This window comes from Filibacter tadaridae (genome assembly GCF_900609045.1).
In the GTDB taxonomy this organism is placed as follows: Bacteria; Bacillota; Bacilli; order Bacillales_A; family Planococcaceae; genus Sporosarcina; species Sporosarcina tadaridae.
Genome location: NZ_UXAV01000018.1, coordinates 1 through 57,512, shown reverse-complemented (window position 1 = coordinate 57,512; position 57,512 = coordinate 1). Strand labels below are relative to the sequence as shown.

The 57,512-nt window shown below is 42.5% G+C and carries 61 protein-coding genes and 5 tRNA genes (1 of these 66 running past the window's edge); 52 read left to right on the top strand and 14 right to left on the bottom strand.

Going from position 1 to position 57,512, the window contains the following annotated elements; translation table 11 throughout:
* Positions 1-397, top strand: the final stretch of a protein-coding gene (locus FILTAD_RS02325) for a manganese-dependent inorganic pyrophosphatase (protein WP_124068895.1). Its footprint begins 539 nt before the window's first position; 397 of the gene's 936 nt are visible here — the last part of the coding sequence; its start codon lies off the left edge, out of view; the stop codon is at positions 395-397.
* A 543-nt stretch (positions 398-940) separates the two neighbouring features.
* Here FILTAD_RS02325 and FILTAD_RS02320 read toward each other — a convergent pair.
* On the bottom strand, positions 941-2,314 hold the full coding sequence (locus FILTAD_RS02320; protein WP_124068894.1) for an FAD-dependent oxidoreductase: 1,374 nt from the start codon (positions 2,312-2,314) through the stop codon (positions 941-943).
* 101 nt (positions 2,315-2,415) lie between these two features.
* Here FILTAD_RS02320 and FILTAD_RS02315 point away from each other — a divergent pair, with 101 nt between their 5' ends.
* Together FILTAD_RS02315 and murB are read left to right on the top strand one after the other, a co-directional pair.
* Positions 2,416-3,057 carry a DsbA family oxidoreductase gene (locus tag FILTAD_RS02315; protein WP_124068893.1) on the top strand — a complete coding sequence of 214 codons (642 nt, stop codon included), beginning with the start codon at positions 2,416-2,418 and terminating at the stop codon, positions 3,055-3,057.
* A gap of 211 nt (positions 3,058-3,268) precedes the next feature.
* The gene (gene murB, locus FILTAD_RS02310) at positions 3,269-4,180 is read left to right on the top strand and encodes a UDP-N-acetylmuramate dehydrogenase (RefSeq protein WP_124068892.1); all 912 of its coding nucleotides are present in this window, start codon (positions 3,269-3,271) and stop codon (positions 4,178-4,180) included.
* 94 nt (positions 4,181-4,274) lie between these two features.
* On the opposite strand, the gene FILTAD_RS02305 is transcribed toward murB, so the two are convergent.
* Positions 4,275-4,949 (bottom strand): adenine nucleotide alpha hydrolase family protein, encoded by a 675-nt coding sequence (locus FILTAD_RS02305; protein WP_124068891.1) that lies wholly within the window; start codon positions 4,947-4,949, stop codon positions 4,275-4,277.
* A 368-nt stretch (positions 4,950-5,317) separates the two neighbouring features.
* Here FILTAD_RS02305 and FILTAD_RS02300 point away from each other — a divergent pair, with 368 nt between their 5' ends.
* The 8 genes from FILTAD_RS02300 (at position 5,318) to FILTAD_RS02265 (ending at position 13,593) form a co-directional block, all read left to right on the top strand.
* Entirely contained in the window at positions 5,318-7,726 is a 2,409-nt protein-coding gene (locus FILTAD_RS02300; protein ID WP_124068890.1) for a Na+/H+ antiporter subunit A, read from the top strand.
* Complete coding sequence (locus tag FILTAD_RS02295) at positions 7,713-8,135, top strand: Na(+)/H(+) antiporter subunit B (RefSeq protein WP_124068889.1); 423 nt, start codon at positions 7,713-7,715, stop codon at positions 8,133-8,135. Before FILTAD_RS02300 ends, FILTAD_RS02295 begins: the two co-directional genes overlap by 14 nt.
* Before the next feature lie 3 nt (positions 8,136-8,138).
* Positions 8,139-8,477: a Na(+)/H(+) antiporter subunit C gene (locus FILTAD_RS02290; RefSeq protein WP_124068888.1), complete on the top strand. Its 339-nt coding sequence runs from the start codon at positions 8,139-8,141 to the stop codon at positions 8,475-8,477.
* Entirely contained in the window at positions 8,470-9,954 is a 1,485-nt protein-coding gene (locus FILTAD_RS02285; protein ID WP_124068887.1) for a Na+/H+ antiporter subunit D, read from the top strand. Before FILTAD_RS02290 ends, FILTAD_RS02285 begins: the two co-directional genes overlap by 8 nt.
* Before the next feature lie 52 nt (positions 9,955-10,006).
* Entirely contained in the window at positions 10,007-10,489 is a 483-nt protein-coding gene (locus FILTAD_RS02280; protein ID WP_124068886.1) for a Na+/H+ antiporter subunit E, read from the top strand.
* Positions 10,489-10,773, top strand: coding sequence for a Na(+)/H(+) antiporter subunit F1 (locus FILTAD_RS02275; RefSeq protein ID WP_124068885.1), 285 nt, complete (start codon positions 10,489-10,491; stop codon positions 10,771-10,773). Before FILTAD_RS02280 ends, FILTAD_RS02275 begins: the two co-directional genes overlap by 1 nt.
* Entirely contained in the window at positions 10,751-11,125 is a 375-nt protein-coding gene (locus FILTAD_RS02270; protein WP_238988120.1) for a Na+/H+ antiporter subunit G, read from the top strand. The genes FILTAD_RS02275 and FILTAD_RS02270 overlap by 23 nt, the downstream gene beginning before the upstream one ends.
* An 89-nt stretch (positions 11,126-11,214) precedes the next feature.
* The gene (locus FILTAD_RS02265) at positions 11,215-13,593 is read left to right on the top strand and encodes a penicillin acylase family protein (RefSeq protein ID WP_124068884.1); all 2,379 of its coding nucleotides are present in this window, start codon (positions 11,215-11,217) and stop codon (positions 13,591-13,593) included.
* A 129-nt stretch (positions 13,594-13,722) separates the two neighbouring features.
* On the opposite strand, the gene FILTAD_RS02260 is transcribed toward FILTAD_RS02265, so the two are convergent.
* Both FILTAD_RS02260 and FILTAD_RS02255 read right to left on the bottom strand, forming a co-directional pair.
* A complete protein-coding gene (locus tag FILTAD_RS02260) occupies positions 13,723-14,142 on the bottom strand; it encodes a universal stress protein (RefSeq protein ID WP_124068883.1) in 420 nt (139 codons plus the stop codon).
* 13 nt (positions 14,143-14,155) lie between these two features.
* Positions 14,156-15,598 carry a SulP family inorganic anion transporter gene (locus FILTAD_RS02255; RefSeq protein WP_124068882.1) on the bottom strand — a complete coding sequence of 481 codons (1,443 nt, stop codon included), beginning with the start codon at positions 15,596-15,598 and terminating at the stop codon, positions 14,156-14,158.
* Between the two features lie 206 nt (positions 15,599-15,804).
* On the opposite strand from FILTAD_RS02255, the gene FILTAD_RS02250 reads away from it, so the two are divergent.
* The 3 genes from FILTAD_RS02250 to FILTAD_RS02240 are packed head-to-tail and all read left to right on the top strand — an operon-like array spanning position 15,805 to position 19,410.
* Entirely contained in the window at positions 15,805-16,173 is a 369-nt protein-coding gene (locus tag FILTAD_RS02250; protein ID WP_203229625.1) for an ArsR/SmtB family transcription factor, read from the top strand.
* Positions 16,160-18,271 carry a heavy metal translocating P-type ATPase gene (locus FILTAD_RS02245; protein ID WP_124068881.1) on the top strand — a complete coding sequence of 704 codons (2,112 nt, stop codon included), beginning with the start codon at positions 16,160-16,162 and terminating at the stop codon, positions 18,269-18,271. The genes FILTAD_RS02250 and FILTAD_RS02245 overlap by 14 nt, the downstream gene beginning before the upstream one ends.
* Before the next feature lie 26 nt (positions 18,272-18,297).
* Positions 18,298-19,410: a GNAT family N-acetyltransferase gene (locus FILTAD_RS02240; RefSeq protein ID WP_124068880.1), complete on the top strand. Its 1,113-nt coding sequence runs from the start codon at positions 18,298-18,300 to the stop codon at positions 19,408-19,410.
* Between the two features lie 159 nt (positions 19,411-19,569).
* Here FILTAD_RS02240 and FILTAD_RS02235 read toward each other — a convergent pair whose 3' ends face one another.
* Entirely contained in the window at positions 19,570-19,725 is a 156-nt protein-coding gene (locus FILTAD_RS02235) for a lmo0937 family membrane protein (protein ID WP_124068879.1), read from the bottom strand.
* 120 nt (positions 19,726-19,845) lie between these two features.
* Between FILTAD_RS02235 and mntR the strand changes: the two genes are divergently transcribed.
* The 5 genes from mntR to FILTAD_RS02210 all read left to right on the top strand — a co-directional run bounded on the left by mntR (position 19,846) and on the right by FILTAD_RS02210 (position 23,312).
* Positions 19,846-20,250, top strand: coding sequence for a transcriptional regulator MntR (mntR, locus tag FILTAD_RS02230; RefSeq protein ID WP_124068926.1), 405 nt, complete (start codon positions 19,846-19,848; stop codon positions 20,248-20,250).
* A gap of 24 nt (positions 20,251-20,274) precedes the next feature.
* On the top strand, positions 20,275-21,138 hold the full coding sequence (locus FILTAD_RS02225; RefSeq protein ID WP_124068878.1) for a CvfB family protein: 864 nt from the start codon (positions 20,275-20,277) through the stop codon (positions 21,136-21,138).
* A gap of 68 nt (positions 21,139-21,206) precedes the next feature.
* A complete protein-coding gene (locus FILTAD_RS02220; RefSeq protein WP_124068877.1) occupies positions 21,207-22,094 on the top strand; it encodes a DUF1002 domain-containing protein in 888 nt (295 codons plus the stop codon).
* A 104-nt stretch (positions 22,095-22,198) separates the two neighbouring features.
* Positions 22,199-22,480 (top strand): GNAT family N-acetyltransferase, encoded by a 282-nt coding sequence (locus FILTAD_RS02215; RefSeq protein ID WP_124068876.1) that lies wholly within the window; start codon positions 22,199-22,201, stop codon positions 22,478-22,480.
* Between the two features lie 361 nt (positions 22,481-22,841).
* Positions 22,842-23,312: a DUF4064 domain-containing protein gene (locus FILTAD_RS02210; RefSeq protein ID WP_124068875.1), complete on the top strand. Its 471-nt coding sequence runs from the start codon at positions 22,842-22,844 to the stop codon at positions 23,310-23,312.
* A gap of 54 nt (positions 23,313-23,366) precedes the next feature.
* Here FILTAD_RS02210 and FILTAD_RS02205 read toward each other — a convergent pair whose 3' ends face one another.
* Positions 23,367-23,861, bottom strand: a complete 495-nt coding sequence (locus tag FILTAD_RS02205) for a GNAT family N-acetyltransferase (protein WP_124068874.1) — start codon at positions 23,859-23,861, stop codon at positions 23,367-23,369.
* Positions 23,862-23,968: 107 nt separating this feature from the next.
* On the opposite strand from FILTAD_RS02205, the gene FILTAD_RS02200 reads away from it, so the two are divergent.
* The 3 genes from FILTAD_RS02200 (at position 23,969) to yidC (ending at position 25,979) form a co-directional block, all read left to right on the top strand.
* Positions 23,969-24,415: a GNAT family N-acetyltransferase gene (locus tag FILTAD_RS02200; protein ID WP_124068873.1), complete on the top strand. Its 447-nt coding sequence runs from the start codon at positions 23,969-23,971 to the stop codon at positions 24,413-24,415.
* Positions 24,416-24,503: 88 nt separating this feature from the next.
* Positions 24,504-24,863, top strand: coding sequence for a hypothetical protein (locus FILTAD_RS02195; protein ID WP_124068872.1), 360 nt, complete (start codon positions 24,504-24,506; stop codon positions 24,861-24,863).
* A 267-nt stretch (positions 24,864-25,130) separates the two neighbouring features.
* Positions 25,131-25,979, top strand: a complete 849-nt coding sequence (yidC, locus tag FILTAD_RS02190) for a membrane protein insertase YidC (protein WP_124068871.1) — start codon at positions 25,131-25,133, stop codon at positions 25,977-25,979.
* Between the two features lie 45 nt (positions 25,980-26,024).
* Here yidC and FILTAD_RS02185 read toward each other — a convergent pair whose 3' ends face one another.
* Complete coding sequence (locus FILTAD_RS02185; protein WP_124068870.1) at positions 26,025-27,179, bottom strand: MFS transporter; 1,155 nt, start codon at positions 27,177-27,179, stop codon at positions 26,025-26,027.
* 116 nt (positions 27,180-27,295) lie between these two features.
* Between FILTAD_RS02185 and FILTAD_RS02180 the strand changes: the two genes are divergently transcribed.
* A complete protein-coding gene (locus tag FILTAD_RS02180; RefSeq protein ID WP_124068869.1) occupies positions 27,296-28,162 on the top strand; it encodes a M15 family metallopeptidase in 867 nt (288 codons plus the stop codon).
* 69 nt (positions 28,163-28,231) lie between these two features.
* Here FILTAD_RS02180 and cls read toward each other — a convergent pair whose 3' ends face one another.
* The gene (gene cls, locus FILTAD_RS02175) at positions 28,232-29,683 is read right to left on the bottom strand and encodes a cardiolipin synthase (protein ID WP_124068868.1); all 1,452 of its coding nucleotides are present in this window, start codon (positions 29,681-29,683) and stop codon (positions 28,232-28,234) included.
* 208 nt (positions 29,684-29,891) lie between these two features.
* Between cls and FILTAD_RS15670 the strand changes: the two genes are divergently transcribed.
* The gene (locus FILTAD_RS15670; protein ID WP_148085377.1) at positions 29,892-30,083 is read left to right on the top strand and encodes a hypothetical protein; all 192 of its coding nucleotides are present in this window, start codon (positions 29,892-29,894) and stop codon (positions 30,081-30,083) included.
* 215 nt (positions 30,084-30,298) lie between these two features.
* Here FILTAD_RS15670 and FILTAD_RS02170 read toward each other — a convergent pair whose 3' ends face one another.
* The 4 genes from FILTAD_RS02170 to FILTAD_RS02155 all read right to left on the bottom strand — a co-directional run bounded on the left by FILTAD_RS02170 (position 30,299) and on the right by FILTAD_RS02155 (position 34,926).
* Positions 30,299-31,474, bottom strand: coding sequence for an MFS transporter (locus tag FILTAD_RS02170; RefSeq protein ID WP_124068867.1), 1,176 nt, complete (start codon positions 31,472-31,474; stop codon positions 30,299-30,301).
* Between the two features lie 425 nt (positions 31,475-31,899).
* Complete coding sequence (locus tag FILTAD_RS02165; protein ID WP_124068866.1) at positions 31,900-34,302, bottom strand: heavy metal translocating P-type ATPase; 2,403 nt, start codon at positions 34,300-34,302, stop codon at positions 31,900-31,902.
* A gap of 80 nt (positions 34,303-34,382) precedes the next feature.
* Positions 34,383-34,595 (bottom strand): copper chaperone CopZ, encoded by a 213-nt coding sequence (gene copZ / locus FILTAD_RS02160; protein ID WP_124068865.1) that lies wholly within the window; start codon positions 34,593-34,595, stop codon positions 34,383-34,385.
* A gap of 13 nt (positions 34,596-34,608) precedes the next feature.
* Complete coding sequence (locus FILTAD_RS02155; protein ID WP_124068925.1) at positions 34,609-34,926, bottom strand: metal-sensitive transcriptional regulator; 318 nt, start codon at positions 34,924-34,926, stop codon at positions 34,609-34,611.
* A gap of 267 nt (positions 34,927-35,193) precedes the next feature.
* Here FILTAD_RS02155 and FILTAD_RS15915 point away from each other — a divergent pair, with 267 nt between their 5' ends.
* Entirely contained in the window at positions 35,194-35,331 is a 138-nt protein-coding gene (locus tag FILTAD_RS15915; RefSeq protein ID WP_203229623.1) for an Lmo0850 family protein, read from the top strand.
* A gap of 202 nt (positions 35,332-35,533) precedes the next feature.
* Here the strand turns inward: FILTAD_RS15915 and FILTAD_RS02150 are convergent, their stop codons facing one another.
* Entirely contained in the window at positions 35,534-36,715 is a 1,182-nt protein-coding gene (locus FILTAD_RS02150; protein ID WP_124068864.1) for an FtsW/RodA/SpoVE family cell cycle protein, read from the bottom strand.
* A gap of 187 nt (positions 36,716-36,902) precedes the next feature.
* Between FILTAD_RS02150 and FILTAD_RS02145 the strand changes: the two genes are divergently transcribed.
* The 7 genes from FILTAD_RS02145 to FILTAD_RS02115 all read left to right on the top strand — a co-directional run bounded on the left by FILTAD_RS02145 (position 36,903) and on the right by FILTAD_RS02115 (position 44,478).
* Complete coding sequence (locus FILTAD_RS02145) at positions 36,903-37,235, top strand: DMT family transporter (RefSeq protein WP_124068863.1); 333 nt, start codon at positions 36,903-36,905, stop codon at positions 37,233-37,235.
* On the top strand, positions 37,235-37,549 hold the full coding sequence (locus tag FILTAD_RS02140; RefSeq protein ID WP_124068924.1) for a DMT family transporter: 315 nt from the start codon (positions 37,235-37,237) through the stop codon (positions 37,547-37,549). The genes FILTAD_RS02145 and FILTAD_RS02140 overlap by 1 nt, the downstream gene beginning before the upstream one ends.
* 83 nt (positions 37,550-37,632) lie before the next feature.
* A complete protein-coding gene (locus FILTAD_RS02135) occupies positions 37,633-38,700 on the top strand; it encodes a D-alanine--D-alanine ligase (protein WP_124068862.1) in 1,068 nt (355 codons plus the stop codon).
* Positions 38,701-38,712: 12 nt separating this feature from the next.
* The gene (locus FILTAD_RS02130) at positions 38,713-40,077 is read left to right on the top strand and encodes a UDP-N-acetylmuramoyl-tripeptide--D-alanyl-D-alanine ligase (protein ID WP_124068861.1); all 1,365 of its coding nucleotides are present in this window, start codon (positions 38,713-38,715) and stop codon (positions 40,075-40,077) included.
* Positions 40,078-40,791: 714 nt separating this feature from the next.
* A complete protein-coding gene (cshA, locus tag FILTAD_RS02125; RefSeq protein WP_124068860.1) occupies positions 40,792-42,315 on the top strand; it encodes a degradosome RNA helicase CshA in 1,524 nt (507 codons plus the stop codon).
* Positions 42,316-42,506: 191 nt separating this feature from the next.
* Complete coding sequence (locus tag FILTAD_RS02120; RefSeq protein ID WP_124068859.1) at positions 42,507-42,986, top strand: PH domain-containing protein; 480 nt, start codon at positions 42,507-42,509, stop codon at positions 42,984-42,986.
* The gene (locus FILTAD_RS02115; RefSeq protein ID WP_238988119.1) at positions 42,976-44,478 is read left to right on the top strand and encodes a PH domain-containing protein; all 1,503 of its coding nucleotides are present in this window, start codon (positions 42,976-42,978) and stop codon (positions 44,476-44,478) included. Before FILTAD_RS02120 ends, FILTAD_RS02115 begins: the two co-directional genes overlap by 11 nt.
* Before the next feature lie 9 nt (positions 44,479-44,487).
* Here FILTAD_RS02115 and FILTAD_RS02110 read toward each other — a convergent pair whose 3' ends face one another.
* Entirely contained in the window at positions 44,488-45,093 is a 606-nt protein-coding gene (locus tag FILTAD_RS02110; protein WP_124068857.1) for a rhomboid family intramembrane serine protease, read from the bottom strand.
* 65 nt (positions 45,094-45,158) lie between these two features.
* Between FILTAD_RS02110 and acpS the strand changes: the two genes are divergently transcribed.
* From acpS to FILTAD_RS02010, 20 genes are all read left to right on the top strand, one after another.
* A complete protein-coding gene (acpS, locus tag FILTAD_RS02105; RefSeq protein ID WP_124068856.1) occupies positions 45,159-45,512 on the top strand; it encodes a holo-ACP synthase in 354 nt (117 codons plus the stop codon).
* Positions 45,513-45,583: 71 nt separating this feature from the next.
* A complete protein-coding gene (locus FILTAD_RS02100; RefSeq protein ID WP_124068855.1) occupies positions 45,584-46,591 on the top strand; it encodes a LolA family protein in 1,008 nt (335 codons plus the stop codon).
* A gap of 68 nt (positions 46,592-46,659) precedes the next feature.
* Entirely contained in the window at positions 46,660-47,799 is a 1,140-nt protein-coding gene (alr, locus tag FILTAD_RS02095; protein ID WP_124068854.1) for an alanine racemase, read from the top strand.
* 148 nt (positions 47,800-47,947) lie between these two features.
* On the top strand, positions 47,948-48,223 hold the full coding sequence (locus tag FILTAD_RS02090) for a transcriptional regulator (RefSeq protein WP_203229628.1): 276 nt from the start codon (positions 47,948-47,950) through the stop codon (positions 48,221-48,223).
* Between the two features lie 4 nt (positions 48,224-48,227).
* Entirely contained in the window at positions 48,228-48,578 is a 351-nt protein-coding gene (locus FILTAD_RS02085; RefSeq protein WP_124068852.1) for a type II toxin-antitoxin system PemK/MazF family toxin, read from the top strand.
* A 144-nt stretch (positions 48,579-48,722) separates the two neighbouring features.
* Positions 48,723-49,547: an STAS domain-containing protein gene (locus FILTAD_RS02080; protein ID WP_124068851.1), complete on the top strand. Its 825-nt coding sequence runs from the start codon at positions 48,723-48,725 to the stop codon at positions 49,545-49,547.
* A gap of 2 nt (positions 49,548-49,549) precedes the next feature.
* On the top strand, positions 49,550-49,912 hold the full coding sequence (locus FILTAD_RS02075; RefSeq protein WP_124068923.1) for an STAS domain-containing protein: 363 nt from the start codon (positions 49,550-49,552) through the stop codon (positions 49,910-49,912).
* A gap of 2 nt (positions 49,913-49,914) precedes the next feature.
* Positions 49,915-50,316: an anti-sigma regulatory factor gene (locus tag FILTAD_RS02070; RefSeq protein ID WP_124068850.1), complete on the top strand. Its 402-nt coding sequence runs from the start codon at positions 49,915-49,917 to the stop codon at positions 50,314-50,316.
* A gap of 20 nt (positions 50,317-50,336) precedes the next feature.
* Positions 50,337-51,350, top strand: coding sequence for a PP2C family protein-serine/threonine phosphatase (locus FILTAD_RS02065; protein WP_124068849.1), 1,014 nt, complete (start codon positions 50,337-50,339; stop codon positions 51,348-51,350).
* A 65-nt stretch (positions 51,351-51,415) separates the two neighbouring features.
* A complete protein-coding gene (locus FILTAD_RS02060) occupies positions 51,416-51,757 on the top strand; it encodes an STAS domain-containing protein (RefSeq protein ID WP_124068848.1) in 342 nt (113 codons plus the stop codon).
* Positions 51,744-52,217 (top strand): anti-sigma B factor RsbW, encoded by a 474-nt coding sequence (gene rsbW / locus FILTAD_RS02055; protein ID WP_124068847.1) that lies wholly within the window; start codon positions 51,744-51,746, stop codon positions 52,215-52,217. The genes FILTAD_RS02060 and rsbW overlap by 14 nt, the downstream gene beginning before the upstream one ends.
* Positions 52,192-52,977, top strand: a complete 786-nt coding sequence (sigB, locus tag FILTAD_RS02050) for an RNA polymerase sigma factor SigB (protein WP_124068846.1) — start codon at positions 52,192-52,194, stop codon at positions 52,975-52,977. The genes rsbW and sigB overlap by 26 nt, the downstream gene beginning before the upstream one ends.
* Positions 52,977-53,573, top strand: coding sequence for a PP2C family serine/threonine-protein phosphatase (locus FILTAD_RS02045; protein ID WP_124068845.1), 597 nt, complete (start codon positions 52,977-52,979; stop codon positions 53,571-53,573). Before sigB ends, FILTAD_RS02045 begins: the two co-directional genes overlap by 1 nt.
* 99 nt (positions 53,574-53,672) lie before the next feature.
* Positions 53,673-55,832, top strand: a complete 2,160-nt coding sequence (locus tag FILTAD_RS02040; protein WP_124068844.1) for a Tex family protein — start codon at positions 53,673-53,675, stop codon at positions 55,830-55,832.
* A 26-nt stretch (positions 55,833-55,858) separates the two neighbouring features.
* Positions 55,859-56,320, top strand: a complete 462-nt coding sequence (locus FILTAD_RS02035) for a SprT family protein (RefSeq protein ID WP_124068843.1) — start codon at positions 55,859-55,861, stop codon at positions 56,318-56,320.
* A 182-nt stretch (positions 56,321-56,502) separates the two neighbouring features.
* Positions 56,503-56,577 (top strand) — tRNA-Glu (locus FILTAD_RS02030).
* Positions 56,578-56,649: 72 nt separating this feature from the next.
* Positions 56,650-56,723 (top strand) — tRNA-Gln (locus FILTAD_RS02025).
* 115 nt (positions 56,724-56,838) lie between these two features.
* A tRNA-Lys gene (locus tag FILTAD_RS02020) sits at positions 56,839-56,914 on the top strand.
* A 72-nt stretch (positions 56,915-56,986) separates the two neighbouring features.
* Positions 56,987-57,073: transfer RNA gene (locus FILTAD_RS02015), tRNA-Leu, on the top strand.
* Between the two features lie 54 nt (positions 57,074-57,127).
* A tRNA-Gly gene (locus FILTAD_RS02010) sits at positions 57,128-57,201 on the top strand.
* Positions 57,202-57,512 lie beyond the last annotated feature (311 nt).

Below are 57,512 nucleotides of genomic sequence, written 5' to 3'. Positions count from 1 at the left end.
TGGATTGGACATGCTAAAAGCCGGTGCGGATTTGAGCAATAAAACACTCGAAGACCTTGTGAAACTAGATGCGAAAGAATTTGCTATTAATGAAGCGAAAGTTGAAATCGCCCAGGTTAACGCAATAGATGTCAACGATGTGATGAAACGTCAACCAGAGTTGGAAAATTTACTATACCGAGTTATTGCGGAAAAGGGACTTGATTTGTTCTTGTTCGTCGTAACAGACATTTTGAATAACGATTCAATCGTCCTTGCACTTGGTAAAGAAGCAGATCGTGCAAGTGCGGCATTCGATGTTACATTAGTGAACAATACAGCAACATTGAAAGGTGTCGTCTCAAGGAAGAAACAAATCGTTCCTGTATTGACAGAAGCATTGAAAGATGTAGAGTGAAGAAAAAAGTTTCTGTGCTTTGAAATACATTTGGGTTGGTAGTATACCCGATTATAATCTTTAAGAAAATGCTGTGCCATTTGGATGGTGCAGCATTTTTGTGATGAAATTGCCATGACAGTTCGCGCGAGCCATGACAGTTTGAGGGATTGCACTTACAGTTCGCGAGATTGCCCTTACAGTTTGAAGAATAGCCATGACAGTTCGCGCGAGCCATGACAGTTTGGAAGATTGCCCTTACAGTTTGAGGAAAAGCCATGACAGTTTGGAGAATTGCCCTTACAGTTTGAAGAATAGCCATGACAGTTCGCGCAAGCCATGACAGTTTGGAGGATAGCCCTTACAGTTCGTGAGATTGCCCTTAGAGTTTTAGAAATTGCCATGACAGTTCGCGCGAGCCGTGACAGTTTGAGGGATTGCCCTTACAGTTTGAGGAATAGCCATGACAGTTTGAAAGATTGTCCTTACAGTCCATGCAGACCATACCGATACCATCATAAAAACCCCTTTTCGCCGGTATAACGGAAAGGGGCTAAACGATATTTACAAATTAAGTGGTTTTGTTGCGGGTCCTTCAAGTACAGAACCGTCTTTTCTGAAACGAGATCCGTGACAGGGACAATCCCATGTTTCATCACCATCATTCCACCTTGTACGGCAGCCCATATGTGTACAAATAGGCGCGTTCATCCGAGTGATATGCCCACCCGCAAACTCTTTTACGACAAGCCCTGTATTTTTGAGCGACTGCAATAAAAATGAGCCGAACCCAGTTCGGTCTGGCGAATAAAGGGCAGAAGCCCGATTTGTCTTGCCGATGATAAGGTCGCTTATAATCCGTGCACTTGCAAGCGAATTCGATAAGCCCCATTTCCGATAGCCCGTGCTTATATATACATGTGGCATACCGCTCGAAATCATACCTGCATAGGGAATCATATCAGGTGTCTGGGGATCCTGTGCTGACCAACCGTTTGTAATGGTCGACAGTCTATATACACTCCTCAATTCATGATAGAGCTGATTGTAATTGATTTGTGTATATTCTATCATCCCGGCTTGGTGGCTTTCGCCTGATAAAAGGAAAAAAGTCCTTCCGTCAATTTGTGCCGTTCGGATAGATCTCTTTGGCGAATCCACCGCGATGTATTGACTGCGTAACGCCATATCTGCGACAGCTGATACGATATAAGACCGATCAACCGATAATTTCATGATTTGCATGCCCCTAATTGCCTCAATCGGATAGTGAGTGCAAAGGACTAGTTCGTTGAATTGAATGGTATTCTCGGACTTAAGGAACAATAAATTCTTCTTCAAATCCATTAATAGGACATCTGTATTTTCGTAGATTCGGGCCCCTGCTTCGACTGCTAATTTTACTAATCGTTGGCCAAATCGAACAGGGTGGATTTGACTTTCATCTTTTAATGTAATCGTTGCGTCAATTTGGATGGGCAACTCAGAGTTTTGCCCGAACTCTCCGGGGATTCCAATTTCATTGTAAGCCGCCATTTCGTTTTTCAATAGTTCTGTACCCTGCCTGGATTGGGAATAAAGAATAGAGTCTGTGACTTTTAACTCATCGTTACGTGCAATTGACTTCCCAAGGCGAACGGCTTCTTCATTTATCTCGTAATATAATTTTGTATTGTCTAAACCGAATTGTTTCAGTAGTTTTGCATAGACTAAGTCATGCTGGACAGTTAGTTTTCCCGTTGAATTACCAGTTGCGCCATTCAATAGCGTATTTTTTTCAACTAGAACAACGTCTTTGCCTTCTTTGGCAAGGAAGTAGGCATTTGCAATTCCGCTAAGTCCCCCACCTACTATACATACATCACAGCGTAAATCTTCAGTGAGTGGCGGGAATTGTTCACGCGGATAAGCAGTTTGGAGCCATAATGAATTGGGCATGGAACAACCTCCGTCTTGTCTTGTTAGTATTGAAGTAGGCATAAACATTGTTCCCTACTTTAGTTGAATTTAATATGGAAGTAAGGAAAGGTGTGAAATTAATGAAGATAGAAGTGTGGTCAGACTATGTATGCCCTTTTTGTTATATTGGGAAACGGAGATTGGAAGAAGCATTGAAAGAAACAGGTATTGGAGAAAAGGCGGAAATCGTGTTCAAAGCGTATGAGCTTTCATCAGATTCACCGATGACTTCAGATGAAACGATGCAAACAGTTCTCGCTAAAAAGTATGGTATGGGCGTGGAAGAGGCAAAACAGGCAACGGATAATATTGTCGTTCAAGCGAAATCAGTAGGACTTGAATATGATTATGATAATGTGCGCCCGGCAAATACATTCAATGCCCACAGATTAGCAAAGCTTGCTGAAACAGAAGGTGTTGCAGGTCAAATGTCGGAAAGACTATTGCATGCGTATTTCGTAGATGCAGAAAGAATCGGAACGGATGAAGTATTACTACGTATCGCGGAAGAAGCTGGCGTTTCCTTGGCCCGTGCAAAGGAAGTACTGGGTTCCGACGAGTTTTCGACGGATGTGAAAGCGGATATAGCAGAAGCTGCACAGATTGGTGTTAAAGGGGTACCTTTCTTTGTCATCAACCGAAAGTATGCAATTTCGGGCGCCCAGCCAACAGAGGCATTTGCCGATGCATTGAAAAAAGTAGCTGAAGAAGAAGGAATCTAACTAGATTTATAAAAGATGTACAAAAGCAGGACATTCGATTGAACCCAATCAGATGTCCTGCTTTTCTTTTGAGTAGAAACTAAAAACGTAAATTTTTCTAGCGACCAATGATAATTCCTTGTCAAAAGAACCGATCCCAAGCATACTATTAAAGGTGAAAAGATTTTTTCTATATTATTTTAGTTCCCTTTATTGAAAGGAATGGATGTTGATGTCAAAGCATCGATGGTTTAAAGAACTTCAAACAGTTATTACACAGGGCAAACTTTTATTGGATGAGCCGTTATGTAAATATACGATGACAAAACTGGGGGGTTCTGCAGACCTTCTTGTTATTCCTGCAACTACAGATGAAACTGAATTGGCAGTGCGTTACGCATACGATAATGGTATTCCGTTGCTACTACTCGGAAATGGTTCGAATATGGTTGTGCGGGATGGAGGAGTGAAGGGTATCGTCCTTCATTTAGCACAGCTAGATGAAATCAGAGTTGACGGAACAACGATATTTGCTGAAAGTGGTGCGAATATTATAGATGCATCGAAACGTGCTGCAGCTGCAACACTGTCCGGTCTTGAATTTGCTTGTGGAATTCCGGGTTCCGTCGGGGGGGCGATGGCGATGAATGCTGGTGCATACGGCGGAGAGATAAAAGACGTCATTGTTCGAGTTGTTGCGCTGACAAAAGCCGGGGAGCGGGTCGTTCTTACGAAGGAACAGCTTGAACTCGGCTATCGCAAGAGTATTATTTCAACGGAAGGCTACTATGTTCTTTCTGCTGAATTCCAACTTGAAGAAGGAAATCAGGAAGTAATTGATGCGAAAGTGGCAGACTTGACGTTTCAACGGGAGTCCAAGCAGCCTCTTGAATACCCTTCTGCAGGGAGTGTTTTTAAACGGCCGCCGGGTTATTTTGCGGGTAAGCTGATTCAAGACAGCGGACTCCAAGGGAAGGGATTTGGCGGTGCTGAGGTTTCGCTAAAGCATGCCGGTTTTATTATCAATAAAAACAAGGCGACTGCAACGGATTATATTCAGACGATTGACATGGTGAAGGCGGAAGTGAAAGAACGGTTCGGTGTCGAATTGGAACTGGAAGTGAAAATCGTAGGAGAAGAATAAGTCGATTAAATGCACTTCTCCAATTGCAAATGAAAAAAGGATTACGAAAAAGCGGACGGTCTCTATAGAGGCCGTCCGCTTTCTTATTGCTGTTTCATTGATTGATTTTACAGCTGATGAGGGTGGGATTAGTCACTTGATCATCTGTAATGTGTACTTGACACATTTTTCGATTACTCATGAATTTAAAAATCCCGTTATTGAAATCTGTCCCTGTTTCTTTAAAGAAAATTCCCTCGAAACAAGCATTCTTGGTAAGTGTGAAGTTTACACGGAAGCCCTCACCGTCTTTGACAAGGTAGGCACGCACGCCTTTTTCGAACATGCCATCCACTTCAGCTTTGATGGCGCGGTCGACAGAGACGACGTGGAAATCGACAAATGTGATTTCACGTAACAATACATTCATAAAAGAACCTTTTGTGATTTCTTCCCATCTGCTTTGCGCAGTTTGACCGATAATTATTTGCGTAATGTTCAGTTTATGTGAGACTTCCGCAATTACTTTTGCAGAAGGACGTTTTTCGTTGTCGCGGATGATAAATTCTTCTACGTCTAATTCTTCGGCTAGTTCTTTCCAGCGGTCGACGTAATCCGATTTATCTGCATCAAACTCATCATACGGAAGCGGATCGACCGTTAAAATATACAATGGACAATCCATTATACTCGCCATTTTATGCCCACGCCTAATGAGACGTTCACCATTCGGACCGTAATAAACACAAACGAGAATACTCTCATCCATACGACCTTTCACTTTACCCATGACGGTATTCACCTCTTAAATGATTTTAGTTAACTCGCAATTTCCCACGAAGAGTTCGGTCTTTTGAAAACTAAGTCATTGTATATGAAACGCACTTATATAGCAAGAAAATGTTGCTTTAATAGTTTCAAAGTGCAGAGAAGCTGTATATAGTGTATAATTTATTGTGTAATCCTATCCATATCCCCTTTGTTTTGGTAGCTATAACCACCTATTATCCCGTCTGTCTTGGTATGAGTCAAGCGAGTCCACTAAATACTTGAAACAAAATCACTACCACCTAAACTTAAATCACTTTTCACCATGCATTTTAGCCATGGTTCTAGCCCGATTGGTCCAATCGAATACGTATTGGAGGTAAATATTTATTGACGATTACGCTGGTTATTTTCATCCCGTTTCTCGCTGCAATCCTCGTCCCATTCATCTATAAGCGTGTGCCGAATAGAAATATCGGTTGGTTCATCCTATGCGTTCCGCTTGCGCTATTCATTGTACTTCTTAGGTTCATCCCTGCTGTTTCTTCGGGGGAAACGTACATACATACGATTCCGTGGATACCATCCGCAGGAATCAATTTCACGACACACCTTGACGGTCTTAGTATGATATTCGGACTCCTCATTACCGGAGTGGGGAGTTTGGTCATCCTTTATTCAATTTATTATTTATCTGCAAGGGAGTCATTAGGGAACTTTTACGTCTACTTGCTCATGTTCATGGGTTCGATGCTCGGTGTCATTTTTTCGGATAATCTAATGGTGCTCTATGTTTTTTGGGAACTTACCAGTATTTCATCGTTTCTGTTAATCGCATTTTGGTACCACCGAAAAAAGTCGAGATATGGAGCACAGAAGTCGTTGCTAATAACGGTATCTGGCGGAGTTGCCATGTTTGCAGGTTTTATCATGTTACATATACTGACGGGTACATTTAGTGTACAGGAAATAATTAAGTCCATTGGGGACTACACGGATAGCGGCCTGTTCTTATTCGCAATGATTCTAGTTTTACTAGGCGCATTTACAAAGTCTGCCCAGTTTCCATTCCATATCTGGTTACCGGATGCAATGGAGGCACCAACGCCTGTTAGTGCCTATTTACACTCTGCCACGATGGTGAAAGCGGGTATTTACCTTGTTGCGCGTTTTACGCCTGTTTTTGGTGGAGAGGCTGTCTGGTTCTATTCGGTTACATGCGTCGGTATTTTCACATTGTTCTGGGGCTCGTTGAATGCGGTTAGGCAGACGGATTTAAAAGCGTTACTTGCTTACTCGACAATTAGTCAGCTGGGTTTGATCATGAGTCTGTTCGGGCTTGGGTCGGCTGCGCTGAATGAGGGATACAGCGCAGATTCAGTCATCTATACACAGGCGACATTCGCGGCTTTGTTCCATCTCATTAATCACTCCACTTTCAAGGGTGCTCTGTTCATGGTGGTTGGTATTATTGACCATGAACTGGGGACGCGGGATATTCGAAGACTTGGAGGTCTAATGTCTTTAATGCCTGTGACGTTCACCATTGCCCTAATTGGAAGCTTTTCAATGGCGGGACTACCGCCCTTCAATGGCTTCCTAAGTAAAGAAATGTTCTTCGAATCAATTGTAAATGCTAGAAGTTTAGGGATTTTTGAAATGGGGACATGGGGCAATCTCTTTCCAATCATAGCTTGGGTAGCGAGTGTATTGACATTCGTCTATTGTATGATCATCGTTTTCAAAACCTTTCTTGGCGAGCACCAACCGGCAAGACTTGACCGTAAAGCCCATGAAGGGCCGAGAGGCATGCTACTTGCACCGATGATTTTGGCCTTTTTCGTTGTAGCCATCTTCTTCTTTCCGAATATTGTTGGCAAGTATCTATTGAGTCCTGCGATGGAAGCGGTCTATCCGCCATTTAAAGGCGCACAAGGGCTTGTTCCACAAATCACTGTCTGGCACGGTTTTAAGCCGGCCTTACTGATGACGATTGGCGTCATTGTTGTCGGTGCGTTGTTATATGTATTCTTACGTTTTTGGAAAGGTATTTTCACGATTGAACCTATGCGTTGGAGTCTAGATTCACTTTATAATAAATTCCTTGTACAAACGGAGAAAGGTTCATCGTACCTGACAAGTTTTTATATGACAGGATACCTACGGGATTATCTTCTTTATATTTTCACATTCTTTATTATCACAATTGGTGGAGGTTTGCTGTTGACGAATGGATTTTCATTCGATATGTCAGGTGACGCCCCTATCACGATAAATGAGTACATAATCGTCTTTGTCATGATGGGTGCCGGTATTGCTATTCTCTTTGCAAAGTCCCGCATTACGGCCATTCTTTTGAATGGGGTCCTTGGCTATTCGATTGCTATTTTCTTCGTCGTTTTCCGGGCGCCGGATCTTGCCTTGACACAAATCATTGTCGAAACTGTTACGACTTCTCTTTTTCTTCTTTGCTTTCATTTTTTGCCTGAATGGAAAAAAGAGAAATCGTCCTTGCCCGCGAAAGCGGTCAATGGCATTATCGCAATACTAGTAGGAACTGTCGTAACTGTTCTTGCATTGTCTGTCCAAGGTCATAAGCTGTTCACCTCCATATCCATCTATTTTGAAGATGCGGATGAGTTGACGGGTGGGAAAAATATCGTGAATACAATATTAGGTGACTTCCGTGCATTCGATACGATGCTCGAAGTGGTCGTTCTTTTCATCGCCGGGATTGGTGTTTATACATTGGTTAAATTGAAGGCAGGGATGGAGGGACCGGACGTTGAAGACGAATGATGTTATTTTACGAACAGTGACGAAAATCGTTGTGTTCATCATTTTGACTTTCGGGGTGGAGCTTTTCCTCTCGGGACATAATAATCCGGGGGGCGGTTTCATAGGCGGCTTAGTTCTTTCCTCTGCTTTCGTCCTGCTTTACCTTGTGTTTGATGTTGAGACTGTACACAAAGGAATACCCTTCGACTTTAAGAAGATTGCAGCATTCGGTGTCCTACTTGCGGTAGGGACAGGTGTTGGCGCAGTTATCTTCGGGTCTTCCTTTTTGACACAGACGTTTCGTGAATTGCATTTACCTGTTTTCGGAAATACTGAGCTTGCAACCGTCGTCTTGTTCGAGGCGGGGGTAGCGCTAACTGTTGTTGGTGTTGTTGTAACGATTATTTTAAGTATTAGCGAGGATGTGTAGCGAGTGGAAACATTAATAACGATACTGGCTGGAGTCCTTGTAACCGTTGCTGTCTATTTGTTGCTGTCCAGAAATCTAATCCGTGTCATTTTAGGAACGGCAATCCTTTCCCATGCCGTACATTTACTTATAATGACAATGGGCGGCCTGAAAAAAGGCAGTGTTCCTTTACTGGGAGAGCATGCGGAAAAATATACAGACGCTCTACCGCAAGCGCTCATTTTGACAGCGATTGTTATCAGCTTTGCTGTTACTGCATTTTTACTCGTACTTGCCTATCGTACATATAAAGAAACAGGTTCAGACGATCTTGATACATTGCGAGGGTTTAAAAATGAATAATATAGTTGTTATGCCAATGATTATTCCATTGTTAACTGGAATAATACTTATTTTCTTACGCAGCCATGTCATTCTTCAGCGAGTGCTCGGCATGCTGTCCATCATCGCGATGACTGGTGTGAGTATTTATATTTTGAAACGTATTCAACTCGATGGTATTTTACGTATCGATTTTGGTGGGTGGTTACCCCCGTATGGAATAACGTTCGTTGCGGACTCGTTTGCAATGTTACTTGTGTTAACGACGTCTATCGTCACAGGAATCCTGCTTATCTATGCCTTTTCATCGATTGGAAAAGAACATGAGAAACTATTTTTCTATCCATTTGTCTTTTTCCTGATTACGGGCGTGAATGGATCGTTTCTGACAGGGGATTTGTTTAACTTATTCGTCTGTTTCGAAGTGATGCTACTGTCATCTTACGTACTGATTACACTTGGAGGCAGGAAGATCCAACTAGTAGAATCCATTAAATACGTTGTAATCAATATCCTTTCCTCGTGGTTCTTCCTGCTCGCGATTGCTTATTTATACGGCGCGGTAGGTACGCTTAATATGGCGCATCTATCCGTTCGAATTGCAGAAGTGGGTCAAGACCCGTTACTTACGGTTATCAGCCTCGTTTTTCTACTTGTCTTTAGTCTGAAGTCGGGACTATTGCTTTACTACTGGTTGCCTGGCTCGTACAGCGCTCCTCCGACAGCCGTTACAGCACTATTCGGTGCACTCTTAACTAAAGTCGGTATTTACGCGATGTTCCGTGTTTTCACCCTCATTTTTTACCATGATATAAACGTGACGCATACAATTATTGGTATCATGGCTGTTTTGACGTTGGTCGGGGGAAGTATTGGAGCACTTGCGTATAAGGATATAAGACAAATTGCGGTCTATAATATTGTGATTGCCGTAGGTTTTATATTAGTGGGACTTGCGGTTTCAACGGAAGCGGCATTCCAAGGTTCCATCTACTACTTAATACATGACATGATTATTAAAGCTTTGCTGTTTCTACTTGTCGGAACAATGTTCTATTTGACGGGTACAGCAAAAATTGAAAAGATGAGCGGTTTGATCCGCAACTACCCTCTTCTGGGTTGGTTGTTCTTTATAACGATGATATCACTTACAGGTATTCCTCCATTAAGTGGGTTCATAGGGAAGCTATATATCGGTCAAGGTACGGTTGAAACAGGTTCGTATATATTGCTGGTAATTGGTTTCATGTCAAGTATCATCGTACTTTACTCGTTACTGCGTATTTTCTTGAACTGTTTTTGGGGAGAAACTATTATTAGTGAAGAGGATGAAGTGCCTTTAAAAAAGGGAATGCTCATCCCGTGCGTATTATTTGGAATCCTTACGATTACGCTCGGTTTGGGTGCTGAGGGTCTATCGACATTCGTTCAAGATGCTGCGCACACACTTATGAATCCTGAGGTATATATTGAGGCGGTTTTAAACAGCAATCAGTAATTGGCCAATTGCCACGTCTTATAGTTTTAACCGAAAGAAGAGGTGAACGTAAATGCCAGCCCAGCTACTGTTGAACTTATTCATCGCATTCCTTTGGATGCTTTTAATGGATGAAGATGAGCTTAATTTTACTACGTTCTTTGCCGGGTTTCTTGTCGGTATTGGAATCATTTTTTTCATGTATCGATTTTTTGGGACGCAATTCTATTTACGTAGGTTGTATGCGACACTAAAGTTGCTACTCATCTTTATATCAGAATTGACGAAATCAAGTATTATTGTATTAAAGCAAATTTTAAGTCCTACGCTGAAGATTAAACCAGGGATTATCAGATATGAAACTGTTTTGCATAGTGATATGGAAGTGACCATGCTATCCTTGCTTTTAACGCTGACTCCAGGTTCAGTGGTGATGGAAGTATCACCTAGGGGAGACCTTCTCTATATCCATGCGATGGATGTGGAACTGTCCAGAAATGCACTAGTAAGCCAATTAAAAAACTTTGAAAAAGCAATTATGGAGGTGACTCGCTGATGATTGAAACGATGCTTAAGCTATCACTTATCCTATTTTCAATAACGATTGCTATTGCTGTCATACGGATTATTATTGGGCCATCGATGCCGGACAGGGTGATTGGATTAGATATGATTGGTGTAAACCTGATTGCCACGATTGCGGTCATTTCAATTATTTTAAACACAAAGGCCTTTTTGGAAGCAATTCTTATATTAGGGATTTTGTCATTCATTGGCACGATTGCTTTCTCGAAGTTTATCGAGAGGGGGGTTATCGTTGAACGAAAGCATGATCGGTGAATTTATAGGCGCATTTCTTATTTTGATGGGTGCGATTTCAAGTGTCATCAGTGTTTTCGGGCTTATCCGATTACCTGACGTATATACGAGGTCTCACGCGGCTACAAAAAGTTCGACGCTTGCTGTGCTGTTAACATTATTAGGAGCTTTCATCTATTTTTGGTTTAGCGAGCATTTCATCAGTGTGAGGCTTCTTTTAGGAATTGTTTTTGTCTTTCTAACAGCCCCGGTAGCAGGGCATTTAATTGTACGGGCTGCGTATCGCTCCAAAGTGAGGCTGGCAGATATATCATCAGTGGATGAGTTATATGATGTGATACATAAAGTGGATGAGGAAGGGACAGACCGTTGACGGTTTGGTCCTTTTTTTTTAAGTAAAAGAAGGTATTTTATTAAAATAGTAGAATACCTTTAAAGGAAGAAGAAAATGGGGTGTGGGAAATGGGAGAAAAAAAGAAAAGGATGAACAAATGGTTGAAATGGCTGCTATCCATAGCTGGGGTGCTTGTCGTTTTGGCCGTGGCTGCAGTGATTGTTGTCAATATGTACATAGGGAAGTCGAAACCGCTTATTGATGGGGAGGTATCCGCTGCATTTCTCGATGAGGATGTAACCATCGTGCGGGATTCGTTTGGTGTACCGCATATCACAGCGGAGTCGGATGCTGATATGTACAGAGCACAAGGGTATGCACAGGCGCAGGACCGTCTATTTCAGATGGACTTATCACGGAGGCAAGCAAGTGGACGACTTTCCGAAGTGGTAGGGGAGGCTGCACTTGGAACGGATAAGACGTTCCGGACATTTAGTTTGCGGGCAGCAGCCGAAGCTTCCTATGACGGCTATGGGGATGAAGCTAAAAAGGTACTTAACTGGTTTGCAGAGGGAGTCAATGCCTATATGGAAGAAGCAAAGCAGGACGGTAAGTTGCCATACGAGTTTAAAGTTCTAGGCTATTCACCTGAACCATGGACGCCAATTGATTCATTGACAATCGGAAAGTACATGGCGTATGACCTTGGCGGACATTGGGACACGTTAGCTGTTCGTCACTGGGCACTCAACAATTTTACGGAAGATAAGGCAAAGGAGCTATTCATCACGTATCCCGACAATGCGCCCTCCATTATTGCTGCAAATGTTGCCAATCCAGTAACAGTTGCAGGGCGATTCAATCCGGACCTCGTTCCGCCAGAATTCAATGGCAGCAATAACTGGGTTGTTTCTGGAGATAAAACAGCATCGGGAAAACCTATTCTTGCGGATGATCCCCATCTTGGACTCGGTACACCATCCATTTGGTACCAGATGCATCTGCAATCACCTGAACAGAACGTAAGCGGAGTTATTTTCGCAGGAATTCCGGGAATTATCCTTGGTCATAATGAAGACATTGCGTGGGGTGTAACGAACGTAGGGCCGGATGTTCAGGATCTGTACATTGAAAAGCCCAACCCAGATGACCCGACACAGTTTCTCTATGATGGTGAATGGGAACAAGCTGAAGTAAGGGACGAAACAATTTCTGTAAAAGGTAAGCCAGATGTACCGTTTGAAGTCGTCGTTACAAGGCATGGACCAATTATTTCAAACATTCTTTACAAGGAAGAGGATCCGGGTGCATTATTTTCAATGCAGTGGACTGCGCTTGAACCGACAAAAGAGCTAGAGGCAATTATGAATATGAACAAAGCATCCGACTGGGATAGTTTTGAAAAGGCATTAGAGAATTTCAATGCGCCAGCACAGAATTTCGTGTTTGCAGCACAGGATGGGACAATCGCATACAAAGCGAATGGACGTATCCCGATCCGTAAAAAAGGAGATGCTCAATTACCAGTGCCGGGGGATTCTTCAGACTATGGCTGGACGGGTTATGTCCCGTACGATGAATTACCACGTGTTGTGAATCCGAAAAAAGGGTTTATCGCAACGGCAAATAACCGAGTAATTGACGAATCGTACCCGTACCATATTACAAATTTGTGGGCACAACCCTATCGTTATGAACGCATTGCGGAGGTGCTTAGCGAAGGGGACGACTTTACAGCTGAAGATATGATGGCGCTACAAATGGATCAGAAAAACTTGTATGCGCGTGAATTTCTAGATGATATGTTAAACACAATTGAAACAAAGTATGAAGGAAAGTACAGCTACGTTGCGGAAATGCTTCGTGAGTGGGATCAGATTGATTCAAAAGATTCTCCCGCTCCACTTGTATTTCATAAATGGATGAAGCAATTACCGATTACGATGTTCAGCGAGGAAATGCCGGAAGATGTGTATAAACTGATGCCTGGAAAAGGGCAGATTATTGATCAAATGCTTAGGGACGCGTATGCAGGAAAACCGGGTACATGGGTAACTGAATATGGTGGTGTTGATAAGTGGGTTTTCGCTTCATTAGAACAAGCGTTGGAAGATATTGAAGGGTTGTATGGAGATAAAATGATGGATTGGAAATGGGGAGATTTCCATCAGTTATCATTCCCGCATCCACTGGCAAGTGCATCACCAATACTCGAGTATTTCTTGAATCCGAAGAAACAAGCAATAGGCGGCTCGAATGTTACCGTCCAGGCAGCTGCATTTAAAGAAGACGGAACCGTCAATCACGGTGCGGCATGGAGATTCGTCGCAGACTTTTCCGATTTGTCGAAAGCGTATCATGTCGTCGGTCCGGGGCAGAGTGGGCATATGAAATCGAAATGGTACAAAGACCAGGCGGACGACTGGGCAGAAGGGATTTATCACGAGACCAGTACTGATGGTGAGATTGAAGATGGATATACATTAAAATTAAAAGCGGGCCGCTAATGCGCCCCGCTTTTTTTATGATCTAGTCCCAGTCCCTCGAGTCGCTTCAGACCTTAAGGTAAAGGCAAAGAGCGCCTTTTCCTTAAGGTCTTCCAGCGTTTGTCGGGGCTACCTGGGCGTTGTCACTTTTCATTTTACAATTAATACGGGTGCTGTGACTCTTTTTGCTACCTTATGGCTGACGCTACCGAGCACCATTTCCTGAAATGTGTTTAATCCACGGCTTCCGATGATGACGAGGTTGAAGTCATGTTCATTCGCATGGGTGATAATGACAGGACCAGGGTCCCCGTGTTTTATGGTGAATTCATAAGAGGTATGATACTGTTCAAAAATAGCTTCAATCGGCGCTAGTCTTTTTTTTCTGTCGGTATGAAGGTCATCCCGGCCGGCGTTATGGATGACGTCAGAACGAGTCCGGTCATAATCGAGCACGTAGAGGACATCAACCTTTGTATCGGGGTCTAACGATGCAATATGGGCGGCGTGTTTCGCAGCGCGTACCGAGTTTTCCGAACCATCAACCGCAACAAGGATTCTTTTATACATTTATGCTCCTCCTTTACTTGGCGTAAGGGATGGACAGGCTGTCAAGTAGACGAATACTTGAGGCATCCAAACCGGTCAGCTCAAAATCTACTTGCTTCTGCGTTAACTTTGCGATCAACCGATCAATAGCGCCCGCTCCTGAATCATCCCAAATGCGTGCCTCTGTAAAGTCTATGATAATACGACTTCCAATTTGCACATCATCGAATTCTTTTGTGAAATCCTGTACGGAAGCGAAGAACAACTGTCCGTGAATAGTATAGATATTCTGCAAACTGTCCGGGAAAACCTTCTTCTTAACTTCGATTTTAGAAATTTTTGCAGTGAAGAAAACAGCACTAAGTATGACCCCTGCGAGAACTCCTTTGGATAAATCCCCTGTCAATACAACGATCAAAACAGTGACAACCATAACTAAAGCATCTGCACGTGGTGCTTTTTTCAAATAGCTGAATGAAGACCAATCGAATGTTCCAATGGACACCATTACCATAATGGCCGCAAGTACCGGCATGGGGATTAAGACAACCCATTCACCTAGAAAAACGATTAAACACATTAGAAAAACACCCGAAGTAAATGCGGACAGTCTTCCACGCCCGCCGGATCGGACGTTAATGCCAGATTGTCCAATCATCGCACAGCCTGCCATACCACCGAAGAAACCAGTAATGATATTCGCAATGCCTTGGCCGCGTGCTTCTTTGTTTTTATCGGAACCTGTTTCCGTTATATCATCGATAATGGATGCAGTAAGAAGTGATTCCAATAGCCCGATGATGGACATCGCAAGAGCTGTCGGGAAAATAATTTTGAGTGTTTCGAAACTAAAAGCTACATCGGGAATTAGGAATGTAGGTAGTGATTGTGTAATCGTGCCAAGATTGCCGACGTTTTGAACATCAATCCCGAACAACAACACGACTGCGGTCAGCGCCAAAATGGCTACGAGTGGTGCTGGAACCGCCTTTGTGATAAAAGGGAATAAATAGATAACGGCAAGTGAAGCAAGGACTACTACATACGTCATACCCGATATCCCGAATATGTACTGTACTTGTGCACTAAATATTAAAATGGCAAGTGCGTTTACAAATCCCATCATGACAGCCCTGGGGATGAACTTCATGAAACGTGCAATTTTTAGTACGCCCCATAAAACTTGTAATACACCAGTCAAAATGGTGGCAGCAAACAAATATTGGAGCCCGTGCTCTTTAACCAATAAAACCATTGCAAGGGCCATCGCACCTGTTGCAGCAGAAATCATGCCCGGTCGCCCACCGACAAACGAGATAATAACAGCAATACTAAATGACGCATATAAACCGACCATCGGGTCTACGCCAGCTATCAATGAGAAGGCGATCGCCTCAGGAATCAATGCCAAAGCAACGACAATCCCGGCGAGAATATCGCCACGTATATTCCCGAACCATGCCTCTTTCCAAGTCATTATTTTCAAAACCAAATCACATCCATTTCTTTCTTGTATAAGCGCCGCATAAATGACGAAATAGAAATAAGCCGTGCCATACTATATCAGAAACGCGGAATTTCGTCTATTATTTATTCAAATAGTGGTTTGATTGTCCTTGCTAATTTCGGAAATAGTGCATATACTGATTTATAATCAAACAACTATTTGAATGAGGTGTAGACATGACGATTAAAGAAGTTTGTGAAGTGACAGCTGTCCATGATGATATTGTAGACCGTGTGCAGAAAATGATGCCTGATCTTGGCGTAGTTGTGCAGCTATTCAAAGCACTCGCCGACGAAACTAGATTAAAGATTGCCTATTCACTTACATTGGAAGAGGAAATGTGCGTGTGCGATGTAGCAGCTGTTATTGGCTCATCTGTTGCCACTGCATCCCATCATTTACGATACCTACGTGAAAACGCACTTGCGAAATCACAAAAAAAAGGAAAGATGGTCTACTATTCGCTCGCCGACAATCACATCCATCAGCTTGTGAAAGTTGCCTATGAACATGCAATGGAAGGTGATCGACATGGCAACGGTTGAGAAAACAGAATTCCGCTTAGAAAATTTAACATGTGCCAGCTGTGCGATGAAATTTGAGAATAACGTAAATAACTTACCTTCCATAAAAAGTGCCCAAGTGAATTTCGGTGCATCGAAATTATCATTTACAGGCAATGCAACAATCGAAGACATTGAGGCGGCAGGTGCATTTGACGGTATTAAAGTAATTCCATTGTCTAATTATAAGAAGAATGAAACGAAGATACCGTTCTTCAAGAGAAAAGAGAATATCGTTTCCTTGTTCTCACTGGTGTTTTTAATCGCTGGACTGATTGTCTCTTTTCGCTATACCGAATCGCATCCGGTCGTAATAGCACTTTTTGCTATTGCAATTGTTGTTGGTGGAGCAGGTATTTTCAAAACAGGCCTCAGAAACCTTGTGCATTTTGATTTTGATATGAAAACACTTATGACCATTGCGATAATAGGTGCTGCAATCATTGGAGAATGGCGTGAAGCCGCAGTTGTTGTGTTTCTATTTGCGGTCAGTGAAGCACTTGAAGCCTATTCGATGAACAAGGCACGACAATCCATCAGTCAGCTGATGGACATTGCACCGCCGTCTGCCATCGTAAAACGTGGGGAGAAGCTTATTGAACTTCAGACAGAAGACATCGTGGTAGGCGACGTACTCATTGTGAAGCCCGGCCAGAAGATTGCAATGGATGGTACTGTCGTTGCAGGGGCTTCTACGGTCAATCAAGCCGCGATTACAGGTGAATCTGTCCCGGTTTATAAAACATCGGGTGAAAATGTATTTGCAGGTACGCTCAACGAAGAAGGGGCGCTTGAAGTCACTGTAACTAAACTTGTAGGTGATACGACAATTGCGAAAATCATACATCTTGTTGAAGATGCACAAGCGGAAAAAGCACCTTCACAAAAATTTGTCGATCAGTTTGCAAAGTATTATACGCCTGCCATCATTGTAATTGCCCTGCTCGTTGCTATACTGCCTCCGCTATTCGGAGGAGATTGGAGTGCATGGATCTATCAAGGGCTTGCTGTGCTCGTCGTAGGTTGCCCGTGTGCACTTGTTGTGTCGACGCCAGTTGCTATCGTCACAGCAATTGGGAACGCCGCCAGACAAGGTGTACTTATTAAAGGCGGCATCTACCTCGAGGAAACAGGCCGTCTTGATGCGATTGCTTTTGATAAAACTGGAACGTTGACAAAAGGCTATCCGGAAGTAACGGATTTTATTGGCTGTGATGATATAAAGAAAAGTGAGTTGCTTAGTGCCATTGCGGCAGTTGAATCCATGTCACAGCATCCACTTGCAAAAGCGGTTGTCGATTTTGCGGAAAAAAATGGGGCTAGGAAAGTCGAAGTTACTAATTTTCAATCAGTGACGGGAAAAGGAGCCTATGCGGAAATTGCCGGCATTCGAACTGCTATCGGTAGTATCAGTTGGGCGCAAGAACAGGTCGCTTTGCCGGAAGAGTACCTACAGCAGGCAGCCTCTCTTCAGCGTCAGGGAAAGTCGGTTATGGCAATTGTAACGGATGCAAAGTTCAGTGGATTACTCGCCGTGGCAGATCCGGTGAGGAAAGAAAGCCAACGTGTACTTGAAAACCTGAAAAAGATTGGCATAAAACATACGGTTATGTTAACTGGGGATCATCAGGCAACAGCTGAAGCGATTGCCGGCGACCTTACTATAACGGATGTACGTGCAGGACTGATGCCGGAAGAGAAGTTGACGGCTATCAGGTCACTAAGCGATAAATACGGACGTGTCGCTATGATTGGCGACGGTGTTAATGACGCACCCGCATTAGCAGCCGCATCTGTCGGAATTGCAATGGGAGGAGCAGGTACGGACGCGGCATTGGAAACAGCGGATATCGCCTTAATGGCGGACGACCTTGAAAAGCTCCCCTATACGATAAAATTAAGCCGAAAAACATTGCGAATCATCAAGGAAAACATTATGTTTGCATTAGGCTTAAAAATAGTGGCGCTACTTCTTATCATCCCTGGTTGGCTGACACTATGGATTGCCATTTTCGCGGATATGGGGGCGACGCTTCTCGTCGTACTGAACTCGCTACGCTTGTTGCGTGTTCACAAATAAGTAGGCCTAAACGGAGGCGGATCCTAATGCATTTACAAGAATGGACGATGGAAGAGCAAGAACAGCTTATCCATTTTATGACGACTAATACGTGGCCTTACCACGGTAACTCAGATCCTGGTCGAAATCTAATTGAGAAAGCAATTGAAGAAGGCGGTTACGAATCAGATGAAGTGAAGACTTTCTGGGTGGAAAATGACAACAAAGAAAAAGTTGGCATTGTGAAAATTTATGACTTGCAGGACGCAATCCCGCTATTTGATCTGCGTATTGCGGACATATCAAGAGGGCATGGCTATGGCACGAAAGCACTTCGACTCGTGGCGGAATATGTATTTGGCTTGTCGGAAAAGAAAAACCGGCTAGAGGGACATACAAGACAGGATAACTTAGCGATGCGAAAAACGTTCGAACGAGCTGGTTTTGTAAAAGAAGCCCATTTGAGGCAAGCATGGTTTTCTCCAAAAGAGAATTCTTATTATGACGCAGTGACCTATGGGATAACCCGTGAAGACTTTATGGCTGGAACGACTACGCCGGTAATTTGGGAGGACGTGGAAAATGGGAAGAACACGAAAAGACCCTTTAAAATTCCAAACTTTCCGGATTCATTTGAATCAGAACGTCTTATCATCCGGGCCCCAAAACTTGAAGATGCGCAAGAGGCCTGGAATGCAATCCGGGTATCGTTACCAGCCCTTCGTAAATGGATGCCATGGGCGCAGCCTGAACCGGAACTGCATATGACAGAAGAAAGTTTACGAGATGCCGTCGCGAACTTCATAACTCGTGAGGATTTACGTTTTCATCTCATTCATAAGGAGACTGGTCGATTCGTCGGCTCATCGGGGCTTCACAGGATTAACTGGACGATTCCTAAATTTGAAATTGGTTACTGGCTCTCGACGGACTTTGAAGGGCAGGGCTATATGACAGAAGCGGTCCAACGTATCGAACAATTCGCTTTCGAACAACTTGGGGCACGTAGAGTCGAAATTCGTTGTGATGAAGGAAATGCAAAAAGCAGAAGTGTAGCAGAAAGGGCAGGCTTCGTCCTTGAAGGAACATTAAAACAAGATTCCTTATCACCGGATGGTAATGTTTTACGAAACACCTGCATCTATGCGAAAATAGACTAACAAGAAAAGCGAGAGCGGCCGTTAAGATGCGACAGGCATAAGGCGGATTGACGGCGCAGCGTACTTTGCTGCAAAGTCAGTCAGACTTATGACCCGAGCATCTGGCCGCTGGAGCTGGCCAAGAAAAAGGGATGCCGACGTATGTTGGCATCCCTTTCGTTAGGCTGATCGCTTCCCGGTAATAAGATTGAAGATGAAAATAATTACTGCAATAACAAGTAGAATATGAATTAAACCACTACCGATTTTTAAAACTAGTCCTAGTACCCAAAATACGATTAGTGCTACAATTATTATCCAAAGAATTTTGCCCACGTCCATCACTCCTTTGCTTCGTACTTCCTATTTACCCCGTCCAAATAAAGGATAAACCTTGTGGAATAAGAGCAGGAGTAATTGGGCATGGTTCGGGAATACATACTGGAGGCGGTAAGATTGGCAACACCAGGTATGGAAGACTATATTGAACAGATTTATTTACACATTGAAGCAAAAGGAATTGCACGTGTATCAGACGTCGCAGAATCTCTTGCAGTTCTTCCTTCATCAGTAACGAAAATGGCGCAACGTTTGGATCGGGAAGGTTACATTATCTATGAACGATATAAAGGACTTGAACTGACCGAACGAGGATTCAAGTTTGGTAAAAGGCTTGTCATGCGCCATGAACTTCTTGAACAGTTTCTCCGAATTATTGGAGTTGATGAAGAAAACATTTACGGTGACGTTGAAGGAATTGAACATCATCTAAGTTGGAATGCGATGGATCGCATAACAGCTCTCGTTGAAGCAATGGAACAAGATGACCAGTTCGTGAAAAAGTTGAACAGTGGGCAATAGACTTGAAGAAAGAGGTTGATGAAGATGGAAGCAGATAATTATAAGTCAGGCTATACGGCCGAGTTGGAAGTACTGGAGAAGGACGGTTCGAGATGGGTGTTGGATGCAGGTGGAGAAGATATCATGATGAACGCATCCGACGCGGAAGAGACGATTCAAGAAGGCGATACCGTGCATGTTTTCCTCTATACCAATAGACGTGGAGAACTAACTGCGACGATGAAAATGCCTTCGATGACAGCTGAATCCTTTGGTTGGGCGCGTGTCATTCGCGTGGATGACAATGAGGGTGTGTATGTGGATATCGGTTCTTCATTTGAAGTATTGGTCAATAAAACAGATATGCCCCGAGTGAAATCGCTTTGGCCGGCAGTTGACGATGAATTGTACATGACGTTGCGGACAGACCTTGGTGGTACTATATTCGGAAGACTCGCGACAGAAGAACGCGTACTTGAACAGATTGAAGAAGCACCGACATCTGTTTTCAATCAAAACTTGAAAGCGAGAGCTTATCGATTATTGCCGGTAGGTTCATTCATGCTCAGTATCCCTGAAAACTATCGTATTTTTATCCATAATACAGAACAGGAAAAAGAACCGCGCCTAGGACAGGAAATTCAGGTGCGAGTTATCGGTAATCGTGATGATGGCACGTTGAACGGCTCGATGCTTCCTAGAAAAGAAGAACGTTTAGGAGACGATGCCGAAACAGTTATCCGATACTTGAGCGAAGTAGGGGGACGCATGCCGTTTTCCGATAAATCATCCCCGGATGAAATCAAAGAAATGTTCAATCTGAGTAAAGCTTCTTTCAAACGTGCACTAGGGAAACTTATGAAAGAAGGCAAAATTACGCAAAGTGAAGGATGGACGATGTTGAAGTAACCACAATTCCAGTGGGAACTTTTCCGGCACCCGTATCGTATTAATTTGTATAACGAGGAGGAGTGTTTATGAAACGTATCCTAACAATGATGATGGCAATTGTTCTATCACTTGCAGTTATCTATCCAAGTTCTACGGGTGCAGAACCGGTTGTTAATGAAAAACTGGGTGTACCGATTGTCGTTTATGGTGCGAATTTATCCGATACTGAAAAAGCAAGTGTCAAGAAAAGCCTGGGTGTTGAAAATGAGGCTGAAGTTGAGGAAATTACGGTCGATGGCAATGACCTAGTAAAATACATCAAAAACGGCAATAGTAAAGCAAGAATGTATTCATCAGCAAAGATTACACGCCAAGAGGCTGGAAAAGGTCTTGTTATTTCAATTGTTACAGAGGGGAATATCACGCAAGTGACCTCTGAGATGTATGCGAATGCGATGCTTACGGCAGGAATTGAAGATGCAATCGTTGAAGTGGCAGCACCAAAAAAAGTGACGGGCCATTCTGCGCTGGTCGGTATTTACAAAGCATACGAAGTAACGGGTGAAACGCTTGATACTGAACGAACAGATGTCGCGAATGACGAATTGAATCTAGCTACAAAGTTTTCAGAAGATGCTGGTGTTGACAAAGATAAAGTGGGGGAACTGCTAACGCAAATCAAGAAACAGATTGCAGAACAGAATCCTGCGACAAAAGAAGAAGTTGAAAAAATTGTAACTGAACAGTTGAAAAAACTAAACATCGAATTAAGTGATGCAGACCGTCAATTGCTAATTGATTTGATGGACAGAATTCGGAATTTGGACATCGACTTTACCAAATTATCCGGACAGTTAACAGATATGGCTTCGAAGATTAAAGATAAAATCGGTGAGATTGATCCTGGATTTTGGGAAAGTGTTAAAGAATTTTTTACAAATCTCTTTGAATCGATTCAATCCTGGTTCAAGTAAGTATGAATGTATCTGAAGTGCAAAACCGGATTATTGTTATTCCATAATTAGGGTGATAAACTGAAGGTATACTGAACTGAACTTTTAGAATAGGAGGGGTCTAAATGGACTTTACATTTACTGAACTTGGCGGAGATGCATTTGCCTATCGTAATGAACAGGATGGGAAGATGCTAGCTGAAATAACGTGGACACTTCTTGGGGACGTTATGGTGATGGATCATGCATTTGTTGATCCCGAACTACGCGGTCAAAACGTCGCAAAAAGTTTATTGGACCATGCAGCTGATTATGCCCGGGAAAATAACTTGAAGATGGAACCGGTTTGCTCTTATGTTGTTACAGCATTTGAGAGGTACAAAGAGTACGATGACGTCAAGGTATAAGCAGCCATACAAAAAGGCAATCCGTTAAGTTCTCATAAACGGATTGCCTTTTATATTTTACAAAGAAATACAAGTTGCATTCAAATCCCTCACAATACTGTAATGAAGTACAGGATGGATGTTAAAACAGATGCACCGGCGACCGTATAAAACATATCAGCCTGGCTAAAAATTAGCTTCTTCTCCATTCATAACGTCCCCTTCCTTTGAGAATATAATGCGTTATATCTATTTTAAATACCCAATGAAGTCGATTTGAAACATTTTTCGCTAGTTGGGAATCCTTTTTAAAGATTATTGAAACTAATGCGAGGTTGGAACGTATAATTACAGATAGAGTAATAGAAAGGAGTGTATTCAAATGAATCGAACAGCTGAAAAGGTACTGTCTATCATTAGTGCAGTATTTACAGTAATTGGAGTTATTCTTAGCTTCATCACAATGGCTTTTTTAAATTATATTAAGTCCGATCCTGCTGTCCGAAGTGAAATTGAAGCGGAACTGCTGACTGACCCTGCTTTTAAACCAGGAGATATGGAAATTGTTTTTGGTATTTTTGACGCTTTAGGTGGGTTCATGTGGTTAATCATTATTGCATTGATTATTAGCTTGATCCTAACCATTGTCGGTATTGTGAGTATATGGAATAACAAGAATCCGAAACTTGCCGGCACGATGTTTATTATCGGTGGTTTGCTTGCAGGTATTCTTTCCCTAACTTCCATCTTGTTATATATTGCGGGGATTTTATGCTTTACAAAAAAGCCTCCCCTGCAAGACAAAACGATTTACACAGATGACCAGCAAGAGGGCACAATGAGACCACTATAAGAAAAGAAAAAATGCATTCCCAGTTACTATTAACGGGAATGCATTTCAAATTGATTAGGCTAGAACAGGTTTCTTAATGTAATAGACATATTGCGCCGTTACTACATGACGCCCTTCGAAAAGTTCATCAAATACATCTAGCAATTGAAAACCTTGTTTTTCATAAAAAGTTCGTCCTGCGGTATTATGGGCATCCATATAGACAAATAATTGCTGTGCACCTTGCAACATCGACAATGCATACTCTACTAATTTTCGACCATATTCAGATTTCTGACATGACGGTAAAATGGACAGTGCAGTTAACTCGGAATCCCCATCTTCGTCCTTCTTCGTGAAATTGGCGAAACCAACTGGAACTCCTCTGTGCTCTGCAATAAGTACGATTGTTTTTTCCATACGTTTCATCATCATTGCATTTGAATAAGAACGATTGATGAATTCCATCTGTGAATCTTGCGGAATGCTATCTTGGTAAGTGTGTTTCCAAGTTTCACGAGCTATATGTTGCACGTGCTCGATATCCTCGGCTGTCATCAGTCGGATCATGGCACTGTCACCTCAGCTTGTCTTTTTGCTATCATATCAAAAAGAGGCGTTGAAAACTATGTATACACCTGACTGTAATGAAAATGATATATATGAGGAGGGTTGGAATGAATTGGACAGCGAATGAATTTGATGAATTAAGCGGTCGGCAAGTATACGAAATACTAAAACTACGTGTAAATGTATTTGTTGTGGAGCAAAGTTGTGCCTATCACGAGATTGACGACCATGACTACGGGGCAATTCACATTTGCTGTTTGGATGGACAGGAGTTAGTAGCCTATGCACGGCTTCTGCCGGCGGGTGTTAAATATAAAGAACCGTCTATTGGTCGAGTCATCATAAAAGAAGACCACAGGGGAACTGGACTGGCACATACGCTGATGGAACGCAGTATGCATTACATTCTGTCTAGTTGGAAGCCAGATGAAATCCGCCTACAGGCTCAAACGCATCTATCTGGTTTCTATGGAAAGCATGGATTCGATAAAGTTTCCGAGCCCTATGATGAAGATGGTATCCCGCATGTAGATATGATTTTCACATCCTTTTGAAAATGAGAGTTTCTTTATTGATGGAGAGGGGTATACTTAGTACATGACAGACTAACTTTTCTATTATATCCGGGAGGGATGATTTAAAATGGCACGTAAACGTAATAATAATCTACTATTAGCAACAATTGCAGCAGGCGCATACGCGTATTTCAGTAAAAAAGAAAACAGGGATAAAGCACAAGTCGCTTTTAGCAATGTTAAAACAAAAGTCAACTCTTTCGTTGAAACCCAAAAATTAAACCGCTCTACTGATACAAAGGCAGGTCACTCGGATCCTTATGATCTTCAAGACAACAAAATGGTAAGTGAAGGTGCCCAAACGAGCGTGCATTACTATAATCAGGAAGTTGAAGATAAATCAAAAACAACACCTGAAACAGATGGTCTATACAATAAAAAAGAAACTAAAGAAATGACTAGCGAACAATCCGACAAAGAAAAATAATGGATTATCTGGAGACGCTCCCTAAATAGGGGCGCCTTTTTTTTAATCAAATATACGTAGTTGAAAAGTTTTTTAACCTTGTCAGGGGAGAATCCCCGTATGCATTCCATTTAAGTTGCCGCAGCTGCTTGTAGTGTACCGACTATAAAATAGTTCCGATTTATCCTCCCAATTGAAGAAAAGAAGTAGATGAACGGTCAATTATTGTAATATGTAGTCTGTTTAAGGTATACTTTTCAGTAGTTTGAAATAGTGAAGGTGAGCTAAATGAAGAAGAAAATTGGATTAGTAGCGATTCTGATGACAGCAGCGGTTTTCTTGAGTGGTTGTGCTGGTGTTCAAAACAAAGAAGGAACGTTTTATAGTATATTCGTAAAACCAATGGAATGGCTATTGGATTTCTTAAGTAGCCAGTTTAATGGGAGTTATGGGATAGCGATTATACTTATCACAGTGTTTATTCGGTTGATTCTTATGCCGCTGATGCTGAAGAACTATAAGTCACAACAGAATATGAAAGTCAAAATGGATGCACTTCGTCCTGAGATGGAGGATATTCAAAAACGGTTGAAAGAAGCAAAAGAATCAGCATCAAAAGATGAGCAGATGAAGATTCAACAAGAGATGATGGGCCTCTACTCGAAGCATGGCGTTAATCCATTGAATATGGGTTGTTTACCACTTGTCATTCAAATGCCGATTATCATGGGTCTTTATTTTGCAATTCTTTATTCGTCAGATGTCAAGTCGCATCAGTTCTTATGGTTTAACCTTGGGGAACCCGACATGATCATGATGGTACTTGCAGGGGCAGTCTATTTCGTCCAAGCGCGCGTATCACTGTGGACAATGCCTGAAACGCAGAAGAAACAGATGAAAGCGTTCATTTATTTATCTCCAATTATGATTATGTTCATCTCATTCAAATCGATGGCAGCACTTCCGCTTTACTGGGCTGTAGGTGGACTTCTACTTATATTCCAAACTTACTTAGGACGCAAGTTTTACTACAAGCACCCTGAACCAGTCACAGTAGAAGCGCCAGAAGCTACATCGGCGAAGGTAGACTTGGAAAAGCCGGAAAAAGGAAAAACGGATAAAACAGAAAAAAAATAGAACGAACGAAAAGCCAGAGAGGGTACTCTCTGGCTTTTTATATAATCAGTATGCATACTTCTTTCGTGTTGTAAGTACAATAACGATTGCGGGAATTGTACAGATCGTCATACCAAGAAAAGCTAGTCTAGGCGAAATATCATATAGGTAACCGCCTGGGAAAGTTAAAATGGCTGTACTAAGACTCATTGCAAACGCAGCGTACATACCTTGCGCAGCTGCGATTTGGCTACCAGGAAGACTTTTCGATATGTATTTAATAAAAGCGAAATGGGCAACACCGAATGACACTGCGTGTAGCACTTGGGTGCCAATGAAAACGGACGTAAAAGGAAACAAGTAAATCAGTAGCCAGCGTAACGTAGATCCGATTCCCGCGATTAAAAACATAGTAGATGTTTTCATATTCGCAAATAATCGATCGGCCCGTGTGAAAAATAGTATCTCAAATAAAACAGCAATATTTAAGATGATGCCGATATACAAACCGTTGACACCAAGTTCATCCAAGAAAATGAACCCGAAATTATAATAGGAAGCATGTGCGCCTTGCAAAAGAATAGTAAGTATTAAAATGACTACAAAACCTTTAGAACTAAATAAGGCTTTGAAATCGGTGCTTTTTGTATCGGTTTCTGTCCTTACAGGTGCTGTTCGCAAGGCGGTAGGTGCTGAACGCATAAAAAATAATGATGCCGCACCAAGACCGATTAACATCATATAAAGAATAGATTGTTCCGACCAAATAGCTGTTGCAGCTCCAATTAATAGCAGTGCCACCGTGTAACCAATCGAGCCAAAAGATCTGCTTTTCCCATAATGAATATGTCCAGTTTGCATCAAAACAGATGCGCCACTTTCCACTGCAGGTAAAATAATCGGATATACAGCACTGAATAAGATAGTTATGACGAGAAGAACGGTAAAGGAAGAGCTTGGAATGTAAAGCAGCGCCAATAACAGCGAAGCAATTGTCATCCATTTCATCACTCGAATTAATGACATCTTACGTGTTAAATAGGGGAAAACAAGAAAAGTTGAAAATGAGCGGGCTACCATTCCTGCACCCATAACAATGCTTGCTGCAGTAACGGATAAGCCTTTTTCAATCGTCAACCAACCTGTCCAATAGGGAAGAAAGACGCCCCACGTAAAGAAAAATACTAAAAAGCTCGTCGAAAGCCAGCGTTGGTTGTTCAAAAGTGGTCCCTCACATTCCATTCATGTAGTCTTGAAAATAAATGATAGCACACGAAGACCAGAATGAAAAATGATGGTAAACTATACGTATATGCGAGAAGGAAGGCCGGTTACCGATGAAGCAAAAAAACAAATATAGTTATCAAAAGAAAAAAAAGAAACAAGGCAAAGGACTTACAATAGGATTACTCATTTCAGGTATTGTAATGACCGGACTAGTAATTTGGATAGGTATGAATGATTGGGACTTAAAAAAAAGCTATGAGACAGTAAGTAATGCCATTGGATTATCAAATACTGAAACAGAAAAAGCGGCAATTCCAGATATAGATAAAAAAAAGGTAGATACTTTGACCAACGAACAACCCCCTTTGAAAACGGATGAAAAAGTCCCGGAAAAAGTTAGAGAGTCTTTCAATCCATCTGTTAACGGTGGATATATTGAAGGGCAGACACTTCCTTTGGAACCGAAATATATAAATGAAATACTCATCGCCAATAAAAAATATCCGCTTCCCGAAACGTTTGCACCTGGAGAAAGTAAAGATGCTCGAGTAGCCTTTGAAAAGATGGCGGCAGAAGCGAAGCTCTCAGGCTACACGCTCACAGCATTTAGTACATATCGCTCATTCGAATATCAAACAACACTTTACGAGAAATATGTAGCTAAAGATGGCAAAGAAGAGGCTGATCGTTATAGCGCGCGCCCGGGTTACTCGGAGCACCAAACAGGTCTGGCATTTGACATTGGTGAAGTCAATTATGAACAACACTTTGCATCGTCATCTTTCGGAGATACGGAAGCGGGAAAATGGATAGCAGCAAACGCGCACCGTTTTGGCTTCATCATGCGTTATCCTTTAGGAAAAGAAGCGGTGACGGGCTATATGTACGAAGCATGGCATTTCCGGTATGTCGGTGTGGCTGTTGCCAAGGAAATCTTTAATCGGGAAATTACTTTGGAAGAATACCTTGAAATCTGAATGATGATTATCGTCTTTACACTAAATAAAGGGACACCCTCGAGACTTCAGAGGGTGTCCCTTTATTTGTCATAAAATAGGTGAAAGTAATCTTGAAACGGATTCTTTCATCTTGATGAAACGTTTTCGATCTTCGTAGGCTACAAGTGTTAATTCGGTAGATAATTGCATATCCTGTTCGAATAATTCCTTTAGCTCGTGGCACTTTTCCCGATCGTAGATGAAAGCGTTAATTTCAAAATTCAACTTAAAACTTCGAACATCGATATTGGCCGTGCCGACTGTCGATACTTCATCATCTACAACGATTTGTTTCGTGTGCAGAAAACCGTTTTCGTAAATATATACGCGTGCGCCAGCCTTTAACAACTTTCCAACATTTGAATAAGTAGCCCAGTAAACAAACATATGATCTGGTTTGTTTGGAATCATAATTCGTACATCTACACCGGAAAGACAGGCAATACGAAGTGCATCTAAAAAGCTGATATCTGGAATGAAATATGGTGTTTGAATATAGATATATTCTTTCGCCCGAAAAATCATTTTCAAATAGCCGTCTTTAATTTGTTCCCACTCAGAGTCGGGCCCACTGGAGACAATTTGCATAGCCACTGATCCTTTGCGGGGAATAGCTGGGAAAAAGTGCTCTGCGTACTCGATGTCTTGATTGCCCGATGCTTGGTTCCAATCTAAGATGAATCTTGTTTGAAGTGGGTGGATCGCACTACCTTCAATACGAAGATGCGTATCACGCCAGTAACCGAACTTTCTATTTAAACCAAGGTACTCATCCCCAACGTTGAAACCGCCAACATACCCGATGCGACCATCAATGACAACGATTTTTCTGTGATTCCGATAGTTAAGTCGAGGGTTAATGAGTGGAAGTATTGCAGGGAAAAAAGCTTCAACTTCTCCACCCTCATCAACCAATGCTTGCAGATGTCTCTTGTACAGACCACGGGAGCCGATATCATCAAACAAAACGCGTACTTTAACCCCTTGCTTCGCTTTTCGAATCAATACCTCCAAAATTCGAGTCCCTAGATTATCAAGACGCAAAATATAATATTGAAAGTGGATATGATCTTTTGCCGACTCAAGATCATGGATAAGAGAATCAAATTTAGCTTTGCCATCATTAAAAACTTGAACATCGTTATCTTGTGTCAATACAGCGTGGTTGTTTCGAAGGTGGAGGTAAATCATATCCTTATATTCAGCTGTGTCATCGTGGCGAAATTCAAGTGTATCGTCTTCAATGGCTTCAATTTGATAGTCGATGAGTTGCTCAATCCCGATTTTGTTCCGGCCTTCCCAGCGGAAGAGATGCTTTTTCCGAAGTTGTCTGCCAAGTAATAGGTAAATGAAGAAACCGAAGAATGGGATAAAGAACAAGACAAGTAACCATGCCCACGTGGAGGTAGGGTCACGACGCTCAAGGAAAATCAGGGCAATCGCAAGAAAGATATTCAAAATGAGAACAGCTGTAACAGAGATACCAATTAATTGGGTCATAATCGCCCTCCTACATAAATGAATTCTTTTATACAGTATACAGGATTAGTAAGAAGAATGAAGATAAAGCCGCTGGAATTAAATTTTAAAACCTAGTTGGATAATAGGAATTATAAACATATACTAACCTTGTACTTACTAATTACAAATAAAGGAAAAGTTAAAGACGGACACGTTACTAGTAGTTCTTAACATCGTAGGATTACTTTTGCTTGTTGCTCTACTCTATGGTATGCATCGGAAAAAGGTTTCGTTTCCCAAACAAGTCGGCGAAGCGCTCAATAAAGTGGGATATGCGCTCAAACAAGCTGTTGCCGCGCTCAATGAAGCGGGATACGCGCTCAAGAAGATGCCGCCGCGCTCAATGAAGTGGGATACGCGCTCAAACAAGCTGTCGTAGCGCTCAATGAAGTGGGATATGCGCTCAAGAAGATGCCGCCGCGCTCAATGAAGTGGGATACGCGCTCAAACAAGATGCCGCCGCGCTCAATGAAGCGGAAAACGCACCGCTCAAAAACACCGCCCAACCACCCAAAAAACAAAAAAATCCGCAGAAGACATGTCAATGTCCTCTGCGGATTTCTTCAACTTGTAACTAATTCAAACGTCTTTACGTTATTCAGCCGAAGCTTCCAAATTACGTAACGATTTAGATGATTTTCCGAAAAGGATGATCAAAATAATACTTAGCACCGCAAGCGTTGCGGAAAGGAAATAGATGTTGCCAGCTTCTTGTGTGAAGAGCCATGTGAACAGGAGTGGCCCGATAATGCGCCCCATATTGTCCATCGAATACGTCATTCCGGCAGCTGTACCGTATTTCCCGCCGGCTTCTTTCGAGGTCAATGAAACAAGTACCGTACGTGCCAATGCATTACCACCGGTGAATACACTTAAAGCGAATCCCGCCCAGAAAAGGTTGGAGGTGAATGGGATAAGAAGTAGACCTATTGCGGTCACGATTTGTGCGCCGATAATCCATTTTGTTTCAGAGCCATTTTTCACGCGCCGCACAACACCGCCTTGAATAGCCGCGTCAACAAACCCGCTTGCCATAAATAAGTAGCCCAGTTGTAGGGGTGTTATTTCAATCTTGTCTATTTGAAACAGTTGAAACGTCGATTCGAGACCTGCAAGAACGAATGTGACCATGAATGACATCAGGAACAGATTTCGGATGCGGTATTGCCAAAGAGTTGCACCGCCTTTTGGAAGGATGGCCCGTTTATTCGCCTCGCCCCGTCGTTCAGGCTCTTTCAAAATGATGCTTGCATAAATGAGAAGAAGTAATGTCAAGATGCCCGATCCGATGAATGGCGCCTGCAAACTGAAATGACCAAGCACACCGCCAATAGCTGGACCGAAAATGAACCCAAGACCAATCGACATACCTAGCAGACCCATGTATTTATTACGATTTTCTTCATCAGTCATATCCGCAACAAATCCCGTAACTGCAGTGTAAAGTGCACCTGAAAAAACTCCTCCAACAATGCGCGACACATATAGAAGAGGCAAGTTGTCCATGAATAGCGCAAACAAGAAAAAGCTAAGGCTGAATCCTATAAGTCCAGTCAAAATGAGTTTCTTTCTTCCAGTTCGATCTGACAATGCTCCCCAGAGTGGAGCGGTGAAAAACGATGCAAGAGCATAAACTGTCAGCAAACCGCCCACATGTACTTCGGAAAAACCTTGTTGCAAAACTACTTCAGGTAAAATTGGAATAATAATACCAAATCCTAGATAGACGAAAAATTGCACGGACATGAGAAGAAGAATTGCTTTTTTCATAAATTAAACCTACTTTCTACCACTATCAATATTCTTATACTACTCTGCATTCCTTAAACGTACAAAGAATATGTACATTCAAGCCCGTTGATTTCCGTTCCGAGCGGACGCTTTCCGCGGGCACGGCTTGGGCCTACAGGATGTAGGTCATGCAACCGTTGCGGCAGGACGCCGCGAACTTAGGTTGGCTTCCTTAAGATCAGTCCGGGGTCTTCAGCTCGTGCTGTTCCCGCAGGAGTCGCCGCTCTCCACTACAATCAACTAGTTCTCACTATAGGAAAGAGCTTTTTCGGTGGCCTTGAAGAAAACCGTCAGTCTTATCACTCGGGCACTCACTTTCAAGATTTCCGCCATTCAATAAGCCTCTCTTCAAAAGAAAGTCGAAGAAAAAGCACCGCAGAAATGCCTGCAGTGCTACTCTATCTTCAATCTCTTAATTTAACCCTCTGCAATCGCAATGCATTCAGCACGACGGACACCGAACTAAATGCCATCGCGGCTCCAGCTACCCACGGTGCAAGAAGCCCTGCTGCAGCAATCGGAATACCAATGGAATTATAAGCGAGTGCCCAAAACAAGTTTTGTTTTATATTGTGTACAGTCACTCGGCTCATTTTAATCGTATCCGCAACGCCTAACAGATCGCCATGCATCAGCGTAACATCCGCCGCCTCCATTGCAACGGCCGTCCCCGTTCCCATTGCCATTCCGATATCAGCAACCGCGAGCGCAGGAGCGTCATTAATACCGTCACCAACCATAGCGACGCGTTTTCCTTGTGCTTGTAACGATGCGATGACTTCCGCTTTCTTATCAGGAAGGACCTCCGCTACTACATGCTCAATACCCGCGTCTTTCGCGATTGCCTCCGCGGTACGCTGTTGATCGCCAGTGAGCATAATGACATCTAGCCCAAGTGCATGAAGTTCCGCAACAGCTTGCTTCGATGTATCTTTCAACGTGTCTGCAACTGCAAGTGTTGCTACATGTGAACCGGAGACTGCCATATACATTACGGTTTTCCCGTCAATTTCAAGTTTTTTGGCATCTGAAATGGTAGCATCCAGAGTGATTTCATTGTTTGCAAGCAATTTTCGTGTGCCCATGAAAACTGTTGAAGCACCGATAACGCTTTTGATGCCATAACCGGGAATTGCTTCAAAATGCTTAACTACAGGCAACTCACTTACCAATTCCAATCCATAAACTGTAATTGCCTTAGCGACAGGATGTTCAGAATCACTTTCCGCCGCTGCTGCCATCGCTATCAATTGTTCACGTGGAGAACCGGTTACGACAAGGAAATCCGTTACTTCAGGTGTGCCTTTCGTAATTGTCCCGGTTTTATCCAACACAACTGTGTCTATAGCTTTCGTATTTTCCATCGCTTCCGCAGTTTTGAATAAAATACCTTGTTCCGCCGCACGCCCTGAACCTGCCATAATCGACGTCGGCGTTGCTAGTCCAAGGGCACATGGACAAGCGATAACAAGCACTGCAATTGTACTCGTCAATGCAACCGCGAATTCACCGGGTGCAACGACGAAATACCAAACAAGGAATGTAACAATCGCAATACCCACGACAATCGGTACGAATATACCTGAAATCCGATCTGCAAGCCGTTGAATCGGTGCCTTCGAGCCTTGTGCCTGTTCCACGACGCGGATAATATTTGAAAGTACCGTATCTTTTCCGACATTGCTAGCACGAACCCGTAAAGAACCATTTGCGTTAACAGTAGCTGCAAATACCGTATCACCTTCCGTTTTATCGACAGGTAAACTTTCACCTGTCAACATCGACTCATTCACAGCCGATGTACCTGAAATAACTTCCGCATCGACAGGAATGGAAGCGCCGGGACGAATAACGAGAATATTGCCGACTTCTACATCCGCTATCGGAATGTCTACCGCTACACCATCCCGCTCCAGAACGGCCATCGTCGGCTGCAAGCCCATCAACTTCTTAATCGCATCGGATGAATGTCCCTTAGCCCGTGCTTCGAATACTTTCCCGAGAAGGATAAGCGTAATCAGTACCGCACTCGTTTCGAAATAAAGACCGTGTGCAGAACCGCTCAATACGAGATAGACTGAATAGAAGTAGGCGGCAGATGTCCCGAGTGCCACAAGGACATCCATATTGGCGCTTTTATTGCGAAGTGAAAAATAAGCGCCTTTGTAAAACATCCGTCCAATTCCAAATTGAACCACAGTAGCAAGTGCCCATTGTACATACGAATTCATGAGAAAGTTTGGTACATACATCCACGACGTGAACGAGAAATGGGAAAACATCGTCCAAAGAAGTGGAAGGGAGAAAGCCGCAGAAATATAAAACAATCGCGTCTTTTTCCTGATTTCTACCTGTCTATGGTCTTCTTGGCCTTCGGGAATATCTCCTTTCAATTCAGCTTCATAACCTAAAGCTCTAATTTTTGAGATGAAATCTTTGGGTTGCAGAACAGATGGGTCAAATTCCACATTACCGGTTTCCAATGCAAGATTGACATTCGCCGAATGGACGCCTTCCATACGAGATAATCCTTTCTCGATTCGTGCGGAACAGGCGGCGCATGTCATGCCGGAGATTTGGAAATCGGCCTCCTCTTTAATGACGTCATAACCAAGTGAACGGATTTTTTCTTGGATGGCGGGAACGTCAATTTTTTCGTGATCAAAAGACACAATCGCTTTTTCTGTTGCGAAGTTGACAGTTGCAGAAGTTACCCCTTCCATTCGTTGTAATCCTTTTTCCACACGATTGGAACAGGCGGCACAGGTCATTCCCGTAATCGCGATGTCCATTTTCTTTTCATTCATGTAAATCAAGCCTCCTTACTTACCCTGTAGGGGTATAATGTAATCCGAAAAGAACTGCGGCTGCCCGCAGTCTGTATTTCTTATTGTTGTACGTCGTATCCTTGATCTTCAATCGTATCTGTAATTTGTGTCAAATTGACTGTGTCAGCTTGGTAGTCGATTTCTACACTGTTTGATTCGAGATTTACTTTCACATTCTCGACACCTTCAAGTGCACCGACGCTATTTTCAACTGCTTTTACGCAATGCCCGCAAGTCATTCCTGAAACGTTCAATGTTGTTTTTTCTGCCATTTTAATTTCCCCCTTATTTTTTCATTAATTTCGCCATTGTTACAAGCAATTCATCTAAAACTTCATCATCGCCTTCAGCGAGGCGGTCTTTGACGCAGCCTTTTAGATGACCATCCAACAGTACCTTTGCCACGCTATTTAGCGCAGATTGAGTCGCTGATAGCTGAGTAATAATATCATCACAATAGACATCTTTCTCAACCATTCCCTTAATGCCTCGAATTTGCCCTTCGATCCGGTTCAATCGGTGAACCAAATTCGTTTTAACGCTTTCGGGGTGGTGGCTTTTGCGACAGGGCTGTACCTGTATCTCTTCCGGAAACGCATCCATCTTCAAGTCTTTTGTCAATTCGCCGCCTCCTTTACTATAATCATCGTATGATACCTGCATGGGGTATGTCAATTAAATTGCTTATTCCAATAAAGGCGTATGGATCATTTACAAAAGAGCCATAATTGTAACAGAAATGAAAGATTTAAAAGTGGATAGGAGTGGTATACTATATGTACAAGCAAATGGAGTGAAATTCTGATTGAACGAAGAAACTTTACATGCACATAAACGTCATTACCTACTAGAAAGGTCGAGGTGGAAAAGATGGCAAGAGAAGTTGATTTGAAAAGGATCATTTCCAACTTGGCGAAGTTGGGTGTTTCGGCTACACTGACGAAATCCCGTCTGGAAATGCTGAAAGCCCTTGCGCCGCCTGCACAAGACCCGCAAATACAGTCATAATAAAAAAGCGTCTGCCCATTATTAATGGACAAACGCTTTTTTTGTTAGATAAGAAAGTATAAGTTTTTCAACCTGAGCAGTGTCTAGCTCCAGCGCCTAGCCCCTCGAGTCGCTTCAGGCCTTAAGTTAAAGGCAAAGAGCGCCTTTATCTTAAGGCCTTCCAGCGCTTTTCGGGTCTACCAAGGCGCTTGCGCTTTTCTTTTTATTCATCATCCGAACTGAACATATACGTCCTATGATGGAATTTCATACTGAACACCAGTCCGATTGCGAGCATATTCCCCATAAGCGAACTTCCGCCATAACTGATGAATGGTAGTGGGATCCCCGTAATTGGGAGAAGCTGAATTGTCATGCCAATGTTCTCGAAAACGTGGAACGTGAGCATCGCGATGATGCCGGCACAAAGATACGTACTAAATGGATCTTTCAATTCAAGCGTAATCTTCGTCAAATGATAGATAAGAAAGAAATACATACAAATAACTACACTAGTGCCGATGAAACCCCAATCTTCCCCAATTGTCGTGAAGATGAAATCCGTATGACTCTCAGCAACATACACTTCACGCCCTTTGTACCCTTTACCGAAGATTTCACCAGATCCAATCGCATTGAGCGCTGTGATGAGATGTCGGCCTTCATTAGACGAATACGAGTACGGATCAAGCCAAGAGTAGATACGTTCAAATTGATAGGCTTTAAAACCGAATTGTTTTTGAAGAAATTCCTGTGCATAAAGGGCCATCCATAGCAAAACGGCTCCAATCGATGCCCCCCCTGCAAATAGGGGGAGAATAATACGCCATGTAATCCCAGCAATGATAATGAAAGCCGCTGTAATGGCTATGAAAACAAGGCCTGTTCCGAGATCGGTTTGAAGCATGATGAATGTCCATGGAATCATGAAAACAACGAAAATTTTTCCTAGTAGGAGAAAGTCGGATTTCAAAGTCTTGTCAGCAAATTTCTCGTGATGCTGTGTGATCATACGTGCCATACCAATGATGAAAAATGTTTTCATGAATTCAGCTGGTTGGATACTTCCCACGCCGGGAAGATGGAACCAACTTTTCGCACCGTTTCTCTCCGCCACAAGAGCCATAGAGTCAGGAAGAAATTCCAAAAGAGCCAATAAAAATATCCCGCCTCCGTATATAATCCAAGCGGCTTTTTTGTATTGTTCGGGTTCCAGGTACATCGTTATGGCAATGATGATTGACCCGACAATATACCATTGAATTTGAGAGGGTACGAAATTCACTTTATATTGCCCAGTCGTTTGGGCTGAAGCGATTGCAAACAGGCTAATTAAGCAAAATAAAAGAAGGATGAATGCAAGTGTCCAGTCAAAACGTTCTGTGGGCTTACTTTTTATTTTCATATATTCACCTTTGTCTCAAAGTTTAATGATGTAATTGTGCATTCCCTAGTATAACGTAAATACAATACTTATGCATAGTCTCCTATTGGACGTATGTGTCTGTAACGAAGTTGCCCGGTCAAACACGGACGTGCTAGACTTGTAGGAAATTCAGGGATGATAATCCCGATCGAGAGGGATCAGTATTGTGGCATGGGTTTACTTAGTTATCGCAGGTATCTCGGAGATTGTGTGGGCGATTGGGTTGAAAGAGGCCCATGGTTTCACTATTCTAGTTCCGTCGACTGTGTCCATCGTTTTTATCGTCGTCAGCTTTTTTCTGTTCGCAAAAGCGATGGTGGAAATACCGATTGGTACGGCGTATGCAATTTTCACAGGCATTGGAGCGGCGGGGACAGCTATCGTCGGGATTCTTTTATTTGATGAGGGTGCAGGAGCCGGGAAGTTATTCTTTCTACTTTTATTACTTGTTGGTATTGTCGGCCTTAAACTTGCGGATGGAAAGGGGGAATCCGAATGATAGCGTGGATTATCTTGGTCATCGCAGGGGTTTTTGAAGTGGCGTTCGTTGTGACGATGAAATTGTCAGAAGGATTTCGAAACAAAAAATATACAGCACTTACTGTTTTGTCCGGGGGACTCAGTTTCTTTCTATTATCTGTCGCGCTACGAGATTTGCCTGTCGGTACAGGCTACGCTATTTGGACGGGAATCGGAGCGGCAGGCAGTGTACTGATTGGAATGTTTTTTTTTAATGAAAAGAGGAGTGCACTGAAGCTCTTATTTTTGACCTTCATTATTGCAGGTGTTGCAGGGTTGAAGTTTTTTGGATGATTAAATCTCGTAATTTATTCATGAAAGGCGCCTAGACATGGTAAACTGAAGTAACGAAAATGATTGGATTGCGAGGGGAAATGATGAGAAAACGGTTAGGTTTAATATATGGAGGTAAGTCGGCAGAACATGAGGTATCGTTATCAACTGCGCGTGCAGTAACGCAGGCTGTGAATTTTGATCAGTACGAGGTGATTCCGGTCTATATCACGTATGACGGAGAATGGCGAAAAGGGGAGGCGCTCGAAAAACCTGCGGAAACAATTGAAGAACTTCGCCTTGCAAAGGACGGAAGTAGACCTGACAGTATCCATGATTTTCTCAAAGGTGGAACAGCAGAGTTCGACGTTGTTTTCCCGCTTCTTCACGGGACGAATGGAGAAGACGGAACCGTACAAGGTCTATTTGAAGTGATGAATATTCCATATGTCGGAAATGGCGTGTTGGCATCATCAGCCGGGATGGATAAAGTAGTCATGAAGCAATTGTTTGCACAAGCGGGTCTGAAACAAGTTCCGTACGTCCACTTCATCCGAAGCGGTTGGGCGACCGAGAAAGAGCGATTAGTTGAACAGATGGAAAAAGAGCTCGGTTGGCCGGTGTTTGTGAAGCCGGCGAATTTAGGTTCCAGTGTTGGCATCAGTAAAGCGACGGATCGTGAAAGTTTAATCGAAGCTGTGGAAATGGCATTGAAATTCGACCGGAAAGTTATCGTCGAACAAGGTGTAGATGCACGTGAAATCGAAATGGGCGTTATGGGTAATGATGAACCTGCATGTTCAGTCGCGGGAGAGATAAAACCCGTAGCTGCATTCTACGATTATGAAGCGAAATACGCGGATGGTAATACAGCGCTCGTTATACCAGCTGAAGTAAATCAGCAAGTGTTGGATACGATGAAAGATACTGCGATACGTGCTTACAAAGTGCTCGATTGTTCCGGTCTTGTTCGCGCGGACTTCTTTGTTACAGCAGAAAATGAAGTTCTGATCAATGAAGTGAATACGATGCCGGGATTCACACCGACAAGCATGTTCCCATTGCTTTGGCAAAAAACAGGTGTGGCGTATCCCGAATTGATCGAAAAGCTAATTGGCCTTGCAATGGAACGTCATGAAGAAAAGCAAAGATTACAATATACGATGGATTGAGTGTGATTTAAAGTGAAACGACAGTTGACGGAAATCGCTGCATGGCTACAAACGGATGGGCAAAATATGGTTGGAGTGATTGCGAACGGTGTTTCAATCGATTCACGTACTATTTCTAAAGGGAATCTTTTCATTCCGTTCAGGGGCGAACAAGTAAACGGTCATAAATATGTGGAGAAAGCAATCGAACAAGGAGCGGCAGCAGCATTGTGGCTTAAGGACGAACCGAATCCACCGGCACATCTCCCGCTCATCTTTGTAGATGATGCTGAAGTTGCCCTCCAAGAAATGGCGCGTACTTACCGTGATATGCTGGATTGTAAAGTGGTCGGCATCACAGGTTCAAACGGTAAAACATCTACAAAAGACTTAGTAGCAAGCGTTTTGTCTCCTTATTTCAACGTTCAAAAAACGGAGGGGAACTTCAATAATGAGCTTGGCCTTCCATTGACGATATTATCGCTTGAAGAAGAAACGGAATTTGCGATTTTGGAAATGGGGATGAGCGGATTCGGCGAAATCTCTTTTTTGTCAACACTGGCGAAACCTGATTATGTTGTCATCACGAATATCGGAGAAGCACATATGCAGGACCTTGGCTCACGGGCTGGAATTGCGAAAGCGAAATTCGAAATTATCGATGGACTACAAAAGGGCGGAAAGTTATTTTTCGATGCTGATGAACCGTATTTACTTGAGCTTGTTGGACAACATACGGATGTTGAAGCTATTTCATTCGGCTATTCAAAAAATGCCGCTTTATCATTAAAAGAAATAGAATCCGGTGATGAAGGCAGTCATTTTAATGTGGCTGGATTGCTTAATGGAGAATTCACAATTCCTGTTTACGGGGCGCATCAAGTGAAAAATGCACTTGCAGCCATCCTTATTGCACATGAAGTATCCGTAACTGATGGAGATATTCGTTCTGCACTTTTGAATGCATCACTAACAGATATGCGTATGCAACCGGTTATCGCGGATAACCAAGCATTATTCATAAACGACGCTTACAATGCGGCACCTACATCAATGCGAGCGGCGCTCGAATTTATGGAAGAAACGGCACTTCGGGATGAAAAGTGGGTCGTTCTAGGCGACATGCTTGAATTAGGCGCTGAAGAACGCCGTTACCATGAAGAGCTCGCAAAACAGCTTGTCCAAATGAAGTTAAAAGGGATCCTCCTTTTCGGGCCGCGTATGAAATGGCTCTTTGAAAAGCTGGAAAAAGAAGGCGTCGGTGCGCGACTTACCTGGTCTGAAAAAGAATACGACCCAATTATTGAAGAAATTAATAAATATACGGATAAGAACTCGATTATTCTATTAAAAGGTTCAAGGGGAATGGCGCTTGAACGCATCCTCCAAGGACTTTAATACAAGGCATGAAGCAAGAAGTCGACCGTGTTAGCACGGTCGATTTTTCAATGGATGATACAATGATGACGATAATGGTTTTGACTTTCCGCTAAAATAAACATACCTGCGTTACAAATTGGCCCACACACCACTCCTCGCAACGCCTGCGTTCATAAGCGTCTTGTCGTTCATCTTTGTCGGGTTTCTCTATAAAGCCCTCGGTTCCCAGAAAAAGACGTTCATAAGATGGGACGTTTAGAAGCATCATATCTGTTATAGCGATGATAGCGATACTTTGATCTAAAAAGTATTAGCGTTCATGCAACAGGAGGTGTATTAAACAGGAAATCATAAACGCGCCAAGACGTAATCAAATGAAACAAATCGTACTAAAAATTACCATGAGTAAACTGATTATTGGTATTTAAGCGGATTGATTGCAGAGGGTTCAAACACATGCTACACTGTAATGAGCATTGGATACATTTCACGGGGCTCTTCAATCAATGAAGAGTACTTTTTTTTGAATTAAACGGTTTGATCATATAGAACAGGCATTTGTCTGTTGACCGAACCGCTCGGCAAAGACCGGGCTTTCCTTTTCAACCATAACCTCTATTTATACAGAGAATGAAAAATATCGGAAACGTTCCCTTTATAGGCTCGAATTTGCCGCGCTTTCATTTGCAAATGTAACCAATTGTCAAATGAGTAAGAAGGAGATTGAGAATTTTGACAAACTTTTCAGAACTGAATATTAGTGAATCAACACAACGTGCTTTAGCTAAAATGGGGTTTGAAGAAGCAACACCCATCCAAGAAGGTACGATTACAATGGGAATGGCCGGACGCGACATTATCGGTCAAGCACAGACAGGTACAGGTAAAACTGCAGCGTTTGGTGTTCCAATCATTGAAAAAATAGATACACGTAATCCTGCAGTACAAGCATTGGTTATTGCACCGACACGTGAATTGGCAATCCAAGTTTCCGAAGAACTATCAAGAATCGGTGCTGACAAACGTTCACGCATTCTTTCTGTATACGGTGGACAAGAAATCGGCCGTCAAATCCGCGCATTGCGCAATAATCCGCAAATCGTCGTTGGAACACCAGGACGTATTCTTGACCATATTAAACGTAAGACATTGAAGCTTGACGGTGTTCAAACGCTTGTACTAGACGAAGCGGATGAAATGTTGAACATGGGCTTCATCGAAGATATCAATACAATTCTTGCAAGTGTACCTGATGAGCGTCAAACGCTTCTATTCTCAGCTACAATGCCTGGACCAATCCGCAAAATTGCGGAAACATTCATGAAAAACCCTGAAGTAGTTAAGATCAAGTCAAAAGAAATGACTGTCGAAAATATCGATCAGTTCTACGTGAAAGCGCAAGAGCGCGAAAAATTTGATATTCTTTCTCGTTTGTTGAATGTTCAACAACCGGAACTTGCAATTATTTTCGGCCGTACTAAACGCCGTGTAGACGAACTTTCACAAGCACTTAGTATCCGCGGATACCTTGCAGAGGGAATTCATGGCGACTTGACGCAAGCAAAACGTATGTCAGTCCTTAAACAGTTTAAGTCTAACAAAATTGATGTTCTTGTTGCAACAGACGTTGCTGCACGTGGTCTTGATATTTCTGGCGTTACACATGTATACAACTTCGATATCCCACAAGACCCTGAAAGCTATGTTCACCGTATCGGCCGTACAGGTCGTGCAGGAAAAAGCGGAGTCGCGATTACATTTGTAACTCCACGGGAAATGGGTTATCTTCGCATTGTTGAAGAAACGACTAAAAAGCAAATGACTGCTATGCGTCCACCTTCATCAGACGAAGCGCTTGTTGGTCAACAACGTCTTGCTGTTGAACAATTAGTTGAAATCGTTGAGAAAAAAGAATTGACGGATTACGCTCAACTTGCAAACGAGCTACTTGAAAAACATGATGCGACTGATTTAGTTGCTGCAGCTATTAGATCATTAACACGCGAACCGAATGACATGCCTGTTACTATTTCTGAAGAACGTCCTTTACCGGCACGTAGAGGCGGACAAGGTGGCGGCGGTTACAAAGGTAACAGAAGCGGTGGTCGTTCAACTAGCGGCGGCGGTCGTGGATATGGCGGCGGTTCACGTCGTAGCGGTGGTGGAAGCCGTGATGGCGGAAGCAGAAGTGGAAGTCGTGATGGTGGAAGCAGAGGCAATAGCCGTTCACGCAACACAAACAGAACAGATTCATAACTGACTGTTAAAAATGGTCGAGAAGCGTATAATGCGCATCTCGGCTATTTTTTTATTTTGAATGAGAATACGGTTTCTTTACCACTGCACTATCAAATACTGTGTATGTGTATGGTTTTTCAGGCAAAACATGAAAAGTTGAAACATTTCACTCCCTCAATCGTATAGAATGGATAGAAAGAGGTGGATATATGAGAGCTCAACCCGTAAATCAGATTTCAGAAAAGGGACTTAGAGTTTGGAGATTATATGGTATCATGCAAACTATTGTCATTTTGCTGTTGGCGATAGGTAGTGGAGTATTGGTATACATATTTGAATGGCCAGGGTGGCTATATGCAATCGCTGCCGTAGTTGTCGTATTCTTTGCGTACTTTTTGATCTATTTATTCCCGAAAGTCAGATGGACACGGTGGCGCTATGAAGTACGGGAATCTGAAATTGAATTGCAACATGGCATATTCATTGTAAAGCGGACGTTGATCCCGATGGTACGTGTTCAACATGTGGATACGTCACAAGGACCCATTCTACGAAAATATGATCTTGCAGAAATCACCATTTCAACTGCGGCGACAAATCATACGATTCCGGCACTGTTGACGGAAGAAGCAGATGGACTAAGGGGTAGGATTTCTGTGCTCGCAAGGGTGGCGGAAGATGATGTCTGAAACACGTTATAAATTGCATTGGATTACTGCGGTTATCCAAGTACTTAAAACAGTAAAAGAGATGATTTTACCGCTCCTTGTCATCGTTTTTGCAAATGGATTGAATAGCTCGAGTTCAGGTGTATGGTATTTGGATTATTTGTCGTTCATAATTTTCGGCGCATTTATTATTGTATTCGCGATTACAGGCATCATTAAGTGGAAGCGATTCGAATATTGGTTTGAAGACGATGAGCTGCGAATCGAATATGGATTATTCGTTAAGAAGAAGCGATATATTCCGTTTGACCGAATTCAAAGTCTGGACTACACGGAAGGTATTTTGCATCGTCCACTCAAATTAGTCAAAGTAAAAGTGGAAACTGCGGGCAGTTCCTCTTTGAAGAAGTCGGAGGCGGAACTGACTGCAATTACAAAAGAGGCCGCCCAAATAATCGAACATGAAATCGCGGCGGCGAAAATGACGAAGAAAGCAGTATCTTTGGAAGAAGGTACAGTAGTTGAAGGAATTGAAGCAGAAGAGCAATCTCAGGTCAAATCCATTTTCACAATGTCGGTGAAAGATTTGCTTATTCTAGCTACAACTTCAGGCGGGATTGGCATTATTCTCTCCGGTGCGGGGATATTCTTATCGCAATTTGCGGAAATGATTCCATTTGAATGGATGTATGAAGAAGTTTCCGGGTTCATCAAGTTCGGCTTGCTTTTTGTTGCGATTGCGGTGTTCTTTGGTTTCTTCGTTGTCTGGTTGCTATCGGTCGGCATGACGTTCCTGTCTTATTACGGTTTTTCTGTTTCGTTGGACCAACAGGATATTGTGATTACGCGCGGTTTACTTGAAAAAAAGAGAATGACAGTACCACTAAACAGAGTGCAAAGTATCCGGGTTATTGAAAATCCGTTCCGACAAATTTTCGGTTATGCGGCAGTTGCGATTGACAGTGCGGGCGGGGGAGGGGCAGAAGGTGCCAAGATTAATTTATTTCCTTTGGTTAGGAAAAAAGATATCAATGGGCCTTTGAAAGAAATATTTCCGGATCTTATCCTTGTTGAGCCGACTCGGAAACTCCCTGCAAGAAGCAGGCGGTTCTACTATCGTATAGACTTTTTATGGATGGTTCCTGCAATCGGTGCGATGGCGTATTTCTTTTTCCCGTATGGGTTATTATCACTACTCATCGTACCTGTTATTATCTTTTATGGACTCTGGCAACATCGTTCGGGAGCATACGAACTATCGGGCAATCAATTAACGTTGCGCTTTAGAGGATTTAGTTTGCAAACTGCCTTTCTGATGAGAAAAAGGATTCAGTCAATGGAAGTGAAGCAGAATTATTTCCACAAACGACGACAAGTTGCATCAGTAACTGCTGCTATCAAATCGGGAATCGGCACTTTTCGAGCACAAGTACTCCATATGGAAGAGGCGGAGGCGGAACGTATTTTATCGTGGTACGAACCAAAGACGGAAAAAAAAGGACGGCAGGAATAACCTGCTGTCCTATCTTTTTTTCCAGTTTGCAATTCGTTTCGGGTGGAAGTAGCTAAGTCCAACCAGAAAACCGAAAATAAGCCCTGCGATATGTGCGGTAGCATTAATGCCTGGTTGAACAAATGTCATCACAACACTGACAAGGATAATAGGTAAGATGATTTGTCTCAACTGAGGGAGGATGCGCTTCGTGTAATGAACAAGTGCGCCAAACGCTCCCAGAATTCCAAAAATGGCACCGCTTGCCCCGACGCTTGCATAGTCAGGACCATGTAAAAAGAATGTTGCAAGATTCCCGAAAACACCCGATAGTAAGTAAATGGTTAAAAACCTTGCTTTACCCGCAATTTTTTCAAGTTCGGGTCCGAAAATGAAAAGGGAAAACATGTTAAACAAAATATGCATAAGACCACCATGCAAAAACATTGGCGTGATCAACCGCCACCATTCCCCGTCGGAAATGAGGTAATTGACGCCCATTCCAGCGTAAAGCACTGTATCTCCTATTCCTGGAATAATCGTAATCAGAAACACTAGGATGTTAACAGTCAGGAAGAAGGCTACAACTGGATAGAGTCGGATGTATTGTGAAAAGTTTTCAGTACGGCTGAACATATAGTCACCTCAATCTAAGAACCATTATACCGTTCAACTAGATAGGTTGGAAAGGAGAATGTCAAATGATTAGTGGAATTGGACTGGATATAGTAGAACTTGACCGAATCGCCAAACTGAATTCCGATTCTTCTGCATTCAGGCAACGCATCCTTACGCAGAAAGAACTGTTTCTATTCGAATCATTGAAAGGACATCGCCAAACTGAGTTCCTGGCGGGGCGTTTTGCAGTAAAGGAAGCGTATTCAAAGGCGAACGGAACAGGAATCGGATCTGAATGTAATCTTACAGATATTGAGGTCTTACCGGACGAGTTTGGTAAACCGGTCCTTTATTTCAAAGGCGAATTGGCAAATGGATTTGTTTCCATTACACATTCCAAAACTGTGGCAGCTGCACAAGTTATCCTACTCGCTTAAAACGTCCGCATATTTGTCCTCCAGTCCTCATAAGATGACCTACCCGATTGAAATGAGAAAGGATGAACTGTATGCGTAGCCGGATATTAGCTCTCTTGTTAGTTGTAGTCGCGGTACTCCTCGCGGCATGTGGTGCACAATCGAAAGAGGATGTTATGAAGAAGCTGAGTGGGAAATGGAATGACACGAAAGGGTACGAACTACAAGCCACGATGGAGATAAAGACTGGTGCGGAGCCTCGTTTGTACGATGTCACAGTGTGGCATACGAAACCCGATTTTTATCGTGTTAATGTTACACAGGAAGGAAATGATGAATCTCAAATGATTGTACGTAATGACGAAGGAGTTTTCGTTGTTACACCTTCACTTGGCAAGACTTACAAGTTCCAGAGTGATTGGCCGGAACAAAATAGCCAGGCGTATTTGATTGGTGCGTTATCCGATGACATTAAAGCGGATAAAAATGCAACCATGACAGAAGAAGATAAAACATATGTTTTTGAAACGGCAACAAGAAACAATCACAAGAAAGTACTCCCGACTCAAGAGATCCACATTGACAAAAAGTCTTTATTGCCAAAGTATGTATCCGTTCTGGATGAAAATAAAGAAGAAAAGATTCGAGTTACATTTGAAAAGATTACACTCGGTAAGGAACACAAAGCGTCAGATTATGCTGTGGAGATAGATGCTAGCGATACGAGTAAAGAAGAAGATGCGAAAGCGGAAGATGAGAAAACTGGATTTATAACGCATTACCCAACAGTCAAATTAGAAGACGTTACACTCCTTGACGAAGTGAATATTGGAGAGGGCGTTGAAAGACGTTCAATCATGACTTTTGGCGGTCAAAAGGAATTCACGATTGTGCAGGAAGTCGCGACTAAACCAGAAAACAAAATGCCGGTATCTATTGAGGGTGATCCAGTAGATCTAGGATTTACGGTAGCGGCTATGACAGAAAAATCCCTTCGTTGGGATAGCAATGGCGTCTCGTTCTTCATCGCATCTGATTCATTGACGCAGGATGAAATGATTACAGTTGCAACGTCAATGAAGGCCGAGGAAAGTAAATAATAGTAGTTGACGATGAGAAGTAAGAGGATTGATAATAGAGGGACTACACTATAAATGAGGGAAGCGCCGTGGAGAACTCTGTTTTTTATCAACCGACCAAAGCAATTGTTAATCTAGAAGCGATTCGTACGAATATCAACAGTTTACGCAACTATTTGGCGCTTGAAACAAAAATAATTGCAGTTGTCAAAGCGGATGGCTATGGAAACGGAGAGGTTGAAGTAGCCAGAACCGCATTAGAAGCGGGTGTGGAAATGATTTCGGTTGCAACACCTGATGAGGCAGTACGGCTCCGGAGGGCGGGTATAAGCGGGGACATTCTCGTCATGGGGCCGTCTCCTATCAGTTTTGCAAAAGAAGCAGCCGCAAGCGGGATAACAATTGCAGTTTCGAATGTGGAATGGCTACAAAATGTAGAGGATGCTTGTAAGGATTTACAAAAACAATTGAAAATCCATGTTAAAATTGATACTGGAATGGGTAGAATTGGACTAAGGGACGAAGAAGCACTTCAGTCACTAGTGACATTTGTTAATAAATCAAAGCATGTCGTGATAGACGGAGTTTTCACACACTTTGCATGTGCGGACGAAGAGAATTCGCAAAGAACTGAGGAACAGTTTGCGTTATTCATGAAACTGGTAGATACAATGCCTGAAAAACCACGTCTTGTTCATGCTGCAAATAGTGCGGCTGCTCTTCTTTATCCCGATTTTGCACTTGATGCTGTTCGCTTCGGAATCGCATTATATGGCATTGCCCCTTCTGAATATGTAGGCGGACGAATACCGTTGCGTCTCGAAAGGTCTTTCTCTCTAGTCAGTGAATTGACTTATGTAAAACGGTTATCGTCAGGCAATCGAATTAGTTATGGCGGCACTTATGAAACGACGGAAGAAGAATGGATAGGCACGATTCCTATTGGTTACGCGGATGGATTACGACGTAGTTTGAGGGGCCAGGAAGTACTGATTGCTGGAGAACGAATACCGATTGTAGGTACAATCTGCATGGATCAGTGCATGGTTAGATTGCCGAGGGAAATGCCGATAGGTGAAAATGTCACATTGATTGGTCGTCAAGGTGATGAAGAAATCACCATGGAAGAGTGGGCAACACGTCTCGGCACGATTCCGTATGAAATTGCTGTTTCCATTTCGAAGCGAGTACCGAGGTTTTTCAAAGGAATTAGTGGACAGCCAGAATAATAAATCTTCTTTCGACAAAAAACCATCTCATTTTGTAGAACCCTGTCAATTAACTTCTCTATATGTCTTTTCATTGTTGAATATCAATGATAAGATAGACTTGTATTGAAATGAGGGAACGGGTTTGTCGGAGGTGTTGACGTTGCGAATGAATAAAAACATAAGAGAAGTCATAGTTAAGATCCCGAAACGAATGCTGAATGAAAATGAACATACGGTCGTCCATCAAGAGCCTGACCGTGGAGATTTTGTATATATTTCGACAAAACGATACGTAACTGATTATGAATCGGAAACAATAAGAGAAGCGATGATGACAGGTTATGTTGAAATGTCGCAAATTAACCTCAATATCTCTGCGGAATGCTTGCATGTGGAATATGAAGCCCAGCATACGGTGGAACGTCTCGTAAGCGGAGGATGAAAAATTGGCAATAAAACGTGGAGACGTCTTTTTTGCAGACCTATCGCCTGTCGTTGGTTCTGAACAGGGAGGAACTCGACCTGTTCTGGTCATCCAAAACGATATTGGCAATCGGTTCAGCCCGACAGTTATTATTGCGGCAATCACTGCCCAAATTCAAAAAGCGAAGTTACCGACACATGTTGAAATTGATGCGGAACGGTATGGATTCGAGCGGGATTCGGTCATCCTGCTCGAGCAAGTCCGCACGATTGACAAGTCTAGACTTACTGATAAGATTACGCATCTAGACGAATTTTTGATGGAACAGGTCGACGAAGCTCTAGAAGTGAGTTTTGGCCTCGTCAAATTCTAAACATACATATAAAAAGGACACCATGAGACATTTCTCATGGTGTTTTTTCAATCGTGCGACAAAAAAAGTGTTTTACAAGGTGTTTTTAGTTACAATAGAAATATGAGTATTTTTCACATTAAAAGGAGGCTTATTGGAGCGGTTATGAATAAGCAGATGATAAAGTGTATAAATGAGAATATGGACGAGATTATAGAAAAATGGCAAGCGATGATGAAGAACGAGAAAGGTGAACGGTTCTTCCACTTCATGCCTGAAAATCTTGTTGAAAAAACAAGTAGAGAATTTGCAGAACTAATGACTACAAATATTGCAGAAAATAACATAATTAATGCTGAAAAGCTAACTGATTTTGCCAGTAAAGTCGTTCGCTTCGGCTGGTCCATCAAATTTGTAAATAAAGCGATTGATAATTTCTCGAATATCACTTTTGACTTATTGGAAGAAAAAGAGATTATTCACCACGATAATGTGCGCCTGTTTCACGGAACGTTCGCGAATTGGATTTCGCCGCTTCGTGAAACCATTATCGAAGCCTATTCTGTTGAGTGGGAACGTACGGTGAATTTGCAAAAAATTGCTTTACAAGAACTTTCCGCATCACTTATTCCAGTTTTTGAAAAGATCTCAGTCATGCCGCTTGTGGGAACAATCGACACGGAACGAGCTAAATTGATTATGGAAAATTTACTTGAAGGCGTTGTGAAACAACGTGCGGAAGTTGTGCTACTGGATATTACAGGTGTTCCGGTTGTAGATACGATGGTTGCACATCATATTATACAGGCGGCAGATGCGGTGCGACTCGTCGGATCGAAATGTATGCTTGTAGGAATCCGCCCAGAAATCGCGCAAACAATTGTTGCGTTAGGTATTAATCTTCAGGACTTCACAACAACTAGTACATTACAAAAAGGTATGAAGGAAGCATTGGAGCTGACAAACCGAACAATAGTGGAGGTTAAGTAATGATGAACATGCGAATTCCAATTTTAAAACTGAACGACACACTAATCGTATCTATTCAATGGGAGCTTGACGACAAAACAGCTCTTCAATTTCAAGAAGACCTGTTGAATAAAATGCACGAAACGACGGCGAGGGGCATTGTCATCGATTTGACACCCATCGATTTTATCGATTCTTTCATTGCTAAAGTGCTGGGTGATGTAATTAGTATGTCAGGTTTGATGGGAGCGAAGGTCGTAATTACAGGAATCCAACCTGCCGTTGCAATTACCCTTATTGAGCTTGGTATTCGTCTGGAAGACGTACTAACGGCATTAGATCTTGAAAACGGATTGGATAAACTTCAAAAAGAGTTGGAGGCCTAAGTATGGAGTACCGGTCTTTTGTAGATATATACACGGAATGGGACATTGTCGCTGCACGGCAACTTGGCCGGAATGAAGCAAAAAACTCCGGATTTGGAACAGTCGACCAAGCGCGTATTACGACGGCAATTAGCGAGTTAGCCCGTAATATATACTTATATGCCGGAAAGGGCAGACTAGAAATCGAACGTCTTTCTGAAAATGGGTTGCATGGAATAAGGATTATTGCTTCTGACGAAGGTCCGGGAATCCAGGATATGCGTAAAGTGATGGAAGACGGCTATTCAACTTCGGGCGGTCTTGGAGCGGGAATGCCTGGTGTAAAAAGGTTGATGGATGGGTTCAAGGTAGATACGGAACCTGGTGTTGGAACGACAATCACAGCTACGAAATGGTTGCGATAAGGTAGGAAGGGTTGATGTAGATGCCACTGGAAGTTGGAAAGCAATATAAGGAACTATTGAAACAATATATTGATAGCCAAAGTGAAGAGGACCTCTATCTAGGACAACAAATTAGCAGGAAGTTCATTGAGAAGGAGATTCCCCCTGAGGATGTCATCAGCATCCATAAAAATGCACTTACGGATGTATTTCCGGAAATGCAGGATCAGGTCGCGCATTCATTTGACTTTTTGATAGAAATGATGATTCATTATGGACTTGCGCTTAGAGAGCATCAAAGTCTTATTCAGAAACAAGAAGAAATGCAAATGGAAATGGTTTTAGCGACGAAGGTACAGAGTACATTGTTGAAAACGAAAATTCCGGATTTTAAAGGGCTGGATATTGGTTTCTTAACGGAGCCTGCAAAGCAAATGAGTGGCGATTATATATACTTTTTGAATGATAATCGCAACGAAGCTTGCGTTGCAGTTGCCGATGTGATTGGTAAAGGGATACCGGCGGCGCTGTGTATGTCGATGATTAAGTTCGGGATGGATAGTTTGCAAAATGAGAACACAAATCCCTATCATGTTCTTGATGTTATTAACCGGATTGTTGAAAAAAGTGTCGATGATTCGATGTTTATTTCCATGTTCTACGGAAAATACAATGCGGACGATTCGAGTTTTTCTTACGCTTCAGCTGGTCATGAACCTGCACTTCTATACAAAGCATCCCTTGGAGACTTTATAGAGCTGGATGCAAAGGGACTTCTTCTAGGTGTGCAACAAGATGTCGTATATGAGGAAAAGTCTGTCGTGCTGGAGGCTGGAGACTTTATCGCGATGATGACCGATGGCGTAACGGAAATCAGAACAGAAACAGGATTCATAAATGAGGAAAAGATAAAATCACTGCTTATGGAAGTAAAAGATGAATCCGCTCAGTCGATAGCGGATACGGTATTTAGTAAGTTGAATCAGTTACAGAACTATGAATTAAGAGATGATTTCACACTTGTCATATTTAAAAAAGAGATTGAAAAGGTTTAAATCTCGTAGTAAAGGGTAAATTGCTAGTATGTCTTTTTAAAAATAGAGAAACTCGGGGTGGAAAAATGAATTTGCAAATAGAATTGTTGGAAGAGAATAGTGTTCAGCGTTTTAAAATAGTTGGTGAAATAGACGCATTTACTGCTCCGTTATTAAAAGAACGGCTCGCTAAATCAGAAGATGTTGAGGGAATGCAAATAGAATTGGATTTGTCGGAAGTCGGATATATGGATAGTACAGGCCTTGGCGTTTTTGTCGGATTTTATAAAGCTGTGAAAGCAAAGGGTGGACACGTGAAAATTGTTGGCGTGAATGCACGTTTGAAACGTCTTTTCGAAATAACAGGACTTGGCGAAGTTATGGATATTGAAGTGGAAGAAAGTGGGGACCATGATGCAACCGTATGATTATATTGAAATAAGGGTTCCTGCCAAAGCACAGTACATCGGGGTTGCCCGTCTTACGATTTCGGGACTTGCGAGTCGTCTAGGCTTTACATACGATGAAATCGAAGATCTGAAAATTGCTTCCAGTGAAGCGATTACGAACGCAGTTCAGCACGCCTATAAAGATGATGAAGAAGGCGAAGTCGTAGTAGGTTGCGCTCTTTATGAAGAAAAATTAGAGATTATGGTCGCGGACCGCGGCAAGAGTTTTAATTTCGAAGAAACGAAGAAACTTGTTGGCCCGTATAACGAAAAGGAAGAAGTACAGTTTTTGCGGGAGGGTGGCCTTGGTCTTTACCTAATGGAAACACTCATGGATGACGTGAAAGTGCATCATGAGGAGGGTGTCACAGTCTTTATGACCAAGTATCTCGGCGGAGAGCGGGGGGATGAGGATGTCGAACGAACAATCTCCTCGTGAATCCGGAACAAAAGAACAGGTTCTCATCTGGATTCAACAATATCAAGAAACAAATGACGATGAAGCACAAACCAATCTTGTTTTGCATTATGAACGCCTTGTACAATCGATTGCACGTAAATACTCAAATGGGAAGCCGCATCACGAAGATATTGCTCAAGTAGGTATGCTTGGACTTCTAGGTGCAATACGTCGCTATAACCCTGAATTCGGACGTAGTTTCGAAGCGTTTGCGGTTCCGACAATTATCGGGGAAATCAAAAGATTTTTGCGTGACAAAACATGGGCTGTCCATGTACCGCGTCGTATTAAAGAACTCGGACCTAAAATCAAGATGGCAGTCGAGACACTAACGACTGAAATGCAACGCTCACCTCTTGTCGGTGAAATCGCTGAATACTTGGACGTGGACGAAGAATTGATTCTCGAAACAATGGAAATGGGTAGAAGTTATCATGCACTTTCAATGGATCATGCACTCGAGGCTGATTCCGAGGGTGGCACAATGACGCTGTTCGATATTATCGGAGAAGCTGATGAGGGCTATGAAAGAACAGATCAGCGTATGTTAGTCGCGAATGCACTTGACGTGCTATCTGAACGTGAAAAACAAATTATCCAGTATACATATATTGAACAGTTAAGCCAGAAAGAGGCTGGGGAACGTATTGGAATTTCACAAATGCATGTTTCAAGGCTTCAACGTAAAGCGATTAAAAAATTACAAGAAGCCATTTTGGCGGCTGGTGGTGCAACCTAATGGAATCTATACTGAATGATCATGTTGAAGCATACGTCTTTCAAGAAGCTAAGTACGGAAACCGGGAATCGGGAGATGTCTACTATACTCGTTCCGAGGAAGATTATTTTTTATTCGCAATCGCAGACGGATTAGGCAATGGTCCGATTGCCCGCCAATCTGCTCAAATCATACCTAAAGTACTGGATGAACATCATCACGAAACAATTGACGAGTTACTCAGCCGCTGCAATGAGTATATGGTGCAAAAACGCGGTGCCGCAGTAGCGATTGTAAAAGTGTATTATAACAAGAAAACAATCCAATATAGTTGTGTAGGTAATGTTCGTTTTTATATGTTACAAGATCGTAGCAAGATGATCTATCCACTCCCTGTTATGGGCTACTTGTCCGGCAGACCTCAAAAGATGAAAACGCAGGAATACGGGTACCAAAAGGGCGATTTATTCCTCCTTCATTCAGATGGTGTGGTAGTGCGAAGTCCGAAAGCTGCAATGAAAGAAAGTGGAGGACCTTATGATTTATATCGAAATGTATTGCAGTCAATCGAACATGGCGATGACGCAACCTTTATAGCGGGAAGCCTTCTTCTGTAAATAGGAAGTGGGCTTTTTGCGTTTTACTGCTTGGGGCTAAACGGCAACTTTCACTTTTCTATGTGGTAAAATGATGGTATTGATGAAAGGGTGGTTTTATTGACTAAGTATATTGTTGAGGCAACGGCTGGTAGAGCGACAGTTAGCGTAAATCAGACTGAGAAGGTTATTGCCCTTTTAGATCAGGGGAATACTGTCCCTTTTATAGCGCGGTATCGTAAAGAGGAAACCGGTTCGTTGGATGAAGTACAAATCAAAGCCATTGAAGATGCTTACGGTTATGTAAAAGGGCTTGAACAGCGTAAGGAAGAAGTGTTGCGCCTTATTGACGAACAAGGAAAACTTGACGACGAACTTAAAAAGTCTATTGAAAGTGCAACTGTACTACAACGTCTAGAAGATTTATACAGACCTTATAAACAGAAAAGACGGACGCGGGCAATGATTGCAATCGAAGGTGGACTTGAACCACTAGCGAATCAGTTGTTGGAATTCCCAGAGACAGCGATTGAAGAACTTGCTAAACCTTTTGTTAATGAAGAAGTTGGTTTGATGACGGTTGAGGATGTATTAGCAGGAGCACGTGACATCGTAGCTGAGCGCTTTGCAGATGACGCTACAATCAGGGAAAATATCCGGAAACTTACATGGTCAAACGGAATGATTGTCTCTACTATTCGAAAAGGAGCAGAAGATGAACGTAAAGTCTTCGAAAATTACTATGAATATGAAGAGCCTTTGAAAAAGATTGTACCTCACCGTGTACTTGCACTAAACCGTGGTGAAAAAGAAGAAGTACTGCGTATCGGAGTTTCCTTCCCGGTGGACCGGATCATTGGGGGCCTTGAACGTGAATTGATCAGCAAACCGCATCTGTCCTCTGCAGCACAAATAAAAGAAGCGATTGAAGATGCTTTCAAAAGGTTGATAGCACCTTCGATTGAAAGAGAAGTCCGAACGGCGTTAACAGAAAAAGCGGAAGAACAGGCGATTCATGTGTTCTCTGAAAACTTGAAGAGTCTTCTGTTGCAGCCCCCTTTGAAAGGTAGAGTAGTATTAGGACTTGACCCAGCTTTTCGGACAGGTTGTAAATTGGCGGTAGTAGATGAAACGGGGAAATTACTTGAGATTGCCGTGATTTATCCACATCAGCCAAGACCTGAAGTTGAAAAGTCTAAACGCATCATTTTAGACATATTAAAAAAATACTCAGTTACGATAATCGCAATTGGAAATGGAACAGCTTCGCGTGAATCGGAACTTTTCGTTGCCAACTGCTTAAAAGAGGCGGAACCGGGAGTTTCCTATGTAATCGTCAACGAAGCAGGGGCGAGTGTCTATTCGGCTTCATCCCAAGCGCGAGAAGAGTTTCCGGACCTTCAAGTCGAACAACGTAGTGCCGTATCGATAGCTAGGCGGTTGCAGGATCCGTTGTCGGAGTTGGTTAAAATAGATCCCGGTTCTGTCGGAGTCGGACAATATCAACATGACGTGGCGAAAAAAAGATTATCTGAATCTCTATCTTTCGTTGTTGAAACTGCGGTTAACCGTGTTGGAGTCAATGTTAATACAGCATCTTCGTCACTCCTTCAATATGTTGCCGGATTATCTAAAACCGTAGCAGAAAACATCGTGAAGTCTAGAGAAGAAAATGGACTTTATACGAAACGGTTACAATTGAAGAAAGTGCCCCGTCTTGGCGCAAAGACATATGAACAAGCAATCGGCTTTCTTCGCGTGCCTGAAGCAGTGGATCCATTTGACGCGACAGGTATTCACCCTGAAAGTTACGCGCTAGCGGAGCAAATATTAAAAGAAGCTGGAACAACTAAGAAGTCGCTTGGTAAGAAAGAAACAGCAGAAGCCTTATCGACGCTGGACAGTAAAATGTTGGCGGAAAGGCTTAATGTCGGTGAAGTTACACTTAAAGATATTATAGAAACTTTGCAAAGACCCAACCGAGATCCGCGCGATGACTTTCCACAACCATTATTGAAAGCTGATGTGCTTGACATGAAAGACCTCTACCAAGGACTTGAAATGCAAGGGACTGTGCGCAATGTCGTTGATTTCGGTGCATTTATCGATATCGGCGTACATGAGGACGGACTTGTTCATATTTCGAAATTGAAAAAAGGATTTGTTAAACATCCTTTAGATGTCGTCTCATCGGGAGATATCGTTACAGTTTGGGTGGATAGTGTGGATAAGGCGAAAGGAAGGATTTCGTTAACAATGCTTCCTCCATCCGCAAACTAAAAACCTGCCTCAGAGGTGATTAAGTAATGACAGATCAAGACCTACAACAACTGATTGAGAATATTTCTATGGATGTATTTGGAAAGCCTTTCATATATAAAGCTCGATTCAATGGAAGGCTACGAACAACAGGTGGTCGCTATATGCTTTCGGATCACTCAATTGAAATCAATCCACTTGTCTCTCAAATCCATGGTATGGATGAATTGATTGGAGTCATTAAGCACGAACTATGTCATTACCTCCTTCATATAGAAGGAAAGGGCTACCGCCATCGTGATGCAGACTTTAAAACGTTACTCAAAGAGACATGCTCGCCAAGATTCTGTAACCCGCTCGGCAAACAAAATCAAAAGCCGTCTATCTATCACCTATATCAATGCACATCTTGCGAATTACAGTACAAGCGTAAAAGAAGAATGGATGTCCGGAAATACAGATGCGGTAAATGCAAAGGGACAATTATGGACATGCAATCTATGGAGTAATAACGAAAAGCGTTAGGTCACTTATGGGTTTCCTAACGCTTTTTTAATACCTTTTTAAAATTAAATGATAAAAAGTGTTGACGAAACGATTAGACCTGTCTATAATAGAAAAAGTCGGTTAGGAAATAACTAAACAGCTTCGAAAAGCTAGCGGTTATCTGAAGCGACATAATTGAATTAACGGCCCCTTGGTCAAGCGGTTAAGACACCGCCCTTTCACGGCGGTATCACGGGTTCGAATCCCGTAGGGGTCACCATTATAATTAAGTTAGTATAGCAGGAGTTAATAAGTGCCATACTAACAACAATGTGTTTGCATCCATTATTAATGGGGTATAGCCAAGCGGTAAGGCAACGGACTTTGACTCCGTCATCGTTGGTTCGAATCCAGCTACCCCAGCCAAACTTTTAGAATGCTAAAGCATTCGAAAAGTTTTGCGACATGCGCGAAGCGCTTGGAGCAAAGGAAGGGTATCCCGGTTCTAAGATTTCGCGGATTACTTCTTCTATATAATAGAGAGCCATTAGCTCAGTTGGTAGAGCATCTGACTTTTAATCAGAGGGTCGCAGGTTCGAATCCTGCATGGCTCACCATTTATTACTTTGAAAATAAGTTATTGACAAATTAATATAAAGGTGTATAATAAAGCTTGTCGCTATAACAATGCGGTAGTGGCGGAATGGCAGACGCGCTAGGTTGAGGGCCTAGTGGGGGTTAACCCCGTGGAGGTTCAAGTCCTCTTTACCGCACCATTACATTTCCTCTTATAAATAAAGAGGCAATTGATAGAAATTCAAACTTATAATGCGGGTGTAGTTTAGTGGTAAAACCTCAGCCTTCCAAGCTGATGATGAGGGTTCGATTCCCTTCACCCGCTCCATACCATTTAGATGATTATCATCTGAAAATAGTTTCGAAATAGTTGTTGACACTAAAACAACTAAATGTTATACTGATAAAGCTCTCGTTAAGACAACGAAAGTAAATGAACCTTGAAAACTGAACAGCAAAACGTCAATGAAACACAGCGAGAGTGTTAAGTGTGCTCGAGCAAAACATTTCTGAGTAACCGACTTACGTCGGAGCAAAGAGATAAAAATTGTCATTAACGAAGGATTGAAATATATTCTTTTAATTAATGCCAGCAAGAAATGAGCTACTCATTTTCTTCTATTATGGAGAGTTTGATCC

Bases quoted from the DNA above. Each gene is read 5' to 3' on its own strand.
- FILTAD_RS02165 (WP_124068866.1), bottom strand. From the start codon at position 34,302: ATGAATGAAAAGAAAATGGACATCGCGATTACGGGAATGACCTGTGCC.
- FILTAD_RS02210 (WP_124068875.1), top strand. From the start codon at position 22,842: ATGAATCGAACAGCTGAAAAGGTACTGTCTATCATTAGTGCAGTATTT.
- FILTAD_RS02220 (WP_124068877.1), top strand. From the start codon at position 21,207: ATGAAACGTATCCTAACAATGATGATGGCAATTGTTCTATCACTTGCA.
- FILTAD_RS02090 (WP_203229628.1), top strand. From the start codon at position 47,948: ATGAATAAAAACATAAGAGAAGTCATAGTTAAGATCCCGAAACGAATG.
- FILTAD_RS02120 (WP_124068859.1), top strand. From the start codon at position 42,507: ATGAGAGCTCAACCCGTAAATCAGATTTCAGAAAAGGGACTTAGAGTT.
- FILTAD_RS02225 (WP_124068878.1), top strand. From the start codon at position 20,275: ATGGAAGCAGATAATTATAAGTCAGGCTATACGGCCGAGTTGGAAGTA.
- acpS (WP_124068856.1), top strand. From the start codon at position 45,159: ATGATTAGTGGAATTGGACTGGATATAGTAGAACTTGACCGAATCGCC.
- FILTAD_RS02200 (WP_124068873.1), top strand. From the start codon at position 23,969: ATGAATTGGACAGCGAATGAATTTGATGAATTAAGCGGTCGGCAAGTA.
- FILTAD_RS02260 (WP_124068883.1), bottom strand. From the start codon at position 14,142: ATGTATAAAAGAATCCTTGTTGCGGTTGATGGTTCGGAAAACTCGGTA.
- FILTAD_RS02080 (WP_124068851.1), top strand. From the start codon at position 48,723: ATGAATAAGCAGATGATAAAGTGTATAAATGAGAATATGGACGAGATT.
- FILTAD_RS02315 (WP_124068893.1), top strand. From the start codon at position 2,416: ATGAAGATAGAAGTGTGGTCAGACTATGTATGCCCTTTTTGTTATATT.
- FILTAD_RS02195 (WP_124068872.1), top strand. From the start codon at position 24,504: ATGGCACGTAAACGTAATAATAATCTACTATTAGCAACAATTGCAGCA.
- FILTAD_RS15915 (WP_203229623.1), top strand. From the start codon at position 35,194: ATGGCAAGAGAAGTTGATTTGAAAAGGATCATTTCCAACTTGGCGAAG.
- FILTAD_RS02075 (WP_124068923.1), top strand. From the start codon at position 49,550: ATGAACATGCGAATTCCAATTTTAAAACTGAACGACACACTAATCGTA.
- FILTAD_RS02035 (WP_124068843.1), top strand. From the start codon at position 55,859: ATGACAGATCAAGACCTACAACAACTGATTGAGAATATTTCTATGGAT.
- FILTAD_RS02115 (WP_238988119.1), top strand. From the start codon at position 42,976: ATGATGTCTGAAACACGTTATAAATTGCATTGGATTACTGCGGTTATC.
- FILTAD_RS02155 (WP_124068925.1), bottom strand. From the start codon at position 34,926: ATGGATGCGTTTCCGGAAGAGATACAGGTACAGCCCTGTCGCAAAAGC.
- FILTAD_RS02150 (WP_124068864.1), bottom strand. From the start codon at position 36,715: ATGAAAATAAAAAGTAAGCCCACAGAACGTTTTGACTGGACACTTGCA.
- FILTAD_RS02285 (WP_124068887.1), top strand. From the start codon at position 8,470: ATGAATAATATAGTTGTTATGCCAATGATTATTCCATTGTTAACTGGA.
- murB (WP_124068892.1), top strand. From the start codon at position 3,269: ATGTCAAAGCATCGATGGTTTAAAGAACTTCAAACAGTTATTACACAG.
- FILTAD_RS02280 (WP_124068886.1), top strand. From the start codon at position 10,007: ATGCCAGCCCAGCTACTGTTGAACTTATTCATCGCATTCCTTTGGATG.
- yidC (WP_124068871.1), top strand. From the start codon at position 25,131: ATGAAGAAGAAAATTGGATTAGTAGCGATTCTGATGACAGCAGCGGTT.
- FILTAD_RS02320 (WP_124068894.1), bottom strand. From the start codon at position 2,314: ATGCCCAATTCATTATGGCTCCAAACTGCTTATCCGCGTGAACAATTC.
- FILTAD_RS02245 (WP_124068881.1), top strand. From the start codon at position 16,160: ATGGCAACGGTTGAGAAAACAGAATTCCGCTTAGAAAATTTAACATGT.
- rsbW (WP_124068847.1), top strand. From the start codon at position 51,744: ATGCAACCGTATGATTATATTGAAATAAGGGTTCCTGCCAAAGCACAG.
- FILTAD_RS02135 (WP_124068862.1), top strand. From the start codon at position 37,633: ATGAGAAAACGGTTAGGTTTAATATATGGAGGTAAGTCGGCAGAACAT.
- sigB (WP_124068846.1), top strand. From the start codon at position 52,192: ATGTCGAACGAACAATCTCCTCGTGAATCCGGAACAAAAGAACAGGTT.
- FILTAD_RS02205 (WP_124068874.1), bottom strand. From the start codon at position 23,861: ATGATCCGACTGATGACAGCCGAGGATATCGAGCACGTGCAACATATA.
- FILTAD_RS02215 (WP_124068876.1), top strand. From the start codon at position 22,199: ATGGACTTTACATTTACTGAACTTGGCGGAGATGCATTTGCCTATCGT.
- FILTAD_RS02255 (WP_124068882.1), bottom strand. From the start codon at position 15,598: ATGACTTGGAAAGAGGCATGGTTCGGGAATATACGTGGCGATATTCTC.
- FILTAD_RS02065 (WP_124068849.1), top strand. From the start codon at position 50,337: ATGCCACTGGAAGTTGGAAAGCAATATAAGGAACTATTGAAACAATAT.
- FILTAD_RS02305 (WP_124068891.1), bottom strand. From the start codon at position 4,949: ATGGGTAAAGTGAAAGGTCGTATGGATGAGAGTATTCTCGTTTGTGTT.
- cls (WP_124068868.1), bottom strand. From the start codon at position 29,683: ATGACCCAATTAATTGGTATCTCTGTTACAGCTGTTCTCATTTTGAAT.
- FILTAD_RS02100 (WP_124068855.1), top strand. From the start codon at position 45,584: ATGCGTAGCCGGATATTAGCTCTCTTGTTAGTTGTAGTCGCGGTACTC.
- FILTAD_RS02275 (WP_124068885.1), top strand. From the start codon at position 10,489: ATGATTGAAACGATGCTTAAGCTATCACTTATCCTATTTTCAATAACG.
- FILTAD_RS02170 (WP_124068867.1), bottom strand. From the start codon at position 31,474: ATGAAAAAAGCAATTCTTCTTCTCATGTCCGTGCAATTTTTCGTCTAT.
- FILTAD_RS02180 (WP_124068869.1), top strand. From the start codon at position 27,296: ATGAAGCAAAAAAACAAATATAGTTATCAAAAGAAAAAAAAGAAACAA.
- FILTAD_RS02265 (WP_124068884.1), top strand. From the start codon at position 11,215: ATGGGAGAAAAAAAGAAAAGGATGAACAAATGGTTGAAATGGCTGCTA.
- FILTAD_RS02110 (WP_124068857.1), bottom strand. From the start codon at position 45,093: ATGTTCAGCCGTACTGAAAACTTTTCACAATACATCCGACTCTATCCA.
- FILTAD_RS02045 (WP_124068845.1), top strand. From the start codon at position 52,977: ATGGAATCTATACTGAATGATCATGTTGAAGCATACGTCTTTCAAGAA.
- FILTAD_RS02070 (WP_124068850.1), top strand. From the start codon at position 49,915: ATGGAGTACCGGTCTTTTGTAGATATATACACGGAATGGGACATTGTC.
- copZ (WP_124068865.1), bottom strand. From the start codon at position 34,595: ATGGCAGAAAAAACAACATTGAACGTTTCAGGAATGACTTGCGGGCAT.
- FILTAD_RS02240 (WP_124068880.1), top strand. From the start codon at position 18,298: ATGCATTTACAAGAATGGACGATGGAAGAGCAAGAACAGCTTATCCAT.
- FILTAD_RS02060 (WP_124068848.1), top strand. From the start codon at position 51,416: ATGAATTTGCAAATAGAATTGTTGGAAGAGAATAGTGTTCAGCGTTTT.
- FILTAD_RS02250 (WP_203229625.1), top strand. From the start codon at position 15,805: ATGACGATTAAAGAAGTTTGTGAAGTGACAGCTGTCCATGATGATATT.